The sequence below is a fragment of the Streptomyces sp. NPDC001868 genome, assembly GCF_040297125.1.
Taxonomy (GTDB): Bacteria; Actinomycetota; Actinomycetes; order Streptomycetales; family Streptomycetaceae; genus Streptomyces.
Genome location: NZ_JBEOYO010000056.1, coordinates 1 through 55,612 on the forward strand (window position 1 = coordinate 1; position 55,612 = coordinate 55,612).

Below are 55,612 nucleotides of genomic sequence, written 5' to 3' on the forward strand. Positions count from 1 at the left end.
CGCAGCCTGGCCAACCTCGCCGTCGTCGCCCTCGACCGGCTCGAAGCACTCGTACGCAACCGGCTCAAGCGCCTTCAGTACCGGTCCGGCATCCTCGACGGCTTCATAGCGGGCACCGGCCTGGCCCTCGACGAACCAGCGTCACCCTGACGAGCCGAAGTCAGTAACCGTGTACCTGCTGCCGGTGCCGGCGGGAACGCCCGACCTTGTTCGCGCACGGCATGCTCATCAACACGCTCACGGCGATTGGGTTTCGCCCGGATTGTCGGGGAGCGAAGGCATGAAGCCACGCGAGCTGCTCCGGCTACCGGAGCCGGGCAGCTATCCGGGGGAGCGCAACGGAAGGTCCGGCCGTGCTGGCGCGAGGCCGCGGATGCTGCGCCCCCGGACCGCATTTCGCATGAGGCCCGTCGACTGGGCTGAGCGCGGTTGCGCCAGGTGTTCGTAGTGGCTCGGTCCGCCGGTGGGCTCAGGCCGCCGGGATGTGGCTGCATCGCCTGGCCGCCGGCTTGGTGGGGGCGGGCCTCGGTGCGGTCGCCGCAGCGGGACATGGAGCGCCGGCGTCGGTTGCGGGGCGGGGGAGCGGTCCAGGAAGCGCGGGGCGCTCAGGTCCGCTCACCCGTGGCGTTGGCGCAGTCGAATGGCCCGTCTCAGGACTCCGGTTCAATGCCCTGTGACGCAGTCAGGGCCTTGTGGGTCGATTCCAAAATCTTCTCCGACAGTTCTGTGCCCGCCGTGGCCCGGGCGAGCAGGATCGCGCCGACCAGAGTGGCCACCATGGGGAGGCCGTCGTCGGCGTCGGCAGACAGCCACGCGGCAAATTCCTGGACTCCCCCCGCGTACGTCTTGCGCACCTCCCCGGCTATGGGCTCGCGGGCCATGTCGCCCGCGAAGCCCGCGGTGGGGCAACCGGTGCCGGGCTGGTCACGGTGCTCGGCCGACAGGTAGAAGTCCACGAGGGCGGCGCGCGCGGTGTCGTGATCGCCGTGGTCCGTGTCGAACCCCGCCAGGAGTACGTCCAGGTCCCCGAAAGCGGCTTGAGCCGCCTCGGCCACCAGCGCCTCCTTGGACGGGAACTGCTTGTAGAAGCCCCCAGTGGTCAGCCCGATGGACTTCATCAGATCGGCGACGCTGATGCCGTTCACGCCGCGTTCCCGGAACAGCTTGGAGGCCGCGGCGACCGCGCGCCTGCGGTTCTCGAGCGCTTGTGCCTGCGAAACCCGGCTCATCACTCACCTGCCCACGTTAGATAGTTAAGTGCATCTATCGTACGCGAAGTGCCGGGCGGCAGGCCGCGACGCCCCGATGGGTGGATCATGATCGCGGACGACGTGGTCGACGTGGCGCTGGTCGGGCTCGACGCGGGGAGCCCGTCACCTGGGAGTCGTTCGAGAAGGCTCAGAGGCTCGTCTCGAACCTGTCGCTGAGGGTCCCCGCCGATCGCAACCGCGGCTGACCGTCGCTCCGACCCAGGTGCGGGTGGGTGAAGACCGACGCACTCGGCGTCCTCCCTCCCTGAGGGACAGCCGGGACCCAGCCGGACGGCCGGCCGTGGTCGGTTTCGCGTACGGCCCTCACGACGAGCGCGCGGGCACGGCGGACGAGCTGGGCAGGCCAGCGGATACCCCGGCTGAAACCGCAGGTCAGCCGCCAGACCGCCCGAACACCCCCGGAGTGATCACTCCTGAATCAAGCCGGTGGATCCTGGCTCAGCGGGGCAGCCCTCTGGCAGCTCCATAACGGATACGGTGACGGATTCGCTTCGTTTCCTTCGCCTCTAGGGTCGGGCGTGATCGGCGTAAGTCATACCGGGGAACGACTGCCCCCCAACGAGGACAGACCTCCCCCGCCCCCTACCGCCACTCCACATGGAGAAGCCGTCGCGAGTTGGATCCGTAATGTCACCCAGAGCCGGTTTCCTCCGGTCGCGGTCCAGGAGCTGACCCCCTCCTTCGTCGCCAGAGGCTCGCCTGAGCACCCCGCAACTCGGTTTGGGCTGCCTGGGTTGGGCGTTGCCACGCGGCCGGGGACCCAGCCGTGATGACATCACGGACCGCCCGCACTCACCGACCCTCAATTGCAAATCACGATCGCAATTTAACGAACCGCGAAGCCTGTCGCCACACCGCAGGAATGTCGAGGCAGGTAACGCCGAATTGAGAGGAATCCTCATGGTCCGTCATCTGTGGAGTAAGGCGGCTACAACGACCTTGGCCGTAGCCGCCATCAGTGGCTTGGTGATGGTCCCCGGGGCGGCCTACGCCGACGGCTCCGGGGGAGCGCAGGTGAAGATATGCGCCAACTCGGCCATACCCTCCGTCACCGTAACCGGGGAGAACCAGTACGGGCAACGGGTGACCTGGGGGCCGTACAGCATTCCGGCCGACTCCTGCGGCTACACGAAGGGCTGGTGGTGGGCGTCGGGCAAGCAGGTGGCCTTCTACCTCCCCGGGAACTCCATGCCAAATCAGGCCTGCAATATTCCTCAGGGGGCGACAGGTATCTACAACTGTGGCTACCGGAGCCAATAATCCAGGTCAGGAAGACGAAAGCGCCCTGAGAGTTGCGATAACTCGGGTTTTCGGGATTCCGGTATGCGCGATCAGCAAGACACTTCCGAAATGCAATCCTCCGATGCCGCAGCGAGGGTCTCCGCACGGTTCGGTGATCCGAATCCGGTCGCTACGGTGGGCTGCCGCGACTGTTCAGCGGGGTGCGGGCGCTGTTTACCTGTGGCTCGTACCTGCGGTCCTTCAGCCACGGACCCGTGAAGCAACTGCACGCGGCGGACTGCCGGTTCCTGCCGAAACTGGCCGCGCACACCCCGCTGTTGCCCGGCGCCGACCAGGTGGCCTACGTGGACATCGTCGAAAACGATCCGCCGCATCTACGGCTACGCCAAGCAGGGGGCCGGCTACGAGTACAGCAAGGTCAAGAGCCCGAACGCTGATCGGGATCGTCTCCATCGCTCCGGTGATCACTGCCTCGGCGGTTCAGGCCGACCTCGTGGGCCAACGTGCGGGGTTGGGGGACCGGCGATCCCGATGGCTTCACCGCCGGGCTTGAGTGCCCAGAGGGGGCATTGACCCAAGTGCTTTAGATAGTTATCGTAATCTAAAGCGAGGTCGACACTCCGGCCCCTCTCCTCATCCGCCAGCCCAGAAATGAGATCCCCCCATGACCACGCAGACCAAGACCGCTGTCGTCACCGGCGCGTCCGCCGGCCTGGGTGCCGCCTACGCGCAGCGGCTGGCCGACCGGGGCTACGACCTGATCCTGGTGGCCCGCAATGCTGCGCGGCTGGAGACGCTGGCGTCGGACATTCGCAGCCGCACGGGCCGTGCGGTGGACGTCGTCACCGCCGACCTCACCGATGCGGCGCAGATCTCCGTGGTCGAGGAGCGTCTGCGCACCGACGAGAGCATCGAGGTACTGATCAACAACGCCGGCGGGGGGCTGTTCACGCCGCTGGCGACCTCAGACGCCGCGGCCTCCGAGGCGCTGATCAACCTCAACGTGACCTCGCTGACCAGGCTGACCACCGCGGTCCTGCCGGGTCTGACGGCCCGCGGGCACGGCACCGTGGTGAACATCTCCTCTGCGCTGGCTCTCAACATCCTGCCCGTCAGCGCCGTCTACAGCGGCACCAAGAGCTACGTGCTGACGTTCACCCAGGCCCTGCAGCAGGAGCTCGCCGAGAGCCCCGTCGTGGTGCAGGCCGTGCTGCCGGGCGCTGTCCGCACGGAGTTCTGGGACGGCTCCGGCGCCGACCTCGGGGCGTTTCCCGATGAGTGGATCATGAGCGCTGACGATGCCGTCGACGCGGCGCTCGCCGGCCTCGACGCCGGGGAGCCCGTCACCATCCCGTCACTGCCCCAGATCAGCGACTGGGAGTCGTTCGAGAAGGCGCGTCAGACGCTCGTCCCGAACCTGTCGCTGCGGGTCCCCGCCGATCGCTACCGCGGCTGACCGCCGCTCCGGACTCCGGTGCGGGAGTCCCTTTTCTACGGTGCGGCTGGTGCCGCACACGACCGATGCCCCCTGGGGCGTGGGTGAACACCGACGCACTGGGCGTCCTCCGAACTGGTCGGACAGCCGGGGCCCAGTCCTCCATTGGCGGCGGTCGTGAGCGCGGCAAGCTCCTCCGCACCGTCGACTGCCCCTCCGCGCGGTCTGCCCTTCCACGGTGGAAGGCCATCAGGCCCATCCGGCCCGCCACCCCGCAAGTCTCTCCCACCCTTTATTTTGAGGAAACATCCATGTCGAACGCCCTGTGGAACCCGATCGTCGTCGGGGAGATCCCCCTGCCGCACCGGCTGGCCATGGCGCCCCTGACCCGGAACCGGTCCACCCCCGAAGGAGTACCGACCGGGCTGAACGCCGAGTACTACGCCCAGCGCGCCTCGCACGCCCTCATCATCACCGAGGGCACCCAGCCCAACGCCGACGGACAGGGCTATCCCGTGACACCGGGCATCTACACCGACGAACACATCGCAGGCTGGCGCAAGGTCACCGACGCCGTGCACAAGGCCGACGGACGCATCGTCATCCAGCTCATGCACGCCGGACGCGTCGCCCACCCCGACAACACCCCCCACGGGCGACAGCCTGTCGCCCCCTCCCCGGTCCAGCCGGTGGGCACCATGTTCACCGCCTCAGGGCTCCAGGAGATGCCGGTACCGCGCGAACTGTCCACCGAGGAGGTCGCCGCCACGGTCGAGGACTTCCGGCGCGCCGCCGCGGCCGCCATCGCGGCCGGCGCCGACGGCGTCGAGATCCATGGTGCCAACGGCTACCTCCTGCACCAGTTCTTCGCCACCAACACCAACCAGCGCACCGACCGCTACGGCGGCTCCGTCGAGAACCGCATCCGCTTCGCCGTCGAGGTCGCCACCGCCGTGGCCGACGAGATCGGCGCCGGCCGCACCGGCATCCGGATCTCCCCCGGCAACCCCTTCAACGACATCGCCGAGAGCGACACCCACGAGCTGTACCCGGCACTCGTGCGCACCCTCGCCCCGCTCGACCTCGCCTACCTGCACATCGGAAACCACGGCGGCGACGACGAACTCCTGCACACCCTCCGCAAGCTGTGGCCGAACACCTTGGTCCTCAACCGGGCCGGCACCGACATCGCCACCCGCGCGAAGGACGTCGAAGACGGCCTGGCCGACGTCGTCACCGTCGGCACCATGGCGCTCGCCAACCCCGACCTGGTCGAGCGCGTACGCACCGGCGCGCCGCTGAACACCCCCGACCCCGCCACCTTCTACGGCGGCGACGCGGCCGGCTACACCGATTACCCCGCCCTCTCCGAGTGATGAACCCGGTCCACACCGCCTGACGAACCCCGGCGGTACCGGTCCTGGCTAGCCGGTATGCACAGATGACCTAATAGGATTATGGTCATAAGGCAATATGGGCCATCCTCCCGCCTGTTCGATCCGATTCCACGGTCCGTCACCGGGGCGGAGCCGCTCCGGTCCATCCATATGGGAGAAGCGCATGTCTTCCTCGAACGTCAAAACCCAAACGTCCACCGCCGACTTGCACCGGCTTGCGGATGAGTACGTCAGGCGCGTCAACCAGCGTGACCTCGACGCCCTGTTCGACCTGTACGCGCCGGACTTCCGCTCCCACGCCGCCGACGGAACCACCACCGGCGTCGAGGAGACCCGCGCGGTGCTGGCCTCGTTCCTCGACGCGGTCCCCGACTTCGCTGCCACGCCGGTCCGTGTCGTCGCCGAGGACGATTGGTTCGCGATCAGCTTCATCCTCACCGGCACGAACACCGGGTCCTTCAACGGCACTCCCGCCACCGGCCGATCGATCAAGGTGCTGGAGGTCCGCATGTTCAAGGTGGCCGACGGGAAGCTCGCCGAGCACTGGGGCCTCATCGACCTGGCGACGCTCTTCGCCCAGTTGCAGTCCTGAGCGGATTACGTACGTTGATGTCAGTTTCACCCCTTCGCAAGGGGCAGGCGGGCCGGCCGCAGCGTCGCCGGGCGGCCATGGTCGCGGCTGGGTGAAGAAGCCCTGCTCGTCTCGAGCGGGATTCCGCGCTCGGTCAGCCGCTTGAGTTTCAGGCGAGGGTTGTTGATGTCGCTGGGCGCGATCCATGTCCATCGCCTCGGACACCTACCGCGCCGCAGCGGCCGCGCGAGCGGCTGCGGATCGGCAGCTCCACTCGCACGAGCCCGTCGTGCTCCCGCGACTGGCTCGTGCGAGTGGAGGCCGCCGGGCTCAGCTCGCTGGGCGAAAAGGGCCCCGCAGGTGAGTTCAGCAGGTCCTGCCCGACGAGTGGCCGCTGATGCTCGGCAACGACCTCGCGTGGACCGTCATCGGCGTAGGGACGGAAGCTCGCGGCTCGAGTTCGCCGCGCTGCTGGGCCGGGAAGCCGACGGCTTCGTGCCCGCCTCGGGACTTCGTCCAGACGTGACTGCCACCTCGAGAGCCAGGAGAACGACGATGCACAGACCGACCCGCAACGTGTCACGCGTACTGACGGATTCCGCGTCTCGGTACCCTCAGCGCGCCGCGATCGTCTTCGGTGACGAACTCATCACCTACAGAGCTCTCGACGCCGCGGCCAACCGGGTCGCGAACCTGCTCGTCTCGCGCGGCGTGCAGCCGGGTGACAAGGTCGCACTGTCCTGCCCCAACCTGCCCCACTTCAGCAGCGTCTACTTCGGCATTCTCAAGGCCGGGGCGGCGGTCGTGCCGCTGAACGTGCTGTTGAAGGCTCGCGAGGTCGCCTACCACCTCACCGATTCCGACGCGAAGGCGTACTTCGCGTTCGAGGGCACTGCGGAGCTGCCGATCGGACAGGCGGCATGGGAGGGATTCCAGGCGGCCGAAGGCTGTGGCGAGTTCTTCCTGATCGAGGGCGGTGGCGCGCCGTGGGCCGGGGACGGGACGCCGGAGTCGTACATCACGGTCGTCGCCGAACAGCCGGTGACGTTCCGGACGGTCGAGCGCGACGAGGACGACACGGCGGTGGTCCTCTATACCTCTGGCACGACCGGCCGGCCCAAGGGCGCCGAGCTGCGTCATCGCAACGTGTACGACAACGCGCTTGCCGGCATCGACCTGTTCGCCGCGGATCCCGAGCGCCCCGACACATACCTGTGCGCGTTGCCACTGTTCCATGCCTTCGGTCAGACCGTGATCCAGAACGGCGCTCTCGCCTTCGGCGGCACGATCGTGATGCAGCCGAGGTTCGAGGCGCGCTCAGCCCTGCGTCTCATGCTTGAACATGACGTGACGTTCTTCGCCGGCGTCCCGACGATGTACTGGGGTCTTCTCGCCGCACTGGACGACACGGTCGACGTCGCCCGCCTGGCCGCGAATCTTCGCGTCGCGGCGGCTGGTGGCTCAGCGCTGCCCGGCGAGATCCACAAGCAGTTCAAGGACCGCTTCGGCGTCACGATCCTCGAGGGATACGGACTGTCCGAGACTTCTCCGATCGCCTCCTTCTCCCGCTTTGGGGACGAGCCGCGCGTCGGCTCGATCGGCGTGCCGATCCCGGGCGTGGAGATGAGGCTCATCCGGGACGACTGGGCCGACATCGAGGACGGTACCGACGAGATCGGGGAGATCGCGATCAAGGGCCACAACGTCATGAAGGGCTACTACAAACGGCCCGAGGCGACGGCCGAGGCGATCCACGACGGCTGGTTCCGCTCCGGCGACCTCGCCCGCAAGGACGAGGACGGCTTCTACTACATCGTCGACCGGTCCAAGGACATGATCATCCGTGGTGGCTTCAACGTCTACCCGCGCGAGGTCGAGGAAGTGCTCATGGAGCACCCCGCCGTCTCACTGGTCGCGGTCATCGGCGTACCGCACGAATCCCACGGCCAGGAGGTCAAGGCCGTCGTGGTGAAGAAGGACGGGAGTGGCACGACCGAGGAGGAGCTCGCCGCCTGGGCGAGGGAGCGGCTCGCAGCGTACAAGTACCCGCGCGTCCTCCAGTTCGTCGACGAGCTGCCCCTGACGTCCACCGGCAAGATCCTCAAACGCGGACTCATCTGAGCACCCTGGACGTTGTCGCATCCGGGCCGGCGATCTGACCCCGGCCAACGGTCAAGTGCTCCCGAACCTGATCATGAAGCCCGCGTCGCGCCAGGCACTCGCCGACAAGCGCAACGCCCCGGACCGCCGCCGTCGGGAAGCAATACCGTCGGGGCCGGTCGCGACCCGGCCCCGGATCATGCCCGGTCCCGCGCGGCCTGAGCGATCTGAGAGCGGCGGAGTACGCGGCACTCAGATCGGTGGTATCAGCGCGATCCGTCAGCAGGGACTCCTCTGCAGGCGGTGGGTTGGCGGTACTGCCGAAAGTGTGGTGATCCGCCGCCTTCGGCGATGTGCGGCGGCAGCCGTGTACTGCTCCGGTCGGTGGCAGGTCACTGCATTGGCAGCGCTTGAGCAGGCCCGGCTCCGCCGGTCTGCGGGGGAGAGGAGCCCCGGCCTTGAAGTTGGCGGTATGAATAGGGCCTGCCCGAGCGCACCGGGGGCGGGGAGGTGAAGATCGCCGTGGCTGCCCGGCCCATCGGTGTGGCAGATCCGGGCCCGGGGTGATCTTCACCGGACTCCCGCCGGGCCGGGATCATCGATTTCGATATCCCCGACATGGAGCACAGGTCACCGGCTGAAGCGCTCAGTTGTGCTAGTCGGCATCCAGCAGTGCCAGGGCGTTGCGGATGCCCTGTTCGAGGAGTTGGTCGGCGAGTTGCCGGTCGGTCAGGGCGCGCGAGAGCTGCAGCGTCCCGGCCAACATGGCGAGGAGGCTGAGTGACTTCAGACGCGCCGACGGCGGATCGTGGGGTGCCAGGCGGGCGGCGAAGTCGTCGATGAGGACCAGCGCGCCGTCGGTGTACGCCTGCCTGGTGGGATCTGTGGAGCGTGCGATCTCGTCGAGCAGGGCGGCGTTGGGGCAGCCGTCCTCGATGCTGTCGCGCTGCTCGGGGGAGAAGTACCAGCGCACGATCTGTTCGAGTCCGGCACGGCCGGGTGCCGCGTGCGCGACGATATTCGCGTGTTGTGCGCGCATCTGGTCGGCGACCGCGGTGGCGACGAGTTCGTCCTTGGAGGCGAAGTAGGCGTAGAAGGTGCCGTTGGTCAGGCCGGCGTCCTTCATGAGGGTTGCGACTCCGGAGCCGTCGATGCCGTTGCGCTTGAGCCGGCGGCCGGCCGTCGTGATGATCCGCTGCCTTGTCTCCTGTTTGTGCTCTTTCGTGTACCGCACGATTGTTCCTCCATGGCAGCCGGGGCTTTCGCCCCGGCTGCCGCCCTGGTCGGGTCAGTGTGCCGTGCCTGCGAGGAGCGCGGCGAAGTTGATCCTGGCGGTCTGCAGTTTCGGGTCGTGGGGCTCGGGGACGCCGCCGTTGGTGATGTACAGCCGGTTGCCGCGGACTGCGGTCGCGGAAGGCGAGGCGAGACCGTCCGCGCTGGTCAGGACGGGCTTGTAGGTGCCGTTCGGGTAGATCACCACGACCCTGTCCGGTCCGTTCTGCGAGGAGGAGCCGTTCTGCGCCGCGAACACCACGTCGGCGTGGGGAGTCAGGAAGCTGAGGTCGTCGATGTTGGGCAGGCCGCTTGCGACGACGCGGATGGGACCGGCCGTGCCGGTGGCGGTGACCGGTACCCGCAGCAGGGTGCCCTTGTTGAAGTTGCTGACCCACAGAGCGCCGTTGTGGAACCTGAGCCCGTTGGCGCCGATCGGCAGGGCTTCGGTCGGCACTGGTGCGAGAGCGGCGTCGGTCAGCCACGGGGTTGCCGACCCGCCCGAGACGGGAACGGACCAGATGACGCCCTTCAGGCTGTCCGCGATGTAGAGGGTGCGTCCGGCCGGGTCAATGGCCAGCCCGTTGGGGCCCGAGTCGGCGGGCAGGGCCATGCGCTCAGGGGTACCGTCCGGTAGCAGCTTGTACACGCCGTTGCGGGCCGCGTTGCCCGGTGCCCACACGCTGTAGTAGACGGTGCCGTCACTGCCACGGGTGTTGCCGCTGATCGCCTCGCCCACCTGCCCGGTGGCGAGCACCGTGCGCTCCCCGGAGGGGGAGATGCGCATCAGCTGCGGCCCGTGGGTGCGCTCGCACACCGCGCAACTGCCGAGCAGGGACAGGGTTACCGAGCCGTTGGGGTTGACGGTGATGTTCTCGGGGATCTCGCCGACGGCGTAGTCGAAACTCGCCGCGGTCCGTACGTCGGTGACGACGGATCCGCTGTACGGGTGTCCTGTCCATGCGGATGCGGACGGCGCCGAGACCAGGACGGCCGCCGTCGCGGTGACCGCCAGCGCGATGCCGACGTTCTTCTTCAGAAAACGCCTTGCGCTCGATGCACTGTGCCGGGCCGTTTGCTGGCGTTGCTGCTGCATGACTCTCCTTGGCAAAGGTACGAGTGACTGATCGATGGACTTTCAGGGACATCAGGGAAGCCGGTGATGTCGGGCACAGCGGAGGCACTCGGCCGGAACCGGCGCCCTTGAAGCCAGACGGGATGGCGTCGACACCCTTTGATCCGGATGGGCACGTCAGGTGGGCATCCTGTTGGTCTTGCGGACCTGCTTGTCGAACGTCCCGGTGGGGACGAGGCGGCGCGCCGCGCTGACGCGTGAGGCGAGGGGGCCGGCGGTGTAGCGCAGCTTCGGCTTCTTGCCGGTGGCTGCCGTGACTATCACCTTGGCGACGACGGCGGGGTCATCGCCGTCCTTCATCGCATCCGCGATCATCTCGTCGAAGACGCGTCGTCGCTCCGCGTACAGCGGCAGCGGGGTGTCCGGCTGCGCCGCGTTGGTGTCGAAGCTGGTCTTGGTGTAGCCGGGCTCGACGAGAAGGACCCGGACGCCGTGCTCGCGGACCTCGTGGTCCAGGGACTCGGAGAAGCCCTCGATCGCGTGCTTCGCCGAGACGTAGAGGGCCATGAAGGGCTGAGGGATGAGCCCGAGGACGGACGAGACGTTGATGATGCGTCCCCCTCCCTGGGCGCGCATGTGCGGCAGGACCGCCTTCGTCATACGCATGACACCGAAGACATTGATGTCGAAGACGCTCTGGGCCTGGGCGACGGAGTTCTCCTCGACGGCGCCGGCTGAGCCGATACCGGCGTTGTTGACCAGGACGTCGATCCGCCCGAACCGGTCGATCACCTGCTCGACCACAGCGGTGGCGGATTCATCGCTCGCCACGTCAAGGTCGAGGTACGTCACCCCGGCGGGCGGGGTGAGTCCCGAGGTTCTCCGGCCGGTTCCGATTACTTCGAAACCCGCTGCGACGAGAGCGCGGGCCGTCTCCTTGCCGATCCCCGATGAGGCCCCTGTCACGAGCGCCACCGGCCGAGTTGCCGCCATCCCGTACTCCCTGCATTGTCTTACGTTCGTATGTCTTACGTTCGTACGACCATAGGGTGATCGTCGGCCGATGGCAAGTGGTCACGTCCGGCGATCCAAGAAAGGGTCCGGAGAACGCTGGGCGCGGTACGGGAAAGACCGCGAGCGGACGACGAGCAGGCGACCGAGACCGCAACCGCCAGTCCTCGCATCACCCGCCGCATTCGTCGTCGACGGCCTCGGTGCACCTGTTTGCGGGGAGGGCCCCGGTTGCTGAAGGTGGCCACCCCGCTGGCCTCCGGCATGCCGAAACCCTCCAGGACCGCGACATCGAGGCGGTTGTCGAACCCGGTGAGGACCTCGCCGGGGCAGCGATGACCGGCCCGCTGCCGCATCCCGCAGGTTGGCTGCGATCTTGGCGAGATCGCACCGGTCAGCATCCGGGTGGCCAAGGAGGGCGGTGCCTTCTCGGGCGCCGGGGCTTTTCGTCAGGCGGTGTGGGTGGGGTGGTCGGTGCAGCTGGCTGCGCCGCCGCCGTAGAAAAGGTCTGAGGTGTTGAGGGGCGCTGGCTCGTACGCGCTCGTGAGCGCAGGTGAGGGCTGAGAGCCACCTCTGCTGCGGGGACCCGGGGTGCCGGTCGGGTCCTTGAGGTCGCCCCGCGCCGCGATCTGATCACCTGTGACACCCAGCGTGTGAACAGGCGCGTCGAAGTGGGTTGTGTCCCGGAAGTGGTCCGGGTGCGCATGGGTGATGCCGAGCCGGTCCTGCAGTTTGCCGAGCCCCTTTGGCGCAATGACGACCTCGTCGGCGCACCCTGACGGCGCCCCTCATTGTTCAACTCCTCCTGGTTCTTGTGCCGGGCGCTCGTGCGGTGTCGCGGTCCGAGGCGCCGGCCTCGTTCCACGCTGCCAGGCATCGCCAGCAGGTCATTCCCGAACCGTGGGCGAACCGGCACCCACTGCTGGCCCCTGAGCCAGCCTGGGCCCCGGCGCTTGGGCAGCAACGGCTCGATCAGCGACCACAGTTCATCCGACGCGATTCGGGCCGCGACCGACGTTCTCTCAAGGCCACATCAACGAGCGGACAAGCCAACAGTCAGGCCTCGAGGCGGCTTCGACCACTGCATCATCGCCGCCGGGGCGAGCCCCAAGCTGCTGCCCGGCACGCGCCGTACGTCGCGCGTGGTGACGTTCGAGGAGCAGATCCTGGCCGAGGACCTGCCGCGGTCCATCGTGATCGCGGGCGCCGGCGCGATCGGCATCGAGTTCGCGTACGTCCTCAGCAACTACGGTGTGAAGGTCACGATCGTCGAGTTCCTGGACCGCCTGGCCCCGCTGGAGGATGTTGAGGTCTCCGCCGAACTGGCCAAGCAGTACCGGAAGTTGGGCATCGACGTCCTCACCTCGACCCGCGTCGAGTCGATCGACGAGTCCGGGCCGCAGGTCCGGGTCACGGTCACCGGCAAGGACGGCGCCCAGCAGGTACTGGAGACCGACAAGGTCCTGCAGGCGATCGGCTTCGCCCCGAACGTCACCGGCTACGGCCTGGAGAACACCGGCGTACGGGTCACCGAGCGCGGCGCGATTGACGTGGACGGCCGGTGCCGCACCTCGGTCCCGCACATCTACGCCATCGGCGACGTCACCGCGAAGCTGATGCTCGCGCACGCCGCCGAGGCCATGGGAGTGGTCGCCGCCGAGGCGATCGCCGAAGCGGAGACCATGGAGCTGGACTATGTGATGATCCCGCGGTCCACCTTCTGCCAGCCGCAGATCGCCAGCTTCGGCTACACCGAGGCTCAGGCGAGGGAGAAGGGGTTCGATGTCCAGGTCGCCAAGTTCCCGTTCACCGCGAACGCCAAGGCCCACGGTCTGGGCGACGCGACGGGCTTCGTGAAGCTGATCAGTGACGCCAAGTACGGCGAACTCCTCGGAGCCCATCTCATCGGCCCGGACGTCACCGAACTGCTCCCCGAACTGACCCTGGCCCAGCAGTGGGACCTCACGGTCCACGAGGTCGCCCGCAACGTCCACGCCCACCCCACCCTGGGCGAGGCGGTCAAGGAGGCCGTCCAAGGCCTCGCCGGCCACATGATCAACATGTAGCGGGGCGCTCAACGCGGCCGGAACAGGGCCCGTTGGTGCTCGTATCGGCTTCGCGACCGCGAGCGGCCAAGGGGCCCTGATCCCTTGCTAGGGAGATCCGAGGTGGGCTGCCGAGAAAGATGCCTCGCGAGCCCTCGTCCTGGTCGTGGAGCCCGCTCGGTATAGCCGAGACACCGTCGTCAATCGAGCGACACGATGGGGCTGTGACACCTGGCGGTGACGTGGCGCGGCCAGGCGAACGGCTCCGCCCCGAACTGTGCGCACGATGCGGGACGGAAGAGGCGTCGACGGCATGAGGCCGCCCGCGGCAGGGTCCGCGGCTCAGGCCGTGGGCACGGAGGGTTGGGTGACGAGGGAGGCGTCACCGCCCTGGACAGAGTCTCGGGAGCGAGCGGTCGCCTCATGGGGCACTCCGAGGGGGATTTCGCTGACGTCCGACAGACGCGCGAACTGCTTCGGGGCGAGCTGGACGTCCAGCGCGCCCAGATAGTCGTCGAGCTGGGTGAGGCTGCGCGGGCCGATGATCGGCACGAACGAGGTGGACGCTTGGGCGGCACGCTCACGCAGCCAGGCGACCGACACCTGGGCGGGCGTCGCGCCGGTCTCCTCGGCGATGGCCAGGACGGTGTCGACGACGGCGGTCTTCTGGTCGGTGCTCTCGGTGTGCACGAGCCTCTTCAAGTCGCTCAGCCGTCCCTCGGTACTGCGGCGGTACTTGCCGGTCAGTAGTCCGCCGCCGAGCGGAGACCACAGGGCGGCCCCGAGGCCCAGGCTCTCGGCCATCGGCAGCAGCTCGCGGTCGGGGGTCCTCTCGACGAGGCTGTACTCGATCTGGATGCCCGTGACCGGTGCCCAGTTCTTGAGGTCGGCGAGGGTGGCGGCGCGGGAGACACGCCATGCGGGGAAGTTGGACAGGCCTGCGTGGAGGATCTTGCCGGAGCTGACCAGGTCGTCCAGTCCGCGCAGAATCTCCTCCATGGGCGTCAGGTCGTCGGGGAAGTGGACCCAGTACAGGTCGATGTAGTCGGTACCCAGGCGCTTCAGGCTCGCCTCGAGCGAAGTGACCATGTTCTTGCGGCTGTTGCCTGTCCGGGAGATGCCGGGCTGCGGGGTGGCCCCTTTGGTGAACTTGGTCGCCAGGACGAAGTGGTCCCGGTCGGCGCCGACGAATTTCCCTACCAGTTCTTCCGACTCGCCGAACTGGTAGGTGTCCGCGGTATCGACAAACGTTCCCCCGGCGTCGGCGAACCTGTCGAACATCCTGCGCGCCTCGTCCGGTTCGGCGCCGGCACCCCAGCCGGTGCCGAAGTTTCCCGTGCCTAGCGCGTACTCGGAGATGCGAAGTCCGGTCCGCCGTCCGAAGGTCGTGTAACGCATCAGGTCTCCTTGGTACTGATTCGCATCGATGGTTGGGGCGGGTGGTGGCGTATAGAGGGCTGGTCGGCGCGATGGCCGGGTGAGGCCCCGGACAGTGCGGTGGTGGTGCCAGATGCGGCTAAGTAAGACGATCGGTTTACTTGGGTCTCCACCGTACCGGTAGTTCGCTAAATCCGGCGGTGGTGTGGATTGACGACGGGTCGGATTGGTCGTAGGCCGGTGATACGAGCCAACTGCCGTGCTGGGGGCTGAAGATGACCGCTCGCCGTCCGTGTCCGCCTGCGCCGGGGCCGTTGGAGGAGTACGCGGTCCGGTTCGACGACCTCTTCTTCAGCCTGGCCCAGCGGCGGGGGTTTCGTGAGTATCTGACCGGGCTGCTGGCGCCGCGGGAGCGGAACAAGACGATCACCTGCCTGGTAGGGGCGGAGCCAGTTGCCGGTGCGGGGAAGCCGGGGGTACAGCGGCTGCAGTTCTTCCTGTCCGAGTCGCCCTGGGAGGCCGAGCAGATCAACGACCGGAGGCTTGAACTGCTGCGCGAGGAGCCGGCGACCGCTCCGCACGGCGGCGGTCATCGTGATCGACGACTCCGGGGACCGCAAGGACGGCACCGCGCCCGCGCATGTGGGCCGGCAGTGGCTGGGCCGGTTGGGCAAGACGGACAACGGCATCGTCACGGTGACCACCGTGTGGACCGACGGCCGCGTGTACTACCCGCTGCACGCGACTCCCTATACTCCGGCCCATCACTTCGCCCGCGGGTAAGAGCACCGCGGCGGTGAACAACGCCTGGGTGGCCTTCGAGGACGGGGCCGGCCAGTCGATGACGCCACCGCGCGCCAGGACCTGGGTCCGCCAGGGCAGCACCCCGATCGTCCGTGTGCGCGGACGTGGCTCGGGCCATGTGTCGATGGCGGGGATGAGCTGCTACAAGCCCGGGGAGCGGTCCTGTCTGATTTACGCGATCCGTGAGACCGGGGCCGCAAGGACGAACCGAAAGGCTTCGGCTGGAAGGACTACCGCGACCTTGTCATCCGCGCCCGCACCCAGCTCGGCGGCCCGATCGTCCTGGTGTGGGACAACCTGCGCTTGCACCTGGTCGCGCCACTACGGGAGTTCTTCGAGGCCAACACCGCATGGCTCACCGTGTTTCAGTTACCGACCTACGCCCCGGACCTCAACCCTCAGGAGGGCGTCTGGCCGCTGGTCAAGCGCGACATCGGCAACCTCGCGGCGGCTGACCTCGGCCAGATCACCCAGGCAGTGAAACGCCGGCTCAAGCAGATCCAGTACCGCCCTGATATGGTCGATGGCTGTCTCGCCAGCACCGGTCTGAGCATGGATTCGGGCCCTGACGGATGCGGTGATGCAAATGCCCGACCGCTGGCGGCGCCAGGTATGGCAGCATCACCGCCATGTCTTTGCTGACCTGGGACTACGACGGTGATCTGTTCTGCGCCCTCACCACCGAGACGGGTGCGGGCGAGGGCCGGACGACACATTTCGAGCTCAGCGAGGCCCGCATGGTTCCGGGCCGAGCCCCTTCTATGCCTGCTTCACCTGCTCCAGGGCCGACAGCCGTGACGGTGCTTGTCTACGCGCCCGAGGAGGAGAAGCCGGCAGAGGTCTACTTCGACGCAACGCAGACGCTGCCGTTCGCCGTTCTCCAGCACTTCGTCGCGCTCGTCGCCTCACGCCTGGCGAGCACAGGATCGTAGAGCAGCGGTCCTGACAGCACGGCGATACCCTGGACATGCAGCGGACGGTATCCCGGCTCGGCGCCCCCGGCAGACTCGCACCAGCGGTCATGTCCGCGGCGATCTCGTCCAGGCTCGGTGCACCCGCCGTCAGATACGCCTCGTACAGCAGGTTCTTCAACTCCCGCAACTGACGAGGAGGGGTGGGAGCTGCGGCGTATCGTGCGCCGGGGCAGCACCGGTTCGGTGTGCGCCACCGGTGCGCGGCACTTGGCGACCTACCACCGCACCCACGGCCTCCGGTACCTCCCACAGCTTGACTCCTCGATCGGCGACGACCCCTGTGGGGGCGTCACCCGCTACCGCGAGGGCGCCTCAGCCATCTCGCCGGACGACATCGAAGGCTACGTGACGCAGGGCCGTGAGCACGGGAAGGTCGCGGCTCGCGGGCAACCAGGCGAGCACCGCGGTGGACGAAGGCAGGTCGACCACGTCTGCGTAGATCACGCCAGGGCGAGGATAAAGATGGCGGATCGCCGCAGGCGCGAAGGCGATGGCCTGGCCTCGGGCGACGGCGTGCAGCATCGCCTCGACGTCTTCGGCTACCGGTCCGAAGCGCACCGGGATGCCGCCCGGACGGGGATTCACGACCCAGTTGTCCCACCAGATGCGAGGCACTTCTTCGGGGACGTCCACTACAGAATGGTGGGCGAGTCGAGCGAGTTCGATGGGAGACTGGGAGGCGAGCGGGTCAACAATGAACAGCCGAGGCTTCAAGGGAACACTCATGGCTGCTGCCGTGACGACGTTGACCGCCGTCGGTATCGGCTTGGCCGCGACGCCCGCGAGCGCTGCCGCCGCCGACGACAACAACAACGCTTCCGTGAGTGGGGTTCGAGGCGTCGCGGCCACTGGTAACCCGAGTGACTGCCCGAGCGGCAACCTGTGCCTGTACACGGGTAGGGACTACACGGGAACGATGTTCCCGCTCTACTCGTGCGGCGCCTACAACCTGCACAACTGGAACGGATTGGGCTCCGTTGCCAACAATCAGACCGGAGGGGCCGTCGGGACGCTCTACAACCAGAACTGGAGCGCGAACCTTTCCATCCAGGCAGGCCATGGCACTCCGTCATGGGACTTCGCCCCCATCTGGTACGCCCGTCCGTGCTGACCTCAGCCTCCAAGCGAGGAGAGAACGGGTCATAGCGGACACCCGGGAGCGGTGGCCGTCAGGTCGCGGACAAGGGGTGCTCTCCCACGGTGGCTCCGGCCCGTACGCCTCGCGCGTGCGGGCCGGACCTGTCACCGATCCGGCCGCGTACGGCCGGAGATTCCCGAGGACGCGATGACCACCGCACCCCTCCCGCCGACCGGGTCGGACGGCGCTGCGACAACGAGCCCCGCACCGAGCCCTGCAGCAAGCCACGCTCCCAGCCCCGCAGTTCCGAGCCGCCGTCTGGCGGTTGTCGCTGATCAGACCAGTTGTCGCCCCGTCCCGGCCGGTTGCAACTCCTCTTCTCCCAGTACTGATGTGCCTGGAGAAGAGTCCCCGGCCCGGAAGGCCGCGGCGGCGAAGGCCGGAGCGGACATCCGCGGCGAGGACCTGCTCACCCTCGCTCAGCTACGCCTGGCCACACCCCGCCAGCTCAAGGCACTGCCGCTGCCCCACCAGCAGGACACCGACCACGTCCGGCGCGCGCTGCGCAACCTGCGCGACGGATCCCCGCCCCTGGTCGGCCGGACCCGCCGCGCCCAGCAGAGCTACTGGTCCTGCACCCCGGCGGGCCTCGCCGAAGCCGCCGTCTCCGGTGAGCTCGCACCCAGGGCCAGCCAGACCACCGGGAAGCGCATCGCCGCCAGCAAGATTGGTCTTCGGGAACACGGACTCGCGCTGGTCGAAACCGTCGTCGTCTTCCACCAGGCGGAGGTGGCCGACTGTGCCGACTGGCAGGTGGAAGTCGCCCACCCCACTCCGGTCGGGAACCTGGTGCCCGACGCCGTGGCGCTCCTGGACGACGGCTCCCACGTGTTCGTGGAGATCGACCGCACCATGTCCTGCGCCCGCCTGGTCGCCAAGCTGGAGTGCTACGACGCCTACCGCAACGCGCCGCCGTCCGGACGCGGAAACGCCGCCCGGGCCCCACGCAGCCACTGGCAGGTGACCTACGCAGGACCACACCTGGAGCGGCCCTTCACACCGGTGCTGTTCGTCTTCGCCCCCGCTCCGCGCCGCGCGGCCCCGGCAACGAGGGAGGCCGCCTTCCACGACCGCGCCCGCCCGAACTGGCGGATCACCGTGGCGACCACGACCCTGCAACAGTTCACACGGCAGGGACCTGACCGGCCGGTGTGGCGGGTAGTCGGCCACGGCGAGGACCGCCTCCTCCGGACGCGCTGCCCAAGGCGCGCTGAGCCCAGGACCGGGCCAGCGGCGACTATCCACGGCTGCCGAACAGTGCGACGTCGGGGGGAGAGGTCAGGTGCTTTTCCTGGCTGCCCCATCCGGCGGCGCACGACCAGCCTGTCCACGGATGACCGTGCCGCCCCGCAGCGAGCAGGCCGGTGACCGCCGCACCTGCCGCTTGGGCGAGGGGGGTGGTGCGGCCGACGTACTGGAGGCGGCCTTCGGTGTCGTACCTGCCGAGCAGCAGAGTCCGCGGCGCCGTCACAGGTCCGGTGACCGCGCCGACAATTAACTCCTGCGTCTCGCGGACCTGCTGGTGAAGACGCAGTGTTCCACTTCTGCGCTATTCATGCGCGGTTGCTGGTGCGATGGGCTGCTTGCAGGGAGCAGTTGGCCATATTGAGGTGCGTTGGTACCTGCGCCTTGTGCAGACTCCCAGGCATGGCTGCTGATACCGCCGTCTCGCTTCACGGGAGGGCTCTACGACATGTCGCGGCTTCGTCGAGGGGAAAGCCTCTTCCTCCGAACCTACGGGTGACGATGCACTTTCATCCTGATCGAGCCGCGGGGAACCGGCCTATCCTGATCCAGATGGCTGACGACGGTGTCTACAGGTCACAGTTCGTCACAGGAACGAGCAACGGCGGGCTGACCGCTCATCCGGGCGGAGAACGATGGCGCTGGGAGAGCCGTATCTTCGCCGGCGCGTATGACGACGCCGCACCTGACGAGCGTCCTGTCTACGGCGCGTTGAACTACCGCCGCGATCCGATCGGCGGTGCCCCGCGATTCGGCTCCTCATACTTCAGGCTCACGCCTGAGGCTCTCACGCGCGCCACGTTCTGTTACCCGGACAGCTCCGCTGAGCCGTCTTCCTTCGGCGTCGCAGATCGATGCTCACTTCTCGAGCTTGCCGAGGCAGCGGACACAGATCCCCTGGACGGCCACATCGAGGCACACATCCATGGGCCTGTCAGATTTGACCGTGACGTAGAAGCGCTGGTGCTGGACCCCAGCTATCGCGGTACAGCGGTCGAACATGCGGCAGAACGTCTGCCGTGCCCAGTCGAATGGCATCCCGGTTTCCGGCTCGGCGTGGCAGAACTGCGTCACCATCCGCACTATCGCGGCCAGGCCTATGTGGATCTGGGAGCCTCGATCGCTCACGGTGGCTGGCTCACTCCCAGGGTTATCGGAGACGCTGCCCGCACACGTCGATACGCTCTCCAGGACCTCAAGAAGGTCTGGCACTGCCTGGCCCGGTTCGGGAGGCTCAGCGGTTGTTGATATGCCGCGCTGCGTCCGACACGGCGGTGTCAGATTTCGGGTTCTGGCTCAGGTTCTGTGGAGTGGTCACGGCGAGTGAGCGAGTCGCTGCCGAATCGGATGGGCACGGAGCTGGGGTGAGGTGAGCTCCAGAGCCCGGTTGTCCTGTCCGGCAGCCATGTGGTCGAGCCATCGTTCGTACCAGGCGAGAAAGTCCGGGGCTGAGGAGACGTTCGGGCCCCAGAAGCCGTCTGCGTTGCCGGTGAGCATGCGCCCGGTGAGAGGGCCGGTTGTGCATATGAGGACGAGATCGCTGCAGCCGCGTTCGATGACGTGCAGGAACAGGTCACCTCGGCGGGTGGGGCGATAGGCCCGGCTGAATCCTCTTGAGCCCGTGCTGGCGTCTCTGGAGTTCATCGTGAAGAGCGTGCAGTCCTCCAACGGGATTAGTCCGTAGTACGGAGACGCACCTCTGCCGCCCATGTTGGTGAGGAAGTCTCGATAGGGCTGCGGGAGTTCCACGTCATGCTCGGCCTGAAATGCATCTGCCTGACGTTTGGTGAGGCGGGGGCCGAGACGAAATTCGTGCCGTTCCTCCCCAAAGGAGTGGCTTCGGTTGAGCGCGTAGGGGATGCGTGCCAGCTTGCGTCGCAACCGCGGGATGCGGGAGTCCATGCGAGCTCTTCTCTCGTGTCGCCCGCAATCTATCGCACGGCGCCCGGCTTCCTGAAGCAGGCGTGGCGGCAAGCAGCGTTGGGGACGCAGCGATGGTGGACTGCCGTCTATTGGGTTGCAGATGGGTCCCGTGGCACGGCAGTGTGCGCGCAGGTTTGACCCGCAGCCCAGGAGGCACTCTCGTGGTGGTCGTTTCAGCTCGTCGTGTCGCCCTTCTTGGGGGTGGTTTTTCAACAGATGAGGACGGCCTGCTCGACGACTGGCTGCTTAACAATGCGAGGAGCCCCCGACCCAAGGTGTGCTTCGTTCCAACTGCCAGTGGCGACGCGCCTGCATACGTCGATCAGTTCTTAAGCGCGTTCAAGCCACGTAACTGTGAACCGTCTGTCTTGTCGTTGTTCCGGCGAGAGCTGGACGACGAGGCGCTGCGGACGTTTCTGCTCAGCCAGGACGTCGTGTACGTCGGCGGTGGCAATACTGCGAACCTGCTGGCGGTCTGGCGTGCGCATGGGGTCGACCGGCTGCTGCGCGACGCATACAGCAGCGGGACACTGCTGTGCGGAATCAGTGCTGGCGCCAACTGCTGGGCGGAGGGCTCGCACACGGATTCCTTCGGGCCGCTGACGTTCCTACAGGACGGGCTGGGCCTCCTGCCGGGCTCGGTGTGTCCGCACTACGACAGCGAACCAGGGCGCCGCACCTCCTACCAGGAAGCTGTAGTTACTGGCATGCTGTCCGCCGGCTGGGCGGTTGAGGACGGGGTGGGGGCCCTCTTCACGGACGGGCGCCTTGAGGAAGCCGTCACCCGGACTCCGGAGGCCCGCCTGTACTTGGTGCAGGCAGATGAAGATCACGAGGTCATCGAGCGACCGCTGTCATGCCGATTGCTCAATGAACGAGAGTGATGCGTAGGTCATATTCTTTGGGCTGGCTGGCGGGTGGCGAGGTAGTCGGACCAGCTGTCGCCCGCGAGCCGGGCCCAGCGGTGGGCCGTGACTGGGCTGATGCCGACGAGGTCCGAGATCACGATGGGTGGCAGGTCAGCGAGTGCTTCCATCATGGCCGTGTTCTGTGCTGCGCGGGCCGGCAGGTTGTGGCACTTCATCGTGTCTTCGAGTCCCACAGGGTTGCGGGGACGGCCGGGGAACTGGCCGGGGAAGAGGAACCTCTCCGTCTCCTGTGGTTGTTGATGCAATGTGGTGGCTTCGCGGAGCTGATCCTCGATGAGACGAGCCAATTTCGGCGGGAGTACCACGGGGTGGCGGTTGATCGTCAGGTAGGCGTACTTGTCGTCATCGCGGTGGAACGGGTCTGCGGTCAGTTCGACGATCCGCGTGAGGGAGAGGGCGTAGAGACGGATCAGGGCGCCGGTGATGCGCACCTCCAGGGGGAGCGAAGTGTCGTTGAGGCATCGGCGTAGCTCCTTCCGATGGATGTCCTCGACCTGGAACTCACCTGGGAGCTGGCTGGGTGGGTGGTCGATGGTCAGGTCGGCGATCAGACGTCGCGCGGCTGCCCAGCGGATGAAGGGGATGGAGCGGGTGCGTACTCCGGGCCTGTCCATCGACCAGGTGTCGAGGTGGCCTTTGCTCGAGCGTTGCGAGCGTCAGTCGGCGTGCGTCCGGCCAGGCCAGGAATTGGATGGCGGCGCGGATATTGCCGCAGTCGCCCTTGTGGGCGTCGAAGGAGTAGCGGCCCCGTGCGGAGCGCCGTCGGGCATCGCGGATTTACCTGCCACTCGGCGAACGGGCGGATGAGCGTGACGTGGTGGGAAGGGAGGTTGGTAAGGGTCCGTGCAATTAAAGCGTCAGTTTCTGCGATCGTTGCCAGTGGGTGACGCCCGGGCGAGGCTGGGGAAGGCTGCGTGGATGTCGTGGCCTTCGGGGAGAGGGCATCAGCCAGAGTCGGCCGCTTGTCGGCCTTGCCGGTCATCTGTAGCAACATCCCTCTTCCTCGCGGAGCGCGGCCCGGCGCTTCTGCTCAGGGATGTTGCTGGTGCGGGTGGCCTCAGTGCGTCCGGGGGAACAGCAGCTCGACTGCGGCCACCACGGCGGCACGCCGGGCTGTGAGGGCAGGGTCCGCGGCGTGCTCGGTCGCGGCCTGGCTGAGTTCGGGTTGGGCTGCCCAAGTGGTGGCGATCTGGTTGATCAGGGCGAGAACGTCGGCGGGATCCCAGGCGGGATCGAGCTGTCCGGCCCGCTGTGCCTGGCTGAGCTGGCCGATCTTGCGGGCGATGACCGCCTGAGCGGGATCGTCGGCGGTGACCCCGGAACCTGACAGTTCAAGGCGGCCCCAGGTGATCAGGCGGTGGTGGTCGGGGCGGGCGCTGAAGTAGTCGAACAGGCGGCCCGCGTAGCCGGGCAGGTCGGACGGGTCCATCTGTGTGGCCTCGGCGATCACGGCCAGTTCCCGCGCTGCGACGTGGTTGTAGAGCGCTTCCTTGCTGCGGAAGTAGGCGTAGACGCGTTCCTTGCTGGTCCTGCCGAGTTTGGCGATGCGGTCTACGCGGGCGCCGGCGATGCCGTGGCGGGCGAACTCCTCCATGGCGGCGGTGAGGATCCGTTCCCGCGTCGTGTCGCCGCCGTCGGGAGCGGCTGTGGGGGCGGCGGTCTGGCCGGAGTCGAGAGGGTGGGACACAACTCCAGAATAAGGCACCGAACTGTTCGGTTTGACGCTGAAGGCTTTCCGACCCTAGGGTCAAACCAAACAGTTTGGTTTGACCCGTTCGGGGTGGAACCGGCGAGTACTGAGGAAGTGAACCCATGCAGCACCGCAATCTGGGATCCCAGGGCCTGCGCGTCTCGGCGCTCGGTCTGGGCGTGATGGGGATGACCATGGCGTACGGCGCCTCGAACGACGAGGAGGGCGTCGCGACCATCCGTCGTGCCCACGAACTGGGAATCGACTTCTTCGACACCGCCGAGCTGTACGGCCTCGGCACCGGCAGCAACGAAGCGCTGCTGGGCAAGGCGGTCAAGGACTTCCGCACCGAGGTCGTGCTGGCCACCAAGTTCGGCTTCGACGTGGCCGCCGAGCCGCTGGGTGCCGGGGTCGACAGCCGCCCGGAGAACATCCGTAAAGTCGCCGAGAACAGTCTGCGGTACCTGCAGACCGACTACATCGACCTCTTCTACCAGCACATCAGCGACCCCGACGTGCCTGTCGAGGAGGTCGCGGGCGTGGTCGGCGAACTGATCGCCGAGGGCAAGGTGAAGTACTTCGGCCTGAGCAACGTCGGCCCGCAGTACATCCGCCGCGCCCACGCCGTCACGCCGGTCACGGCGCTGCAGTACGAGTACTCGCTCTTCGAGCGTGAGCTGGAGGAGAAGACCCTGCCGGTCCTGAGGGAGCTCGGCATCGGCCTGGTGCCCTACTCCCCGCTCGGCCGCGGCTTCCTGACAGGGGTGGTAAAGCCCGCCGACCAATATCCCGCGGACGACATGCGCAGCTGGGACGAACGCTGGCAGGGCGAGAACTACACCTACAACCTGCGCGCCACCGACCAGCTCAAGAAGTTCGCCGCCACCAAGGGCCTCACCACCGCCCAACTCGCGCTGGCCTGGCTGCTCCACCAGGGCGAGGACGTCGTCCCGATCCCCGGCACACGCAGCGCCGTCCGCCTGGAGGAGAACGCCGGCGCCGCCGACGCCGAACTCACCGACGCCGACCTCGGGCGCATCGCCGAGATCCTGCCGCACGGGTCGGCCGGCAGCCGCTACCCGGCAGCAATGCTGGGTGGCTTCTCCACCGACTGACCTCCGCCACCACCCCACCGAGGAGAACCGGTTCACGCAGGACGGCCTCGCGCCGCTCGGGGTCGTCGGCGAACTCGCGCATCAGGGCGTTGGGGGTGATGGCGGTGTGCCCCCAGGCGAAGCGGGAGCCGAACTCGTGGGCTCCACCGCGGTAGAGGGCACCGTCGTTGGCGCTGCCGCCGGCCGAGACACCTAGGGCGAGGGCCTTGAGCGGTTCGGGGGCGGTGGCGGCGGCCCGCCACTGGGTCTCGGCGAAGTAGGAGCGGCCCCACATGCCGACGCGGCCGTCACTGCCGGGGAGTCCCGCCGCCCAGGCGACCGTGTCGGCGCCGTCGGCGGCCTCGTGCACGGCGGGGTCGAAGAGGCCCTCGGAACCGAAGCGGCCCGGCAGTCCTGCATCACCACGATGTAGCCGGCGGCGGCGACGGTCAGTGGGTTGAAGTAGGCGGAGTTGACAGCCAGGTCCAGGCCGTAGGGCGTGCGCGTCAGCAGGACCGGGAAGGTCTCGCCGTCCCGGTCGGGCCGGTAGACCGTGGCCCGCAGGACGGTACATGCAGCAGGTGATGCCCGATCACGCCGGCTCGAAGCGCTGGGACTCACTGATGCACTACCTGGGACCGGACACCCTGGTGAAGAACAGCGCCGGTAATCCGTGGAACTCGAACAACAGTCGTGACCGAGTGTGCGACAGCACCTGGAGCCTGCACCCAGGTCAGGATGCCGGACAGATCCGAGGGCCTGCCCATGTCGGGGTCGTCGGCCAACTGGCCGGCCAGGGCCTTCAGAGCGTAGGGAACGTCAGCCCCTAACTGGGCGGCGGTGTCGCGTATGTCCGGCTGGATTTCGACCTTCACAGCCTGGTTCCCCTTGTTGGTCGGATAAGAGCGGTACCCATCACACAGTAGGACGCCCACGCTCACCGGCGGGCGATGCCGGGTCCTGTTGAAAGGGACCAGGGTGGTTTCGGGTCACTTGTGTGAGCGGCTGCCGGGCGTTGTGGGACTCCATAGATGGAGTCAGTGGCGACAACCTGAGCCTCGCAGGCCCACACCGGGCCTGGTTCGAGGGACTGGCTGTGAGCGACTTCCCTGGCCCCATCGGAACGAGTCCTGTGGCCCCTGCGGCTTGATCGGCGCGGTGCCGGACCGCTGTTCCAGGTTCTGACCGAGCGTGATGAGGAAAACAACATGGCGATCGCCTCCAACGAGTCCTTCTCCTCGTGGACCAAGACGTTCACCGACCCCAGGCTCTGCGCGGCCATCGTGGACCACCTCACCTTCGGCGGCAACATCATCATGACCGGCAGCGACTCCTACCGGCCAACTGCCGTGCTGGCTGAAATTCGTCAGGTTGTTCTCCTCCAGCGGGCTGAGGTCGGGCAGCCGGCCACCGGGGGACTGCAGGAGGCGGCCACCGGTGGTCAGACCGAGCGGGTTGGCGGTGTCGACGACGATGCGCCCGCTCCAGTCGGTGAGAACTCGGCGGCGACGGCGTCCTTCAGGCGCGGCGTCTGTTCTGGGACGACGGCATCACCATCTGACGCGACCCCTTTCGACGCTTCGGCAGCCCTTGCGCTCTTTCCGTGCCTCATCGACGCTGCCGATCACGCCGCCAGAAAGGGCCGTCGACTGAGGAGTCCAGCCGGTCCGCAGGGGAAGCGGCGCTGTTCGGCCATCGGTCGGCCGACCCTCGCCCGCACCGACGACTTGAGATTGCTCGAGGGACGCGTCCAGCCCGACCGACACCGAACGGGTTTGCGCGAACCGCTCACCAGCCCGTCAGCAGCAGATGGTTGAGGAGCAGGCTCAGGGCCGCCTGAGCCGTCAGCCAGACGCGGGGGCGGTCGAGGAAGGCGCCTGCCGCGAGCAGCCACATCGCGAACGGCAGCCAGATCCGTTCCGTCTCCGCCTTGCTCATCCCGGACAGGTCGGCGATGAGCAGCATGAGCAGGGCCGCGCACAGCAACACCCCCATGCGGCGCTCGGCGGCGGGGGACGCGTGCCACTGGGCGAGGCGGGTGCCCGTGCGGCGAAGGCCCGCCACCGTGGCGGGGCCCACGACGAGGACCGTGCAGGCGAGGTTGGCCCACACCCAGTAGCCGTACGGGCGGAAGCCGCCGGCGCCTTGGTGGTAGCGCTCGACCAGCAACTGGTATGCCTCCCACCAGTTGAAGCCCGCCAGGGTGAACGCCAGGGGCACGACGCCGAGTCCGGCGATCCCGTAGGGGAGGACCGGCAGCCGCCGGGAGCCGAGCAGCAGGACGGTGGCGGCCATCACGGCGAGGAGGGTGAGGCCGTACGAGAGGTAGACGGTCAGGCCGAGGAGGAGCCCGGCGGCGAACGCGGTCGCCCGCGGTCGGTGACCCGTCACCGCCAGGGCGAGGAAGGCCACGGCCCAGGCGGCGACCGCCGCGAAGTATCCGTCCGCCGACGTGCCCGCCCATACCGCTGCCGGGGCCAGGACGAGGAACGGGGCGGCGCGGCGTGCGAGGGCCTCGCTGGTGAGCGTTCGGACGGTGACGAGGACCGCGGCCGCTGTGCTCGCCCCGATGGCGATGACGAAGGCGCCCGCCCATGCTCCGCCGCCCAGTCCGATCCGGTCGAGAAGGACGAAGGTGAGGGTGGCTCCCGGCGGGTGGCCGGCGACGTGCGGGGGCCAGTGGTCGGGGGAGCCGAGCAGGATGTGGCGGGTGAAGTCCCGCAGGGTGTGGGGGATGTCGTCGAAGCGGTCGATGACCTGGAGGTACTCGTACCTGGTCGTCAGCCGGCGGGCGATTCCGCGGTGCCAGCCGTCGACGAGGGCGAGGGAGAAGGTCCAGGCCATGGCGGTGGCCCACGCGGTCCACAGCAGGGGCCGCCAGGGCAGCCGGGCGGCCAGCGTGGGGCCGTACGCCACGACGGCGACGGCGACGGCGATCGCGGCGGGGGTGCCGGGGCCGGTGTGCGGCAGCCAGTTGGCGTACAGGGGTGGCCAGCCGACGTGCAGGACGTCCTTGGCGCGCTTGATGGCGATGCCGACCAGCGCGGCCGTCACGACGAGCAGTGCGGCGGCGGCGACGGCGTACAGGTCGCGGCGGAGATCGCGGTTCACGCTCGGAGACGTTAGGCCGGAGGAGGACCGGTGGATCCTCGACAGGCTCGGACGTCAGCCTTTCGTCATGAGTCGCGCCCCCTCTCACCGGGTGTTCCGGGCCTAGCGTCAGGGCATGGATCGGTCTCCTTCCTCGCCCGCCTTCTGGCGCAGCCCGCTGCGCGGCCCCTGGTTCACCTCCGTCCTCGGTGTGGTGCTGCTCGCCGGGATCACGGCGCTGTTCGTGACGGGGCTGCTGTCGTACGCCGCCTACAACCCGGGCCTCTCGCCGGTGAACGACAAGACCCCGGACAAGGGGGTCCTCGGCTTCTATCTGTTCTCCTGGCCGACGGATCCGCACTGGCTGTACCGGCTCATCCAGGGCGTTCACGTCACGCTCGGAATCGCCCTGGTCCCCGTCCTGCTGGCCAAGCTGTGGTCGGTGGTGCCTAGGCTGTTCCAGCTGCCTCCGGCGCGGTCGCTCGCTCATGCCCTGGAGCGGATCTCGCTGCTCCTGTTGGTCGGCGGCGCGCTGTTCGAGTTCCTGACCGGCGTGCTGAACATCCAGCTCGACTACGTCTTTCCCGGCTCCTTCTACCCGCTGCACTTCTACGGGGCGTGGGTGTTCTTCGCGGCTTTCGTGGTCCACGTGGTGCTGAGGGCGCCGACGGCCGTACGCAACCTGCGTCAGTTGCGGGGGAGCGAAGGGGAAGGCGTTCCGCCGCCGGTGTCCTCGGAGGAGCCCTCGCTGGTGGCCCCGAACCCGGCCGACCCCACCGTGTCGCGGCGCGGTGCCGTGTGGCTGGTCGGGGGCGGCTCGCTGCTGCTGTTCGGGACGACCGTGGGGCAGAACTTCGACGGCCCGCTGCGCCGGACGGCCCTCCTCGCCCCGCACGGCGGTGCCGAGCCGGGCAGCGGGCCGAACGGCTTCCAGATCAACAAGACGGCCGCGTCGCGGGGGATCAGCGCGGCGGAGACGAGCGAGGAGGCGTGGCGACTGGTCGTCACCGGGCCTTCGGGGGCCGTCCGGCTGAGCCGCGCCGAGCTGCTGGAACTGCCCCCGCACAGCGCGGCGCTGCCCATCGCCTGCGTCGAGGGCTGGTCCACCTCCGACCAGTGGTGGCGGGGTGTACGGCTGCGGGACCTCGCCGCCCTCGTCGGGTATGAGGCCGAGGCGGCGCCCGATGTCCTGGTGGAGTCCCTCCAGCGGCGCGGCGCCTTCCGCCGGGCCGCCCTGCGCGCCAACCAGGTCCGCGATGCGCGCTCCCTGCTCGCCCTGGACGTCAACGGCGAGCCGTTGTCCCCCGACCACGGTTACCCGGCGCGGATCATCGTGCCCGCCGCGCCCGGTGTGCTCAACACCAAGTGGGTGGCCCGGATGACGTTCGGAGACCTGTGATGGGGAAGTTCCGGCTGCCGCCCGGCAGCCCGTTCCAACTGCTGCTTCTGGCATGCTCGTTCGCGCTCGCCGGTTACGCGGGGGTGCGGCTGCTCGCGGACGACTGGTTCGAGGTCGTGCTGTGGTTCGTGGGCGCGGCGGTGGTGCACGATCTCGTGCTGTTGCCGCTGTACGCGGCGGCGGACCGTGCGCTTGTCCGGGCGGCGGCATCGGCCGGTCACCAGGTGGGGGCCTCGCCCATGCCCTCAAGGCAGTGGGGGAGCGCCGTGTATGTGCGCGTGCCCGCTGCCCTGTCCGGGCTGCTGCTGTTGGTGTGGTTCCCACTGATCAGCGGGCGGGTGGCGGACCGTTACGAGTCCGCCACCGCGCTGTCGGCGAGTGGTTTCCTCGGCCGCTGGCTGCTGATCACGGCCCTGCTGTTCGGCGGTTCGGCGCTGCTGCTGGTGGTGCGGCTGCGCAGGGCGACGAAGGAGCGCCCGCCCGACGTCCACTGATCGGCGGCGCGCCAGCCGAGCGGGCGGGCGTACCGCAGCAGTGCCGGGGTGCCGAGCCGGGCCCAGGGGAACGCGGCCTCGGCACCGCCGTCGGCCTCGGCACCGCTCACGAGTCGGACCTCGGCACGCTCGTCCACATCCACCGGGACCGTCTCGGCGATCAACAGGCCGCCGGGACCCAGCAGTTCGGCCAGCCGGCGCAGGAGAGCGGACGGGTCGCCGCCGATGCCGAGGTTGCCGTCGAGGAGCAGCGCGGTGTCCCAGCGGCCCTCGCCGGGCAGTGGGTCGAACACCGAGAGCGTGAGGGCCTGGCCGCCGAGCCGCCGGGTGTGGGCGACGGCGGCCCGGCTGACGTCGATGCCGAGCACGGGCCGTCCGCGGGCGGCGAGTTCCGCGACCAGCCGTCCCGGTCCGCACCCCACGTCGAGGACGGCTCCCTCGCACCGCTCCAGGACCTGAAGGTCCACCGCGTCGGCACGGGCGCACCACCGCTCCACCTCCAGGGGCAGCAGCCAGCCGTCACGACGGCGCAGGAAGAGCGGTCCCCGGCCGGTGCGCAGGGCGTCGGCGTACGGGTCCGTGGACCAAGGCCACCCGACGGCCTCCTGCCGTGTGGCCCGCCGTCCGACGGTTTCCCGCCCCACTGCCTCTCGGCCCACTGTGTTCCGCCCCCCTGCCTCTCGCCCCACCGTCTTCCGCCCCATCGTCTTCCGCCCCACTGCCTCTCGCCGTGCGTCGCTCATCGGGTGCCGACCGCCCGCAGCCGGGCCAGTTTCGCCGCGAACCGGCTGTGCGGCGCGATCGCGGCGACGGCTTCGGCGTCGGCGGCCGTGTCGACGTCCCTGAGGAGCGGCAGTTCGCGGACCCGTAGACCGGCGGCGACCAGCCGGGCGCGCTGCACGGCGCCGGTGACGGGCGTCGACATGGGGACCCCGCGCAGGAGTGCCGGGGCCGGCTCGGCCAGCCCCAGCGCCCAGAAGCCGCCGTCCTCGGCCGGACCGAAGTACGCGTCGCAGCCGGCGAAGTCCACGGTCAGCAGATCCGGGGTGACCTGGGGGGTGTCCATGCCGATGAGCAGGGCCGGGCCGTCGCAGCCGGCGAAGGCCGCGGCGAGCCGTTCGTCCAGTCCGCCCGCGCACTGCGGTACGACGTCGAAGCCGGGCGGCAGCCAGGGGCCGGGCTCCCCGGCGAGCACCAGGACACGGCGGCGCGCGGGCGTCGCGGCCACCGCGCGCAGGGTGTCCACGAGAGCGGCCTCGGCGAGCGCCGCCGCCTCCTCCGGGCCGAACGGCGGCGTGAGCCGGGTCTTCACCCGCCCCGGCCTCGGCTCCTTGGCGATGACGAGGAGAGTGGTCATCGGCGTCCTCCTCCCGTCGTCGTGCGTGCGGCCGGTTCGTGCAGGACGCGGCTCATGTCCCGTACCGCCTGCCAGGTGCCCCGCCAGGTCCCGGTCACCTTGGAGGCGCCGGTGCGCGGCAGATACGGCACGTCGTGCTCGGTGACGCGCCAGCCCGCGTCGGCGGCGCGCACCACCATCTGCAACGGATAGCCGCTGCGCCGGTCGGTGAGGCCGAGGGCGAGGAGCGACTCACGACGGGCGGCACGCAGCGGGCCCAGGTCATGCAGGCGGAGCCCGGTGCGGCGCCGCAGCATCCGGGCGACCGCCAGATTGCCCGCACGGGCGTGCGCAGGCCACGCGCCCGGGCCCTGCGGGCGGCGCCTGCCGAGCACCAGGTCGGCCCGGCCCTCTCGTACCTCATGTACGAAGGGGGCGAGGAGCGACGGGTCGAGGGAGGCGTCGCAGTCGCAGAAGCAGACGATGTCGGCCGTGGCGGCGGTCAGGCCCGCGTGGCAGGCCGCGCCGAAGCCCCGGCGCGGCTCATGGACCACGGTCGCGCCCAGCTCGCGGGCGAGGTCGGCGGAACCGTCGGTCGAGCCGTTGTCCACGACGAGGGCACGCCAGCCGGGTGGGATCCGGGCCAGCACCCAGGGCAGGGCTTCGGCCTCGTCCAGGCAGGGGAGCACGACGTCGACATCCAGATGTGTGGGAGAGGTCGTCACGGCTTTCACCCTACGAGGGCGAACTTCGCATAACGGACTTCGTGTCCTTACGAAACGAGGACGTCAGGGGTTCCGCACGCGGTCCGGACGGCCGGGCCGCCGGGTGGGGTGCGAGGCTGGCGGCATGCAACAGCAAGCGAGTGGGCCGGCAGCGGCGCGTGTCCTGGTGGTGGACGACGATCCCACGGTCGCCGAGGTCGTCGCCGGATACCTCGACCGGGCCGGATACGCCGTGGACCGCGCCGGGGACGGACCGGCCGCGCTGGCCCGCGCCGCCGAGCGCCGGCCCGACCTGGTCGTGCTGGACCTGATGCTGCCCGGCATGGACGGCCTGGAAGTGTGCCGTCTGCTGCGGTCGCGTGGCCCGGTGCCGGTCATCATGCTCACCGCGCGCGGCGACGAGGACGACCGCGTCCTGGGGCTGGAAGTGGGCGCCGACGACTACGTGACCAAGCCGTTCAGCCCCCGCGAACTGGTCCTGCGCGTCGAGTCCGTGCTGCGCCGCGCACGCCCCGCCCTCGACACCCGCCTCCTGAGCTCGGCCGGTCTCGCCCTGGACCCGGCCGCCCGTCGCGCCACCCGGAACGGATCCGAACTCGCCCTGACCCTGCGCGAGTTCGACCTCCTTGCCTTCTTTCTGCGCAACGCGGGCCGCGCCCACAGCCGCGAGGACCTGATGCGCGAGGTCTGGGGCTGGGACTTCGGCGACCTGTCCACGGTCACCGTCCACGTCCGCCGGCTGCGCGGCAAGATCGAGGACGATCCGGCGCGACCCCGGCTGATCCAGACGGTGTGGGGCGTCGGCTACCGCTTCGACCCCGATCGCACGCGGGCCGACGACGAACGGCCCGCCCCCTCCGATCATCGAGGCAGGAAGGACTGACGTATGCGAGACACCCTGCTCATCGCCCTGTACGCGTTCCTCGGCGCCGGCGCGGCCGGGCTGCTGGGCGCGCTCGTGCTGTGGCCGCTGCGCCGCCGCTCGCTCACCGCGTCGCTCACCGTGATCGTGGCCGTCGCGGTGACCGCGATGCTCGCCGGGACCCTCGCCGTGGCGTGGGCGATGTTCCTCTCCCCGCACGATCTGAGCGTCGTCACCACGGTCGTCGCGATGGCCGCCGTCGTCTCGCTGGCCACCGCGCTGCTGCTCGGCCGCTGGGTCGTCGCCCGCAGTCGCGCTCTCCAGCTCGCCGCACGTTCCTTCGGGGACGGCGGCGACTTCGCCGCCCCCGATGGTCCGGCCACCGCTGAACTCGCCGCACTCAGTGCCGAGTTGTCCGCCACGAGCGTGAAGCTCGTCGCATCCCGGGAACGCGAACGCGCGCTGGAGTCCTCGCGCCGCGAACTCGTCGCCTGGATCTCGCACGACCTGCGCACGCCGCTCGCCGGACTGCGTGCGATGGCCGAGGCACTGGAGGACGGAGTGGCCGCCGACCCCGGCCGCTACCTGCGACAGATCCGCACCGAGGTGGAGCGCCTCAACGGCATGGTCGGCGACCTGTTCGAGCTCTCCCGCATCCACGCGGGCGCCCTCGCCCTCACCCGTTCCCGGATCTCGCTGTACGACCTGGTCGGCGACGCCATGGCGGGCGCCGACCCGCTCGCCCGTGAACACAGGGTCAGGCTGGTCGGCGACCGCGTCGAGCCGGTGCCGGTCGAGGTGGACGGCAAGGAGATGAGCCGGGTCCTCGGCAACCTCCTGGTCAACGCCATCCGCCGCACCCCGGCGGACGGCACGGTCGCGATCACGGCCGAGCGGTCCCCGGAGGGCGTGGTGCTCTCCGTGACCGACGGCTGCGGCGGCATCCCCGAGGAGGACCTGCCGCGCGTCTTCGACACAGGCTGGCGCGGTACCCACGCCCGCACACCACCGGCCGGCGCGGGCCTGGGTCTCGCCATCGTCCGGGGGATCGTGGAGGCCCACCGAGGGCAGGCCACCGTACGCAACATCCCCGGAGGCTGCCGCTTCGAGGTGGTGCTGCCCGCCGCCGCTTCCTGAAGACGGGCAGCACCACCGGTCCAAGGGGTCCTACGAGCCCCGCATCCCGGCCCGCGCGAACTCCCGCATCCCCTCCGCGAAGCCGACCTCCGGCTTCCACCCCAGCTCGGCCCGCAGCCGAGACGAGTCGGCGGTGATGTGCCGGACGTCCCCCAGCCGGTACTCCCCGGTGACGACCGGATCGGGCCCGCCGTACGCGGCGGCCAGCGACCGTGCCATCTCCCCGACCGAGTGCGGCTCACCACTGCCGGTGTTGTACGCGGTCAGCACACCCTCCGCCGAACCCGCCTCCAGCGCCGCCACGTTGGCCGCCGCCACATCCCGTACATGGACGAAGTCCCGCCGCTGCCGCCCGTCCTCGAACACCCGAGGCGCCTCCCCGCCCGCGAGCGCCGACCGGAAGAAGGAGGCCACCCCGGCGTAGGGGGTGTCCTGCGGCATCCGGGGCCCGTACACGTTGTGGTAGCGCAGCGACACCGCCGTCCCGCCCGTCGCCCGCGCCCACGCCGCCGCCAGATGCTCCTGGGCGAGCTTCGTCGTCGCGTACACATTGCGCGGGTCGACCGGAGCGTCCTCGTCCACCAGTCCCGGTGACAGCTCCGCGCCGCATGTCGGGCACGGCGGCTCGAAGCGCCCGGCCGCGAGATCGGCCACGGCCCTCGGCCCAGGCCGCACCACCCCATGCCTCCCGCACTCGTACCGCCCCTCCCCGTACACGACCATCGAGCCCGCCAGCACGAGCCGCCGCACACCCGTCTCCGCCATCGCGGCGAGCAGCACGGCCGTCCCCAGGTCGTTGCGGGAGACGTACTCCGGCGCGTCGGCGAACCCCGTGCCTAGACCGACCATCGCCGCCTGATGACACACGGCGTCCACACCCTCCAGCGCACGGACGACGGCCTCGCGGTGCCGCACGTCCGCGTCCGCGTCCGCGGCCACGTCGAACACGACAGGCTCATGCCCGTGCTCCGCCAACGCGTCGACGACATGGGACCCGATGAAACCGGCACCGCCGGTGACCAGTACTCGCATACGGCTCACGCTAGGTCCGCGCACCGGCGGGACCCCAGGGCCACGCCCGGCCCGTCACGCTTCTGTAAGACGACGGCCCGGAAACCGGGCCGCTGTGGCGTTTCTTCGCCCAGGCGCGTACGCCGGTGGCGAGACGTAAGGATTTCGTCATCGGCCGACCCGGTCGGAGCGATCGACTCTTCCGTTGAATGTGAGGTGACGACACGGACTCACGGAGCGAGAAGAGGGACGGCATGGTGCGCGTGCGGAGAGGACCGCTGACCACCGGGTTGCTGGTGGCGGTGGTCGTGGGAGTGGGGGCCGGATTGTACTGGTTCCAGCCGTGGAAGCTCTGGCAGGACGAGACGGTGACGGAATCCCTGCCCAGCACCGTCGTGGAAGCCTCCCGGGCCCCGGAAGGCGGCCCGGGAACATCGTCCTCCCCGTCGAAGCCGACCGGATCAGTGACCCTGGCCGGCGGTGAGCTGATCAGCCACGAGCACACGACATCGGGCACGGTGAAACTCGTACGGCTCGCCGACGGCACCCATGTGATCCGGCTGGAGCAGCTCGACACAAGCAACGGCCCGGACCTGCGCGTATGGCTGACCGACGCCCCGGTAATGGAGGGCCGGGCCGGCTGGCATGTCTTCGACGACGGCGAGCACGTCAGCCTTGGCAAGCTCAAGGGCAACAAGGGAAGCCAGAACTACCCCCTGCCCCAGGACGTCGACCCCTCCCGGTACACCAGCGTCACCATCTGGTGCGACCGCTTCGACGTCTCCTTCGGCGCCGCCGAACTCGCCGATGCCTGACCGTTCTCCCCGTTCACGGGGATGGCGGACACAGGCGTGTCAACAGGACAAACCCGGCTCCCCACGAGCGGCTGCCCTACACCTTGAGCAAGGGAGAACCGTCATGGCAGCGTCGCCTCAGCCACACCCAGGGCCTGATCGACAGGAGCCGGGCCGTCATGGACGGGCGCGGGGTGACCACGGCGATGATCCGTGCCGTCGACCACGACATAGCCACCGGCGTCTCCCCGGACATGGCCGAGCACGGCTTCGCCACCGACGCCTGGCCGCCGCTGTACGAGAGGTGATGGCCGCCGACATCCTGGTGCTCGCCGGGCCCATCTGGCTGGGCGACAGCAGCTCGGTGACGAAGAAGGTGATCGAGCGGCTGTAAAAGGCCCTGACAAGGCGTTGTTCCTGGATCCTCGAAGTTGCGGAACGGGCCGGGCACCGCGATCCGCCCGCCGGCGACTACGGTGTGCCCATCGCCGCCGTCGCCCGGCATCGTGGCGACCTCCTCGGGCACTCCCGTCTACGTCGGCCCCTACAGCCGAGCCGCCGCCGTCATGTATCTCGAGGCCGGCAACGTTCCCGTCAATCCCACCCGCGAACAGCTCACCGCACTCGCCCACGAGTTGAACAACCCTGGCTGCACCGCCGACTGGATCGCCTCATTACTGCGCACCTGGAAACCCTGACCCCGGACCGGGCACAGCCGTGCTCCGATTCGCGATTCGCCAGTCCGCATCCGGCTGACGCACCCTGAGATCACCATCATCTGGGCCGACTCCGCCTACGCCGGCAGGTTTCCCGTCGCACTCACCAGTTCGCCCCGGATGGTGAGGGTGACGACCTTGCTGCCGACTCCGACGGCAAGCGGGGAAAGGGCCGCACCCAGAGCACGGAAGCGTGGCTCCAGCCGCACCCGCGCGGGATGCCCGGTCACGATGACCGGCACGACCGGTTGGATGCGGTCAGTGCCTGTCCTGTTCCTCGATCTCCTCCTGCTCCGTCGGCTGACGCCGAGGGTTCGCGGCGGCGTTCCACCTCCGCGACGTGGCCGTCCGCCGCACCGGTCGTCCCCGCCACGGCTGCTGTCGCGCGTGCCGGCGTGGGCCGTTTACTTGGTGGCAGCCCGCGCGCGTGCGGCCTCGCGGACCGCGGCCACGTTCTTCTTGCCCCTCCGCGAGCCGTTCAGCTTGGCCATGATGTGCTCACGGACAGTGACCGGTTCGTAGGCGAGACCGTGGTCCGCGTCGAGAAGGGCGGGCAGTGTCTCGATGACCGCGTCCGGGTTCCCGTCGTGGAAGAAGGCGGCCGAGCGGCGCCGCAGGATCGTCCCGTCGACGACGGGGGGCTTGACGCGGTGCAGCGTCGACATCCACCGGTCGTTGGTCAGCCGGGCCGTGAGATCACCGAGGTTGACGAGCAGAGCGCCGTCCGCGGGCGCCACGTCGTGCCAGGTGCCGTGTCGGTCGAGTACCTGGAGCCCGGGGACCTGGTCGGCCCACAGCACGGTGACGATCCCGTAGTCGGTGTGCTCGCCCATTCCCTTCAGCTCGCTGTCCAGGTCCACGGAGCCTTCGGGCAGGGCGTAGTTGTTCATGCGGAGCACGTCGATGGAATGTCCGGTGAGTGCGTCGAAGAAGTCCGGTGTCAGACCGAGGGCGTCCGCGAAGATCCGCGTAAGCGTGCGTGCCACCCGCGAGGCGTGGCCGAAGTAGGTCTCCACCCGCGGCATGAACCCCTCGATGTCCGGCCACACGTTGATCCCGAAGTCGTCTTCGGAAAGACCGAGTTCGGGCGGGAAGGAACGCGCCTCGACACCGATGTTGAAGGCCTCGAAGAAGTCGTTCATCCGCGAGGCCGACTCCAGGCCCAGGCTCAGGCTGAGCGACTCACTCTTCGGCGGGCTGTACCCGCGGTTGGCGCCGCCATCGACGCGGTACGCCTTCTTCGCCTCCAGCGGCAGCGCGAAGAACGCGTCCATCACCGCCATCAGGCCGTCGAGCGCGCTCTGTGGAACGCCGTGTCCGAGGACCTGGATGAACCCCACCTCGGCACACGCGGCATCGATCAGCCGTGCCACGTGCCCCCGCTCCTCATCCGTACCGTCGCCGACGTAGGGGGAGATGTCGACGGCCGGCACGGTGAAAATGGGCATGGGGGAGGGAACGTGAGAGGTCACCGTTCTATGTCCTTTCAGGCTGTGGTCATTTGGCGAAAGTCATTGGCCGACCCGTGTTCCCCTCCCGGGTTCGGGGGTGGAGCACGTCGCGCGGCATCCGTTTCCTCCGGGAGCCGCCGCTGAGTGTGACGGCCGAATCGGCTCAGGAGAGAAGCCCGGCGTCTCCTCGTATCCCCTTCACCATGGCCATCCCTGTCCGGAGCGCGGCGACGGGATCAGCCGCCTCGTCCAGCTCGATGAGCACGATGTCGGCGCCGGGGGTGAGTGACATCGCGGCGGCCCATCCTCTCCAGTCCACGATGCCCGTACCCAGCTCGGTCATGTAGGGCTGCTGTTGGGCGAAGACTGTTTCGTCGATGGTGAGTTCGACGTCGATCGGCTTGACCGCGTCCTTCCAGTGCGCCAGTGCGATGCGTGGGGAGTGGCGACGCGCGACGGCGACGGGGTCGCCTCCCCCGAGTGCGATGTGGCAGGAGTCGGGGCACAGCCACACATAGCGCGGATCGGTCAGAGCCATGAACAGGTCGATGTCCCTCTCGTACCAGAGGGTGCTGTTGGACTCGGTGTGGAAGGCGAGCTTCACACCGTGCTGTGCGACGGCCTCACCGACGATGTGGGCGATGTCGGCCATCCGGGTCATGTAAGCGGCGTCGACGAAGAAGGGTGGGCGCGTCCCGAACGTCGCACGCATGGGCAGCCCGGCGACGAGGAGTTCGGCGCCCACGTCGGCGAGGAAGGCCGCACGTCGCTCGGCGTCGGCGACTATCGCGGGCAGGCTGTCGCTGTCCCGCCAGTCGGGGCATTCGCTCTCGGCGATGAAGGCGCTCACGACGGACAGGCCCCGGGCCTGCAACTCATGGCGGAACGACGGCACGTCACCGAACGCGCGCAGGACCGATTCGATGTCGCCCGGCGCGAAGGTCAGCTCGATGCCGGTGACACCGGCCTCGGCCAACGCGTCCATGGCCCGGTCCCAGAAGCGCTCGGGGTTCTTGACGGCCCAGTCGCGAAAGGCGTCGGCGGATTCGAGGCTCCAGAAACCGGGGTGGTAGAAGGTCACGATGTCGGTGGCGAAACGTGGGGCCACGGGGGGTGTCTCCAGTCGGATCGGCGGTGTCATTCGGCGCCTGCGCGCGCGTTGTAGACGACGAGGCCGTCGGCGTCGACGGCATCCCGGTAGCCACGGAACACCGCGAGCGCCTCGTCCCGGAGCACGTCCCGCACGACTTCGATGCCGCGTGCCTGGAACTGCTCGGCCCAGTCCGCGCCGAGCGGGCCCTCGTCGAACGTGGTGATCTCCTCCAGTTCGGGGCCTTCGCCGGCGACGACGAGGCCGCGCACCCCGGACCACATCGCCGCGCCGTAGCACTGGATGCACGGACGCCAGTTCACCACCAGTTCATGTGCCGGCATTCCGTCACCGCCGAGGTCCCAGCCACCGGTCGCCGTCTGGGCCAGTCCGAGGGCGACGACTTCGGCGTGGGCGCTGGAGACGCCGGAGGCGAGTACGACGTTCACGCCGACCGAGACGATCCGGCCGGTGTCCCGCTCGGCGACGAGTGCCGCGAACGGGCCGCCGTTGCCCTCACGCCAGTTGCGGTCGGCGAGGCGGTGCACGAGCCGCATCCGGTCGTCGCGGTCGGGAATGACGGCGGGGACGGCGGCCAGTTCGTCGTCGATCCACGTCGGGAGCGCCACCCGGTATTCCTTTGTGATGTCGATCATGATCGGATTTCCTCTCGATGTGCGGCGAGCGCGGCGGTCCGTGCGGTGACGGCCCTGGCGGCCCGCACCGCCGTCACCGCGCCGGTCAGGGTGACGTTGGCGGCCATCGCGGTGGGGATCACGCCGTTGCCGGCGAGGTACAGGTTGTCGTAGCCCCACACCCGGCCGTCCGGGCCGCACACGCTGGTGCCGTCGTCGACCGGGCCGGAGCGGACGGTGCCGGTCAGGTGCAACGACGAGCCGGGCGGGAGCAGCGCGCGTTCCGTCGCGGGATCGAAGGGGCCGAATTCCTCGGCGATCGACCGGATCTCGTCGAGTGCCCGGTCGAGCAGCGCGCGGTCGGCATCGGAGTAGCCGAACTCGACACCGATCCGGGGCATCCCGGCGAGGTCGGTCTCGGTCGGCGAGAACACCAGCCGGTTCTCGGGGCGTGACTCGACGGGTACGTACAGCGAGAGGCCCACGGAGTGGGCGAGGGGGCGGCCGTCTTCGTCGACGTACGTTCGATTCATGATCTGGCCGTGGAACGGCTGCGCCGCTCCGTTCTGGGGCAGCCAGAGCGAATCGGTGCTGAACTCGCCCGCGCGCGGCAGGGGCAGGGCGTCGAGGTCGATGCCGAACCGGTCGGGGTCGAGCAGCACCCGGGCGGTGATGAACGCGTGCTCGTTGAGGTAGCGCCCCAGTGCCTCGGGCCGGATGCCCGAGGCGAACAGCAGTTGCGGGGTGCGCAGCGCGTCGGCGCACACCACCACGGCGTCCGCGAGGAGCCGCGACTCGGCACCGTCGGCGACGCGACGCAGCCGGGCGCCGGCGGCCCGGCCGTCCGAGACGATGAGGGCTGTCGCGAGGGTACCGGTCAGCAGGGTGAAGGCCGGGTCCGCGCCGGTCGCCATCGCGGGGAAGATCGTCCCCGGTGCCGTGCGCGGTATGGGGCCTGATGCGGGTGCGGTGACGGCCATGGGCATCGGCTGCGGCCGTCGGTCGTCCGGTCCGATGCCGTCGAAGCGTCGGCGCAGTGCGTCGAGCACGATCCGGCCGACGTCTGTCGGGCCGATCGCGGACGGGGTGACCGCGAGCAGCCGACGCGCGGTGTCCAGATCCGTCGCCCAGCGGGCCGGGTCGCCGAAGTCGAACACCTCGTCCCCGGCGGGCCAGGGCGTCGCGGCGGTCCAGTGCACGCCCATGCCGCCGGCGTTCCACGCGAGTGCTGTCGCGGGCATTGCCTCGGCGTTCTCGCCGAAGGCGAGCGCGTGGAACATGCCGGGTGTCAGGTCGTTGAGGCTGTCCGCGACATCGCGTACCACCTCGGCGCCGGTGTACATGCCTTGGATGCCGGTGCCGACCCGTTCGTTGTAGCGCGACCAGAGAGCCGGATCGTCGACGTCGTGCAGGTGCAGGCCGGGGACCTCGCCGATCGCGTTGCCACCGTCGACCATGGTGATGTCCAGCGCCGGATCGGCGTCGCGCAGCAGTCTGGCCACGACTGATCCCATGATGCCGCTGCCCACGATGAGGACGTTGGTGCGAGTGGTGCCGGTCAAGGGGAGACTCCTGTCCTGTACTGCTGCCTGTTGCTGCCGTCCTGCTTCCGCAGGTGATGAGCGGTCACACGCTCGGGGCGAGCGGGCCGAACAGCTCGGTGTCCATCGAATCGAGGGCCAGCTTGACGGCGCCGATGAGGTCTGCGTCGCGGCCCAGACACGTGGCACGCAGCTCGACCGCAGGCGTGCGGGCGTCGTGCATCGCCTTGCGCACCCGGGGCAGTAGCACATCGGCCGCGTCCTCCAGACCGCCGCCGAGCACGATGAGCGACGGCGCGACCGTCCACGACAAGGTCGTGAGGATCGACGCGATGTTCTCCACGAATTCGTCCACCTCGGCGAGCGCTGTCGCGTCGCCGGCACGAGCCGCGTCGAAGCGGTCGAGCGCGATCCTGCGTCGATCCGGTTCAGGTGAGGTGAGCCCTGCCACCGGACGGTTCTCCACCGAGCCGGTCGGCATCGACGCAGCCTCGACGATCTCGCCGGCGGCACCGTCGAGACCTCGGTGCACGGCGCCTCGGATGAGGATGCCGAGGCCGGTCCGGTTCCCGAGTACCGCCCATACGACGTTGTCGTGGTCGCCGGCCACACCCCGCCAACGCTCCGCGAGGGCACCGAGGTTGGTGTCGTTGTCAGCGAACCAGGGCACCCGTACCCGCCGCGCGAGTTCTTCGGGAAGGTTCACGCCTTCCCACCGCGTCGTGTGCACCAGGCGCCGTACGACCCCGTCGTCGTCGATCGCGCCGCCGCCCGCGACAGCACCGGCCCGAAGACGGTTCGCCGACCCGCCCGCGTCGTCGAGCGCCTCCAGTACCAGGGCCGCCGCGTCGTCGAGCGTGGACTGCGGATTCTGATAGGCGCGCAGCGGCCGGTGCGCTCGGCCGACGACACGGCCGCGTACATCGGCGATGACGGCGGACGCGTCCAGGGTGGTGATGCGCACGGCCGCCAGCAGCGCGTGTTCGGCCCGCAGTTCGTACCGGCGGGCCGGGCGCCCGGCACAGCCCCTGGTCGGCACGCGGTCCAGCTCGGTCACCCAGCCCGCCTCTACGAGGGAGTCCAGGACGACCTCGATGGTGCGGCGGGAGAGGCCGACCTGCTCGGCGAGTTCGGTCAGCGTGACCGGCCCGGCCGACACCGCCAGTGCGCGCAGGATGACCGAGGTGTTGATGCGTCGGACGGCGCTCTGGTTCATCCCGGACATCAGCACTCCTCCGCCGCCCCGGACACCGCCGGTACCACCGGATCGAACACGCCCGTGGTGTCGACGGTGAGTGCCGCGCCGGGACGGCCGTATTCGCGAGCTGTGTCGCCGTATGTCCCGGTCGCCCTGGCCCAGGCCGGCTCCTGACCGCGTACGAACCCGATCAGATCAGCGTGCGTCACTGTGGCCAGTTCTCCGGGCGGGTTCGGCCCGAGCGCCTCGGCGACGCCGGGTGCGTCGAGCACGTCGAAGAAGAACGGGATGTCGATGCAGTGCGTGGCGCCGCCGAGCACCGGGGAGGGCCACTCGAAGGAATACAGCCAGGTGCCGCCGACGGCGTAGCGGCGGGCAGCCGCGACGCTGGGGCAGGTGGCGCGGAAGAGGGTGTCCGTCACCCGGGTGCCTGCCGCGCGGGTGCCTGCTGTGCGGGTGGAGGCGTCGCCGTCGAACTCGTCGCCCGTCGCGCCGAGCAGCAGCGGTACCGCGTGCCCGTGCAGGGTGAGTCCGTCGACGATAGGCACGGGCAGGATGTCGTCGCCGACGAACAGGCCGAGCGCGGGCAGGTCATCGCCCTGCTCGTCCCGCAGGTCGATGACGCACCGCTGGATGTGCTCCACGGCGCGGCCGGCGAATCCGGCTCGCGTCACCGGTACGACGAGCCGCTGCCCGAGCCGTCCGAGGAAGTCGCGCGCCGCGTCCCCGTCTGCCGCGAAGGTGACACCGGACAGGCTGACCGCGCGGTGGAAACGGCCGCTGCCCGCGGGCGACGAGAGCAGCGCGAGGACCGCGGCGCCCCCGGCCGACTGACCGGCGACCGTGACCTGGTCCGGATTGCCGCCGAAAGCGGCGATGTTGTCCCGCACCCAGTCGAGCGCGAGCAGCAGGTCGCGCAACCCGAGGTTCGTGGGGACGTCGTCCAGTACGGCGAATCCGTCGACGCCCAGCCGATAGCCGACGGTGACGCAGACCACGCCGTCGCGGGCGAAGGCGCGGCCGTCGTACCACGGACTGGCCTGGCTCCCCGCCAGGAAGGCGCCGCCGTGGATCCACACCAGAACCGGGAAGGGGCCGCGGTCGTCGTCGGCGTCAGGAGCGACGATGCCGAGGTTCAGCACGTCGTCGCCCTGCACCGACGGTTCCGGCACTGTGGTCGTGGCGAACAGGGGCACCTGCTGCGCGGTGGCGCCGTGCCGGGACGCGTCGAACGGCTCCGTGAACCGGCCGCGTCGGTTCGGCGCGCCGAACCGCCGTGCACCGGTGGGAGCTTCGGCGTAAGGGATGCCGAGGAAGCGCCGAACCGAGCCGGTGCGACGGCCGATGATCGTGCCCGCTGGAGCGCGTACGGTGACTGTCTCCTGGGGGCACCCCCTGTGGGGGACTTCGGCCGGGAGCCCCCTCATCTCGCTTGGTTCGCCGGGCGTGTCGAACGAGTCCATGGGGGTCACCGCATTCCCGTTCCGGCGACGCCCTGCACGAAGTAGCGCTGCAGGAACAGGAAGAGCACCAGCACCGGCAGCATCACGACGATCGCACCGGCGAGCAGCAGGCCGTAGTCGGTGACGTGCGCCGCCGCCTGGCTGGTGGCGGCCAGGCCCACCGGCAGTGTGTAGCTCGACATGCTCTGGGCGACGATGAGCGGCCAGAGGAAGTTGTTCCACGAATAGAGGAACGACATGATCGTGATCGTCGCGACAGCCGGTCCGGCCAGCGGGAGGAAGATCCTGAAGAAGATCCGGAACTCGCCCGCGCCGTCGATCCGGGCCGCTTCGAGCAGTTCGTCGGGGATCGACATCGCGTACTGCCGCATGATGAAGACCGACAACGGCAGTGCCATGCTCGGCAGCGCGACACCAGTGAGGGTGTCCGCCAGGCCCAGGTCGACCGTGATCACGAACTGTGTGACGAACACCGTGGTGAGCGGCATCATCATCGCGCCCATCACGGCGGTGAACGCGATCCGTCTACCGGCGAAGTCGAGCTTCGCGAGCGCGTAGCCGGCGGCGGACGCCGCAACGATGTTGCCTGCCACCACCATGATCGCGACCACGAGGCTGTTGACCAGGAACTGGCCGAAGCCCTCCGTGGCGAACAGCCGCTCGAAGTTGTCGAAGGTGAGGTGCTGAGGGACCCAGGCACCGGGGTCGGAGCGAATCTCGTCGAGACTGCGCAGCGAACCACTGATCACCCAGATGAACGGAAGCAGCGTGAGCAGCGCACACAGTACAAGCGCGCCGTACAGCAGGGGAGGGGAGACGGACCTGCGGCGCACCGTGATCCTGTCGGTGGTCATGTCGGCGTTCTCCAACACGGCGAGGGCGGTCATGCGCGGGGCCTCAGCAGCCGGAACTGGACGGCGCTCACCAGCATCACGAGCACGAGCATCACGAAGGACGCGGCCGAGGACATCCCGAACTCGCCGGACCCGAACTGGTGGTAGGTGTACAGCGCCACCGATTCGGTGGAGCCCAGCGGGCCACCGTTGGTGAGCAGGTACGGCTCGTCGAAGACCTGGAGGTAGAAGACGGTCAGCAGCACCGACACCATGAGGGTGGTGGGCCGCAGCAGCGGCAGGGTGATGTTCCTCAGCTGCCGCCATCGGCCGGCCCCGTCGAGGGAGGCGGCCTCGTACACGTCCCGCGGAATCGCCTGCAGGCCGGCGAGGAACAGCACCATCGCGATGCCGAAGTTGCGCCAGACGCCGAGCAGGATGACCACGGGCATGGTCAGATTCGGGTCGTCCAGCCAGTTCGGCCCGGCGAAGCCGACGGCGCCGAGCACCTTGTTGACGGTGCCGTTCGCGTCGAAGGCGTACTGCCAGATCAGGGCGACCGCCACGATGTTCGTGACGACCGGTGCGAAGAAGACCGTGCGGAACACGCCGCGCAGCCGACGGATGCCGGAGTTCAGCACGAGGGCCAGCGCGAATCCGATCCCCATGGTCAGCGGCACACCGACGGCCACGAAGACGGCGGTGTTCAGGATGTCCCGCAGAAAGCTCTGGTCCTGGAACAGGCGGAGATAGTTGTCCAGTCCGGTGAAGTCCACCGCGAACGGATGACGCAGATCCGCGCCCCGCAGGTCGGTGAGGCTGAACCCGAGCGCGGCGACGGCGGGGATCGCCGTGTAGACCAGGAACACGACGGTGAACGGCGCCAGGAACAGCCAGCCCACAGCCGTTCGCCGGGCGCCCCGAGGGCGACGCGTTCTGCGCGGCGCCCTCGGGAGGATGGTGACGGTCATCGGCGGATCACTCCGTACCCGTGCCGAGGCTCTCGGCGTACGCCTGGAGGTTCGCGGCGGCCTTCGCGGCGGTCTCCTCGCCCTTGGCCACGGCCTCCATTTCCTTGCCCAGTCGGGTCGCGACCTGTGGCCAGGTACTGACCTGCGGGAACGCCCGGGTGTTCGTCAGCTGCGTCAGGAAGGCGTCCAGCAGCGGCTGGCCCGCGATGGCGGAGTCCTTCCAGGCGGAGACGACCGCCGGCAGCGAGCTGTACGCCTTGTACTGCGAGACCTGGGCGCTCGGGCTCGCTATGTACTGGATGAGTTTCCACGACGCGTCCGCGTTGTCGCTGTCGGCGAGCACCCCCCAGCTGCCGCCGGCGGAGAAGGAGGCGCTGCCCGACGCCCCGGCCGGCAGTGGCGCGGTGGCGACGTGGGACGCCGTCCAGCCGTCCTTCTTCGCGGCGGCGTCGAGCTGACCGATGACCCATGGGCCCGTGATCATCGTGGCGGTCTTGCCGGAGACGAAGTACGGCTGCGAGTCGAGGAACCCGGGCCCGGCGGTGTCGGCGGCCCCAGAGGTGTAGAACGACGCGTTGTACTTGATCGCGTCGACCATCGCAGGCGTGTCGAGCGTCCACTCGCCGCCCGGGGACAGCAGCGAGCCGCCCGCCTGCCAGGCGTACATCGCGGCGTCCTGGCCGTTGAAGATGTCCCAGCCGATGTCGGCCCCGAGGCCGTGCGCGGCTCCGGCGCCCTGAAGCGCCTTGAAGAACGGCACCATCTCGTCCCATGTCTTCGGCGCCTCGACGCCCGCCTTCTTGGCCAGGTCGGAGCGGTAGACGAGCGCGTAGGTGTACGCGTACCAGGGCACCGTGTAGGCGACGTCCTTGACCACACCGGCGTCCCACAGGCTCTTGAAGAAACTGTCCGGGTCGACCAGGCCGTCCGGAACGGCCTGGAGGATCGACGGATCGAGGAACTGCGCCTGCGCCTCGGGGAAGAACTGAGCGATATCGGGTCCCTTGCCCGCCGCGATCGCCGACTGGAGCTTGGTGTAGTAGTCGGCGTTCGGGATCAGCGTGACTTTCACGTCGAGGTCGGGGTTCGCCGTCTTGAAGGGCTTGATGACCTTGTCGAGCACGTCGGCATCGCCCTGAGCGGCCCAGACACTGACGGTGCCGGTGGCCGGGGAACTGTCGATGGGCTCGGCGCCGGCTTTCGCGGGGGTGTCGTCGCCGCGGCCACAGCCCGCCAGGGCGAAGCCGCCGAGGAGGGCTATGCCGCCGGTCAGCCGTAGGGCACCGCGTCTGGAGAGGTTGGACACTCGGGGCTCCTGTCACATGAAGGCGCTAAGGACAGTGATGTGCTTTCTGCTGAAAGCAGCCTTTTCGGCCTGATGGACCTAATGCGTCCGATGGGTTCTTTGCGGCCGACAGTGACGGTATGAATGGTGTGTTTCGGGGGTGTACCGGAAGTCGCCCCGAATAATTTCGGAACTTGTAGCGAAATCGATCCGTCACGCTCTGTCGCGACCGTCGTACCCTCGCTTGAACGCCCTCGGCGGGCTCGCCGCCAGGGCCGCCCCCGCCGCCCTGGCGCGCGTGCGCCGACGCCTCGTCCACGGCGACGAGGACGGTTTCCGCGCGGCCGCGCGCGGCGCCTCTTTCCCGCTGCTGGCTGGTGCGCGGCGGACGCCCTGTGGCACCTACAACTCCCTGTGCTGCAAGCGTTTTTGCCACGCGCTGTGTTGCTGCATCATCCCGCTCTCTCACTACGGCGGTGAACCGCAGTAGCTGCCCGCCGGTGAACGCTGGGGCCTAGTGTGTGAGGGGCACCGTCTTCCATCTGACCAGCAAGGAGCCCCAGGCTGTGAAGGTGAGAATTCAGCCGGACGTACGCGACACCGCCGCCCGGCTCGGGGGCGATGCCCCCTACGCGCTGAAGGCGCTGGCCGACCGGCTGGCCGACGACCCGGACCTGGGCCGGCCCTCGAATCTGCCCGGCATCCTGACCGTGACGGTCGACGGCACTATGTTCGACGACTGCCCCGACCTGTCCGTTGGCTACATACGCGAACCGGACCGGATCGAGATCCGGTTTCTCAATGCGGCCCGCTCCACCGAGCCGGCCCCGGACGCCCAGGAGCCGGAGCCGGGCCAGGGCCAGCGCGCCGACCCCGCTGCCGCCGCGCTCACGGTACGGGAGGTCGCCGATGCCTGGCATCGCATCACCGGCTGGCTCCAGCACCACGCCCCCGACTCCTACGCCGCGCTGCGTCCCGGCGCCGACTCCGCCGCCATCGCCGCCCTGGAGAGCGACCTCGGCATCCGGATACCTGTCGAACTGCACGTGCTGTGGCTGCTGACCGCGGGCGACGACGGCGCCGACGGCTGGGGGTGCCTGCCGGGCAATATGGCTCTGATGAACCTGGAGGCCGTGGCCGCCCGCCATCGGCTGAAGATGGACTCTCAGGCACGCCAGGACGCCCTCAACGCCGACCGCCCCGAAGAAGAGCGGATCACGGTGTGGGAGACGACCCGGATTCCGGTGATCGCCTTGGGCCCGACCGACAGCACTATGGGTCTGTACCTGGACGCCGCGAGTGGCTACCTGGGCTCCTGGTCCCGCTACAACGAAGCCCCCGACGAGGAACTCGACACCCTGGTCACCTACCTGGAAGAGGCGGCCGACATGCTCGAAACTCCGGCTCTGGCCACCCGGGACAAGCCCGGTCTGATCGGCGGGGCCCTGGTGTGGCGCAGCAGTATCAATCCCTCGCTGGAGGACCGGTGGCAGCCCTGGATCGGCTGACCCACCCCGAGAGGGGCCGGCTTGCTGTGCCGGCCCCTCCAGGTTCTTGCTTGTTTCCGCTCGGGCAGTGTCAGCCGATCTTTTTCCACGTGCAGGTGGTTGCGGTTGACGGGCAGTGCTCGTACCCCGGCAGGGTCACGAAGAATCCGTCCCCGTCCAGCAGCCGCCACTCTGGGGCCGGATAGCTGCTGAACGCCTTTTCGTTCTGCGTGCTCGACATGGCTGCGCGCCCGCACCGTTCCGTACCGCTTGGCCCGTTCGTCCCGGTGCGCGTGTCTGCGAGGAGGGTCGCGGTGAGCTTGACCAGGCGGGCCTCGGCGAGGGCGGTGGTGAGCCGCTCGATCTGCTCGCGCAGGTGGTCGGCGCGGGCTGCGGTGTCATCGTGTTCGGTCTGCGGCAGCCGCAGGAGTTCGTGGACGTTCACGCGGCCGGCTCCACGTCGTCCCGCCAGGTGGGGGCGGGGGTGGTGAGGCGGCGGAGCATGCCGGCGGTGGAGGCCCAGCAGACGCGGGAGGCGGCGTTGTCGGGCCGGTGGTCGTAGTCGCGGGCGAGGCGCCGGTGCAGCATGAGGGTGCCGTTGACCTGCTCGAGCACCCACCGCTTCGGTTGCGGCACGAAGCCTCTGCCTTCGTCGTCGGGGTTGCGTCGGACCATCTCGACGGTGATGTCCTTCACCGCGCCGTGGATGATCACGGCGTCTTTGAAGCCCTGGTCGACCAGGGCCTTTTCCAGGCGCATCCCGCATCGTTCGGCCGCCTGGTCCAGCAGGGCGATGCCGGCCTCGTTGTCGTGCGCGCTCGCGGCGAGGATCACCACGCCGATGATCAGGCCCAGCACGTCGACGGCGAGTCCACGCTTCCTGCCGGGCGTTTTCTTGTGCGTGTCCAGTCCCGTCGTCTCCTTCGGCACCCCGGCCGCCACGCGGACGGACTGGGTGTCGATGATCACCAGGGACGGGGCCTCTAATCGTCTGGACCGCTCCCGCACCTGGCAGCGCAAAATCTCCTGGATCCGCTGGTCAAGGCCGTCGGCGCCACAGGGTGAAGTAGTAGAACACCGCCGACCAGGCTGGGAGGTCATGCGGCACGAGCCGCCACTGACAGCCCGTCCGGTTCTGGTAGAGCGGCGCGTTCACAACCTCCCGCAGGTCGCAGGAGCCCGGGTCCCCGGTCGCCGACCGCACCACCCGCTCCTGCTTCCACGCAGTGACCAGCGGCTCGGTCGGCGCCCACTGCTCGTCGGACAAGTCGGTTGTGTACGGCATCCGTTCCATGCCCGCGACTCCATCATGCACACGACATGAGACGAGGGGGGAACCACTCCATCACCCACGAACGGGCGACACCACATCATCAGGAACGGGACTTAACGCCCTCTGGGAGTCGCAAAATGTCGCTGCGTTTTTGACGTGACTCAGGGGCAGTCGTTGGCGGCGCCGTAGCGCAGTACTCCGTCTTGCGGAACGAGGTAGCCGATGCCCCGTGACTGCGGCATCCGGCCGTTCAAGGTGGCGGCGGCGGTGCAGCCGGAGGTCTCGAAGCCGATGTAGCCCGCATGGAAGTCAGCGGTGCGGAATGCCTCGATTCCCACGGCAGCGAGCCAGTCGTCAAGAACCTGGGACCTGAAGAACTGTTGGCCGCTCTCGTGGTAGGCGATGCCGGTGCGGTCGAGGGCGCCGAGAGGAATATAGAAGTCCAGCCAGTCGACGGTGTCGGCTCCGTCTTCCAGAATCGCCACGCAGCCACAGACCACGAGCCGGCCCGTCGGCAAGCGAACCTTCCCTTGCAGGTGCCCGAACCTCTTCAGAGACTCCACTGTGCACTCGACGGGCTCCTGATCCTGGGGCTCACGGGTCCGGTCACCGAAGCACCCCTGAACGTCCGCTGCGGACCACACCGCGGTCAGGACGCGCTGCAACCGGGCATCGCTCCGCGGCCCCACCTCGATCGCCAGCTCGTAGAAGCCGCCTGCCCAGTTATCGGCCACGCGGAACGCGTATGGAGTACTTATGGCGCGATCATGACGGATCAGCTCGTCGATATGTACATTCGGGCTCCCAGTGGGAGGAACACACCGATCACCTCACTGCAAGGCTTCGGGTGCCGTCAGAACTGGGCAACGGCTGGAGCGGAAGATGGAGCGCGGGCCGCTGGCGCACGGGTGGTCAGATCAGCCGTGGACGCTGGCGCGAGTGAAGACGTTGATCGGTCGGCTGTTCCACGTCTCCTACACCGTGGAGGGCAGCTGGAAGCTGCTGAAGCGGCAGGGCTGGTCCTGGCAGCAAGCAGCCATGCCGACGGGCGATCGAGCGCGACGATGTGGCGGTGGAGCTGAGGAAGAAGGAGGGGGCCGCAGGTAAGAGCACGTCGGCGTGCCAATGAGGTCGGGGGCCAGAAGGCGGCGGCCGGGCGCGGCCGCACCCGGCAGGACGTTCCGCCACAACGCGGGGGCGTCGGTGACGGCGGCCCGGCCTTCGAGGGTGACCCAGCGGAAGCCGTCCGCCTGGCAGAGCGCGACACGGGCCGTCGGGCCGCCCGCCACCACGTTCCGGGCCTTGCGCGCTCCCGCCCGGGTAGTCACCCGGACCAGGCGGCCGCGTCGAAGGTGAAGCGGACAGGGGCGACGTGCGGGGTGCCGTCGGGGCGGAGGGTGGCCATGTGAGGGCGAGTGAGGAACGGCCGTGTGACGGCCGGGAGTTCGACGGTCGCCCGGCTCACTTCTTCTTCACGCCCTCGTTCCAGATCAGCTTGGCGATGTTCGGCTTCACGGCCGTGGTGATGACACCCATGGCTGTACGGACGTACCGCCGCTCCTCCAGCTCGCGCAGCATGCTCGCGGCGAGGTCGGCACGGGCGGTGAAGACGCCGTCAGCACTCGTCTCGGCGGTGTGGTAGTCCGTGACGACGGGGTGCTCGAAGAGACCCGAGGGCCGGACGAGGGTCCAGTCCAGGTCCGTCTGACGGATCACGGCCTCCATGCGGCGCATGTCCTCGTGGAGGGTACGGCCGAGGCGCCGGTTCACCAGCGGGTCGAGCACATGGTTGAAGAAGTGCGCGCCGGTAGGACGCCAGTTCGGGTCGGCGATGCTGGAGCTGACGGCGAGCAGCCGCTTGATGCCGTGGCGCGCCATGGCCCCGGTGATGGCCGTGGCGCTCGCCGAGTACGTGGTGATGGTCTCCTTGCTGAAGCGCGCGCCCAATGCGGAGAGGACGGCGTCCGTCCCCCCGATCGCGGCGTCGACGGCCGCCGGGTCGGTGGCGTCGGCCACGGCCAAAGCGAGGCCGGGCCGCGCGGGGAGGGAGCCGGGGCGGCGGGTCACGGCGACGACCTCGTGGCCGGCGGCGAGGGCCTGTTCGGTGAGGTGGCGGCCGGTCGGCCCGTTGGCGCCGAAGACTGCGATACGCATGGTGTCGGGTCATCCCTTCGTGTGATTCCCGGAACGCCCTTGACTGTGCCGATCATGAAACGCAGGCTCAACGCTGATGAATAACGCCGCCCCTGCCCCCGCCCGCACCCGAGGCCGCCCCCGCGGCAACCCACCGACCCGTGAGTCGATCGTCTCGGCGGCCCGTGCGCTGTTCCTGGAGCGCGGCTACCGACGTACCACCCTGCGCGCGGTGGCCGGGGCTGCCGGGGTCGACCCGGCGCTCATCGCGTACCACTTCGGCTCGAAGAAGGGCCTGTTCGCGGATGTGATGCAGTTCCAGTGCGCCAATGCGCTGGCGGTGGACGACGTCCTCGGCGGCGACCCGGCCAGCCTCCCCGACCGCCTGATCGACGCGGTGACGGACCTGTGGGAGGACGCCGACTTCCTACAGCTCACCGCCCAGGGCGACGAGGCTGCCGAGGTGATCCGCGAATACCTGGAACGCGAGCTGCTGGCCCGGCTTGTTGAATTTCTCGGCGGCCAGGACGCGACCGCCCGCGCCACGGCCGTGGTGACGATCCTCGGCGGCCTCATCTACACCCGCTACCTCAACCCCCTCCCCACCCCCGCCGCCCTCACCCCGTCCGAGACCCGCCACATCCTCACCCCGGCGCTGCGCGCGGCACTGGCCCCGAGGCCGCGCACCGCGGCAACCACCAGAGCGGGCTGTCGGGGCTCGCCGACCTCCGGTGGAGGCGCCGTCCGGCCTTGACCACCTCAGCGCGTCCGGTGCGGTAACCCCTGTAAGACCGTCCTACCTTCTTGCTCGGGTTGAGCGAGCCATTCGAAGGGTTGGTTCGCCCTGGGGTGTCGAGTGTGGCTTTAAGACCGTTGCCCTCGGTGGCTAGTGGCTCGTCACGCAGCCTTGGCCGGGTAATCGACCTGCTGCTCGGCGGCCAGCAGACTGTCTCCAAGTCCTGATCTCGAAGGTGGTCGTGGGACGTCGACCCCTGTAGGAGTGCGCTGGTCGACGGATCAAGAAGGCGCAAGGGGCATCAGATCGTGGCCCTCGCAGTGCGGACGGGGTGTATTACCGCAGCGTGCTTCCAATATCAGCGGGAGGCACCAGTGGGCGCCTGGTTGAAGCTCGCGCGATAGGCCGTGGGCGTGAGTCCAACCCGGCCGACCATGTGCTTGCGGAGGGAGTCTGCGCTGCCCAGACCGCTCTTCCTGGCTACCTGATCCATGGGCAGCTCGGTGGTCTCCAGGAGCTCTCTGGCCCGGTCGATGCGCTGGTGCAGCAGCCATTGGAGCGGGCTCAGTCCAGTCTCTGCGTGGAAGCGCCGGGTGAGGGTGCGCACGCTCGTCTTGGCGTGACCGGCCAAGTCGGTCAGGGTGAGCGGGTGATCAAGGTGTTCGAGCGCCCAGACGCGAGTGGGGGCGAGTGAAGTGCCGCGCTCCGGCGGCAGCGGAGTCTCAATGAACTGGGACTGGCCGCCCGGCCGTACGGGAGGGACGACCGCGAGCCGCGCAGCCGCGTTGGCGGCCGACGCGCCGTAGTCGATCCTGACCAGATGCAGGCACAGGTCGATGGCGGCCGCGGCGCCCGCCGAGGTGAAGATGCCACCGTCCTCGACGAAGAGGGGGTCGGGCTGCACATCGATTGACGGGAAGCGGGTAGCGAGGTCGCCTGCCAGCCCCCAGTGGGTGGTGGCGCGGAGCCCGTCGAGCAGGCCGGCCTGGGCCAATACGAACGCACCCGTACACAGGGAGGCGATTCGTGCGCCGGCGGCCGCGGCTTTCCGCAGGGCGTCGAGGGTTTCGGTGGGAGCCTGCTCGCCGCCGCTGCCGACGGCGATCACCGTGTCGGCGCCCTCCAGCGCGTCCAGGCCGTCCGGCACCACGATGTCGGGGCCGCCTACGGTCGGCATCGGGCCGGGCCGCGCCGTACAGACACGCACGTCGTAGTGCGGAACGCTGTTGAACACCATGAGCGGGATCGAGACGTCGAAGCTCAGTACGGGCGGCACGATGACCGCGGCGACGCGATGCATGGCCAGATCCTCCGGATGGTTGGCATTGTGGCCACTATTCCACGAAGCCGCAGAGCGGCACCGTTGTCCGCATGAAATCTCATGTGATCGTGGGCCGCGGGGCCGCCGCGTCGAAGACCGCTCTGCTGCTGGCCGAGGACGGCGAGCGGGTACGAATGATCAGCCGGACCGGCGGCGGGCCCGACCACCCGCTCATCGACAAGGTCGCCGCGGACGCGACCGACACCGATCGGCTCACCGAGCTGACGGAGGGGGCGGACACGCTGTTCACCACCGCCGCGCCGCCGTACCACCGCTGGCCCGAGCAGTTTCCGATCTTGTCGGCGTCGCTCCTGAGCGCAGTGAGGCGGACCGAGGCCGCGTATGTCATGCTCGGCAACCTCTACGCCTATGGGCCGGTAAGCGGGCCGATCACGCCGGACTTCCCCCTGGCCGCGACCGGCCCCAAGGGGCGGACCAGGGCCCGGGCATGGGAGGAGGCCGCCGCCTCGGGGGTGAAGGTCACCGAGGTGCGGGCCGCCCAGTTCTATGGCGCTGGCGCTGTCTCGGTGTTCAGCCTCATGGTGCAGCGGCAGGTCATGGAAGGCAGGCTGGTCCTGGTGCCGCAAGAACTCGACGTGCCGCACAGTTACTCGGGGATCGGCGACACCGCACGCACGTTGGTCGCCGCGAGCCGCAACGAGCAGGCGTACGGCCGTGCCTGGCACGTACCCACCTCGACCCTGTCGGTGCGGGAACTGGCCGGGCGACTCGCCGATCTCGCGGGTGCACCGAAACCGCGGATGGAAGAGATGGCCGAACGTGACCTGACCCTGCTGGCGTTCACCGAGCCGTTCTGGGCGGAAATGCACGAAGTGCTCACCAAGCCCGGCCACCCGTTTGTCATCGACTACTCCGAGACCGAGAAGATCCTCGGCGTGAGTGCCACCCCGGTGAACGACGTGCTCCTGGAAGTGATCTAGAGCGGCTTGTCACGCGGCCTTGGCCGGGTATCCGGTCCACGAACGGATCGGTGAGTCGGGTGCGAAGCTAATCTTCGGCTTGGCGCGGGCATTGCGCCAGCGGACGTAGGCGGCGATCGCGGCGTTCTGCTCCTCATGGCTGCGGTGATCGGTGCCGTTGAGTGCGAAGTAGCGCAAGGCTGCGAACTCGGCCTCGATCCAGTTCAACCAGGAGCCATAGGTCGGCAGGAAGACGAGCTCGACCTCGTGGTCGGCCGCCCAGGCGGGGACCTTGGCATGCTTGTGTGGGGAGAAGTTGTCCAGCACCACGTACAGCTTCTCCCCGGGCCAGCGGGTGCGCAGGGCCTTGAGGAGATCGAGGAACTTGCGCCACCGCTTGCGCGGGCGGATGCCGTAGTAGAGCTTGCCGGTGGCCAGGTCGAGGGCGGCGAGCATGTGCATCACGCCGTGGTAGCGGTTGTAGGTGGCCCGCAGCCTGCGCGGAAGCTTCACCGGCCCCCACGCCTGGCCCTTGCGGGGCATCAGGTTCAGCGGCCCGAACTCGTCGACGCATATCACCCGCCCGTCGGCCGGAGGATTGTCGTACAGCGCCAGGACGCGGTGCATCTTGGCGATGAACTCCGGGTCGGTGGACGCCTTCCACGTGGTGGTGGTCTTCCAGGAGACCTTGCCTTCTCGCAGGATCCGGCGCAGGGTCTCCCGGCTGATCGCCGCGATCACCTTCTGCTTGATGAGGTGTTCGGCGAGCTTGCTCAGGCTCCAGGTGGAGAAGGCGGTGATCTTCCAGTCGGCGGGGGACGTCCGGGTGATCAGGCAGATGTGCTCACGCACCTCGTTACTGATCGTCCTGGGGCGTCCCCCGCTCCATTTTGGGTCCAGCGCGTCGAACCCCCGTTCGTTGAAGGCGTGGATGACATCGCGGACGTAGTCCTCGCTGACCTGCATCAGCGTGGTGATGTCCTTGACCGTCCGGCCCTGGGCGGACATCAGCACCACGATCGCCCGGCGGAGTTTGACCGGGTCTTTCCCGGTCCGGCTGATCCGCTGCAGCTTCCGGCCTTCCTCCATGCTGACCGGCCGGACGAACACACCGGGTC

49 protein-coding genes and 11 pseudogenes (1 of these 60 cut by a window edge) are annotated in these 55,612 nt (G+C 69.0%); 28 read left to right on the plus strand and 32 right to left on the minus strand.

Translation table 11 applies throughout. The annotated features are described in order from the left end of the window. Window positions 1-150, plus strand: a pseudogene (locus ABT147_RS38830) (IS630 family transposase); the annotation flags it as partial. Between the two features lie 500 nt (window positions 151-650). Here the strand turns inward: ABT147_RS38830 and ABT147_RS38835 are convergent. Continuing rightward, window positions 651-1,229, minus strand: a complete 579-nt coding sequence (locus tag ABT147_RS38835; RefSeq protein ID WP_351415387.1) for a TetR/AcrR family transcriptional regulator — start codon at window positions 1,227-1,229, stop codon at window positions 651-653. Window positions 1,230-2,767: 1,538 nt separating this feature from the next. Between ABT147_RS38835 and ABT147_RS38840 the strand changes: the two genes are divergently transcribed. The 5 genes from ABT147_RS38840 to ABT147_RS38860 all read left to right on the plus strand — a co-directional run bounded on the left by ABT147_RS38840 (window position 2,768) and on the right by ABT147_RS38860 (window position 8,037). Beyond that, entirely contained in the window at window positions 2,768-2,950 is a 183-nt protein-coding gene (locus ABT147_RS38840) for a hypothetical protein (protein ID WP_351415389.1), read from the plus strand. A gap of 227 nt (window positions 2,951-3,177) precedes the next feature. Next, window positions 3,178-3,969 carry an SDR family NAD(P)-dependent oxidoreductase gene (locus ABT147_RS38845; RefSeq protein WP_351415391.1) on the plus strand — a complete coding sequence of 264 codons (792 nt, stop codon included), beginning with the start codon at window positions 3,178-3,180 and terminating at the stop codon, window positions 3,967-3,969. Window positions 3,970-4,259: 290 nt separating this feature from the next. Then, window positions 4,260-5,324 (plus strand): alkene reductase, encoded by a 1,065-nt coding sequence (locus tag ABT147_RS38850; protein ID WP_351415393.1) that lies wholly within the window; start codon window positions 4,260-4,262, stop codon window positions 5,322-5,324. A 184-nt stretch (window positions 5,325-5,508) separates the two neighbouring features. Further along, on the plus strand, window positions 5,509-5,937 hold the full coding sequence (locus ABT147_RS38855) for an ester cyclase (protein WP_351415395.1): 429 nt from the start codon (window positions 5,509-5,511) through the stop codon (window positions 5,935-5,937). 534 nt (window positions 5,938-6,471) lie between these two features. Further along, the gene (locus ABT147_RS38860; protein ID WP_351415397.1) at window positions 6,472-8,037 is read left to right on the plus strand and encodes a long-chain-fatty-acid--CoA ligase; all 1,566 of its coding nucleotides are present in this window, start codon (window positions 6,472-6,474) and stop codon (window positions 8,035-8,037) included. 634 nt (window positions 8,038-8,671) lie between these two features. On the opposite strand, the gene ABT147_RS38865 is transcribed toward ABT147_RS38860, so the two are convergent. The 3 genes from ABT147_RS38865 to ABT147_RS38875 all read right to left on the minus strand — a co-directional run bounded on the left by ABT147_RS38865 (window position 8,672) and on the right by ABT147_RS38875 (window position 11,356). Next, a complete protein-coding gene (locus tag ABT147_RS38865) occupies window positions 8,672-9,253 on the minus strand; it encodes a TetR/AcrR family transcriptional regulator (RefSeq protein ID WP_351415493.1) in 582 nt (193 codons plus the stop codon). 51 nt (window positions 9,254-9,304) lie between these two features. Beyond that, window positions 9,305-10,384, minus strand: a complete 1,080-nt coding sequence (locus tag ABT147_RS38870; protein WP_351415399.1) for an SMP-30/gluconolactonase/LRE family protein — start codon at window positions 10,382-10,384, stop codon at window positions 9,305-9,307. A gap of 156 nt (window positions 10,385-10,540) precedes the next feature. Further along, window positions 10,541-11,356, minus strand: a complete 816-nt coding sequence (locus tag ABT147_RS38875; RefSeq protein WP_351415401.1) for an oxidoreductase — start codon at window positions 11,354-11,356, stop codon at window positions 10,541-10,543. Window positions 11,357-12,444: 1,088 nt separating this feature from the next. Here ABT147_RS38875 and ABT147_RS38880 point away from each other — a divergent pair. Next, window positions 12,445-13,440 (plus strand): annotated as a pseudogene (locus tag ABT147_RS38880) (dihydrolipoyl dehydrogenase family protein); the annotation flags it as partial. A 321-nt stretch (window positions 13,441-13,761) separates the two neighbouring features. On the opposite strand, the gene ABT147_RS38885 reads toward ABT147_RS38880, so the two are convergent. Next, window positions 13,762-14,817, minus strand: a complete 1,056-nt coding sequence (locus ABT147_RS38885; RefSeq protein ID WP_351415403.1) for an aldo/keto reductase — start codon at window positions 14,815-14,817, stop codon at window positions 13,762-13,764. A 254-nt stretch (window positions 14,818-15,071) separates the two neighbouring features. Here ABT147_RS38885 and ABT147_RS47470 point away from each other — a divergent pair. From ABT147_RS47470 to ABT147_RS38905, 4 genes and pseudogenes are all read left to right on the plus strand, one after another. Continuing rightward, window positions 15,072-15,576, plus strand: a pseudogene (locus tag ABT147_RS47470) (IS701 family transposase); the annotation flags it as partial. Beyond that, window positions 15,572-16,158, plus strand: a pseudogene (locus tag ABT147_RS47475) (transposase); the annotation flags it as partial. The pseudogenes ABT147_RS47470 and ABT147_RS47475, both read left to right, overlap by 5 nt. A 71-nt stretch (window positions 16,159-16,229) precedes the next feature. Then, complete coding sequence (locus ABT147_RS38900) at window positions 16,230-16,532, plus strand: hypothetical protein (RefSeq protein WP_351415409.1); 303 nt, start codon at window positions 16,230-16,232, stop codon at window positions 16,530-16,532. A 35-nt stretch (window positions 16,533-16,567) separates the two neighbouring features. After that, the gene (locus ABT147_RS38905) at window positions 16,568-16,705 is read left to right on the plus strand and encodes a hypothetical protein (protein WP_351415411.1); all 138 of its coding nucleotides are present in this window, start codon (window positions 16,568-16,570) and stop codon (window positions 16,703-16,705) included. Window positions 16,706-16,886: 181 nt separating this feature from the next. Here the strand turns inward: ABT147_RS38905 and ABT147_RS38910 are convergent, their stop codons facing one another. Next, complete coding sequence (locus ABT147_RS38910; protein WP_351415413.1) at window positions 16,887-17,300, minus strand: LysR substrate-binding domain-containing protein; 414 nt, start codon at window positions 17,298-17,300, stop codon at window positions 16,887-16,889. Between ABT147_RS38910 and ABT147_RS38915 the strand changes: the two genes are divergently transcribed. The 3 genes from ABT147_RS38915 (at window position 17,299) to ABT147_RS38925 (ending at window position 20,205) form a co-directional block, all read left to right on the plus strand. Continuing rightward, a complete protein-coding gene (locus tag ABT147_RS38915; RefSeq protein WP_351415415.1) occupies window positions 17,299-17,685 on the plus strand; it encodes a peptidase inhibitor family I36 protein in 387 nt (128 codons plus the stop codon). The genes ABT147_RS38910 and ABT147_RS38915 overlap by 2 nt on opposite strands. Window positions 17,686-18,045: 360 nt before the next feature. Beyond that, window positions 18,046-19,080, plus strand: coding sequence for a replication-relaxation family protein (locus ABT147_RS38920; RefSeq protein WP_351415417.1), 1,035 nt, complete (start codon window positions 18,046-18,048; stop codon window positions 19,078-19,080). A 279-nt stretch (window positions 19,081-19,359) separates the two neighbouring features. Continuing rightward, window positions 19,360-20,205, plus strand: a complete 846-nt coding sequence (locus ABT147_RS38925; protein ID WP_351415419.1) for a DUF3626 domain-containing protein — start codon at window positions 19,360-19,362, stop codon at window positions 20,203-20,205. Between the two features lie 66 nt (window positions 20,206-20,271). Here the strand turns inward: ABT147_RS38925 and ABT147_RS38930 are convergent, their stop codons facing one another. Continuing rightward, window positions 20,272-20,859, minus strand: a complete 588-nt coding sequence (locus tag ABT147_RS38930; protein ID WP_351415421.1) for an SMI1/KNR4 family protein — start codon at window positions 20,857-20,859, stop codon at window positions 20,272-20,274. A 182-nt stretch (window positions 20,860-21,041) separates the two neighbouring features. Here ABT147_RS38930 and ABT147_RS38935 point away from each other — a divergent pair, with 182 nt between their 5' ends. Next, a complete protein-coding gene (locus ABT147_RS38935; RefSeq protein ID WP_351415423.1) occupies window positions 21,042-21,764 on the plus strand; it encodes a Type 1 glutamine amidotransferase-like domain-containing protein in 723 nt (240 codons plus the stop codon). A gap of 8 nt (window positions 21,765-21,772) precedes the next feature. Here the strand turns inward: ABT147_RS38935 and ABT147_RS38940 are convergent, their stop codons facing one another. Then, window positions 21,773-22,423 carry a hypothetical protein gene (locus ABT147_RS38940; RefSeq protein WP_351415424.1) on the minus strand — a complete coding sequence of 217 codons (651 nt, stop codon included), beginning with the start codon at window positions 22,421-22,423 and terminating at the stop codon, window positions 21,773-21,775. 443 nt (window positions 22,424-22,866) lie between these two features. Continuing rightward, window positions 22,867-23,496, minus strand: a complete 630-nt coding sequence (locus tag ABT147_RS38945; protein ID WP_351415426.1) for a TetR/AcrR family transcriptional regulator — start codon at window positions 23,494-23,496, stop codon at window positions 22,867-22,869. Window positions 23,497-23,621: 125 nt separating this feature from the next. On the opposite strand from ABT147_RS38945, the gene ABT147_RS38950 reads away from it, so the two are divergent. Beyond that, window positions 23,622-24,614: an aldo/keto reductase gene (locus ABT147_RS38950; RefSeq protein WP_351415428.1), complete on the plus strand. Its 993-nt coding sequence runs from the start codon at window positions 23,622-23,624 to the stop codon at window positions 24,612-24,614. On the opposite strand, the pseudogene ABT147_RS38955 reads toward ABT147_RS38950, so the two are convergent. Further along, window positions 24,514-25,214: pseudogene (locus ABT147_RS38955) on the minus strand (CocE/NonD family hydrolase). The gene ABT147_RS38950 and the pseudogene ABT147_RS38955 sit on opposite strands and share 101 nt — an antisense overlap. Here ABT147_RS38955 and ABT147_RS38960 point away from each other — a divergent pair. Together ABT147_RS38960 and ABT147_RS38965 are read left to right on the plus strand one after the other, a co-directional pair. Then, on the plus strand, window positions 25,166-25,423 hold the full coding sequence (locus ABT147_RS38960) for a hypothetical protein (protein ID WP_351415497.1): 258 nt from the start codon (window positions 25,166-25,168) through the stop codon (window positions 25,421-25,423). The pseudogene ABT147_RS38955 and the gene ABT147_RS38960 sit on opposite strands and share 49 nt — an antisense overlap. 309 nt (window positions 25,424-25,732) lie before the next feature. Then, window positions 25,733-25,963: pseudogene (locus tag ABT147_RS38965) on the plus strand (ATP-binding protein); the annotation flags it as partial. 418 nt (window positions 25,964-26,381) lie between these two features. Here the strand turns inward: ABT147_RS38965 and ABT147_RS38970 are convergent. Next, window positions 26,382-27,704: a hypothetical protein gene (locus ABT147_RS38970; RefSeq protein ID WP_351415430.1), complete on the minus strand. Its 1,323-nt coding sequence runs from the start codon at window positions 27,702-27,704 to the stop codon at window positions 26,382-26,384. 115 nt (window positions 27,705-27,819) lie between these two features. Between ABT147_RS38970 and ABT147_RS38975 the strand changes: the two genes are divergently transcribed. After that, window positions 27,820-29,082, plus strand: coding sequence for a molybdopterin-dependent oxidoreductase (locus tag ABT147_RS38975; protein ID WP_351415432.1), 1,263 nt, complete (start codon window positions 27,820-27,822; stop codon window positions 29,080-29,082). 349 nt (window positions 29,083-29,431) lie between these two features. Here ABT147_RS38975 and ABT147_RS38980 read toward each other — a convergent pair whose 3' ends face one another. The 3 genes from ABT147_RS38980 to ABT147_RS38990 are packed head-to-tail and all read right to left on the minus strand — an operon-like array spanning window position 29,432 to window position 31,646. After that, window positions 29,432-30,280, minus strand: coding sequence for a class I SAM-dependent methyltransferase (locus ABT147_RS38980; RefSeq protein ID WP_502983241.1), 849 nt, complete (start codon window positions 30,278-30,280; stop codon window positions 29,432-29,434). A 35-nt stretch (window positions 30,281-30,315) separates the two neighbouring features. After that, a complete protein-coding gene (locus tag ABT147_RS38985; RefSeq protein ID WP_351415436.1) occupies window positions 30,316-30,933 on the minus strand; it encodes a TIGR04282 family arsenosugar biosynthesis glycosyltransferase in 618 nt (205 codons plus the stop codon). Further along, on the minus strand, window positions 30,930-31,646 hold the full coding sequence (locus ABT147_RS38990; protein WP_351415438.1) for a glycosyltransferase family 2 protein: 717 nt from the start codon (window positions 31,644-31,646) through the stop codon (window positions 30,930-30,932). Before ABT147_RS38990 ends, ABT147_RS38985 begins: the two co-directional genes overlap by 4 nt. 115 nt (window positions 31,647-31,761) lie before the next feature. Here ABT147_RS38990 and ABT147_RS38995 point away from each other — a divergent pair, with 115 nt between their 5' ends. Both ABT147_RS38995 and ABT147_RS39000 read left to right on the plus strand, forming a co-directional pair. Beyond that, window positions 31,762-32,520 (plus strand): response regulator transcription factor, encoded by a 759-nt coding sequence (locus tag ABT147_RS38995; protein WP_351415440.1) that lies wholly within the window; start codon window positions 31,762-31,764, stop codon window positions 32,518-32,520. 3 nt (window positions 32,521-32,523) lie between these two features. After that, a complete protein-coding gene (locus ABT147_RS39000; RefSeq protein WP_351415442.1) occupies window positions 32,524-33,636 on the plus strand; it encodes a sensor histidine kinase in 1,113 nt (370 codons plus the stop codon). A 30-nt stretch (window positions 33,637-33,666) separates the two neighbouring features. Here ABT147_RS39000 and ABT147_RS39005 read toward each other — a convergent pair whose 3' ends face one another. Continuing rightward, complete coding sequence (locus ABT147_RS39005) at window positions 33,667-34,668, minus strand: NAD-dependent epimerase/dehydratase family protein (RefSeq protein ID WP_351415444.1); 1,002 nt, start codon at window positions 34,666-34,668, stop codon at window positions 33,667-33,669. A 233-nt stretch (window positions 34,669-34,901) separates the two neighbouring features. Here ABT147_RS39005 and ABT147_RS39010 point away from each other — a divergent pair, with 233 nt between their 5' ends. The 3 genes and pseudogenes from ABT147_RS39010 (at window position 34,902) to ABT147_RS39020 (ending at window position 36,139) form a co-directional block, all read left to right on the plus strand. Beyond that, a complete protein-coding gene (locus ABT147_RS39010; protein WP_351415446.1) occupies window positions 34,902-35,462 on the plus strand; it encodes a DM13 domain-containing protein in 561 nt (186 codons plus the stop codon). A gap of 113 nt (window positions 35,463-35,575) precedes the next feature. Continuing rightward, window positions 35,576-35,832 (plus strand): annotated as a pseudogene (locus tag ABT147_RS39015) (flavodoxin family protein); the annotation flags it as partial. Between the two features lie 9 nt (window positions 35,833-35,841). Continuing rightward, window positions 35,842-36,139: pseudogene (locus tag ABT147_RS39020) on the plus strand (fic family toxin-antitoxin system, toxin component). 95 nt (window positions 36,140-36,234) lie between these two features. Here ABT147_RS39020 and ABT147_RS39025 read toward each other — a convergent pair. From ABT147_RS39025 to ABT147_RS39070, 10 genes are all read right to left on the minus strand, one after another. Next, the gene (locus tag ABT147_RS39025) at window positions 36,235-36,399 is read right to left on the minus strand and encodes a hypothetical protein (RefSeq protein ID WP_351415448.1); all 165 of its coding nucleotides are present in this window, start codon (window positions 36,397-36,399) and stop codon (window positions 36,235-36,237) included. Between the two features lie 162 nt (window positions 36,400-36,561). Beyond that, complete coding sequence (locus ABT147_RS39030; RefSeq protein WP_351415450.1) at window positions 36,562-37,605, minus strand: isopenicillin N synthase family dioxygenase; 1,044 nt, start codon at window positions 37,603-37,605, stop codon at window positions 36,562-36,564. 166 nt (window positions 37,606-37,771) lie between these two features. Beyond that, window positions 37,772-38,716, minus strand: coding sequence for a sugar phosphate isomerase/epimerase family protein (locus ABT147_RS39035; protein WP_351415452.1), 945 nt, complete (start codon window positions 38,714-38,716; stop codon window positions 37,772-37,774). A gap of 29 nt (window positions 38,717-38,745) precedes the next feature. Then, entirely contained in the window at window positions 38,746-39,354 is a 609-nt protein-coding gene (locus tag ABT147_RS39040) for a nucleoside deaminase (protein WP_351415454.1), read from the minus strand. Beyond that, a complete protein-coding gene (locus ABT147_RS39045) occupies window positions 39,351-40,895 on the minus strand; it encodes a GMC oxidoreductase (protein WP_351415456.1) in 1,545 nt (514 codons plus the stop codon). The genes ABT147_RS39040 and ABT147_RS39045 overlap by 4 nt, the downstream gene beginning before the upstream one ends. A gap of 64 nt (window positions 40,896-40,959) precedes the next feature. Then, window positions 40,960-42,090 carry an ROK family transcriptional regulator gene (locus ABT147_RS39050; RefSeq protein ID WP_351415495.1) on the minus strand — a complete coding sequence of 377 codons (1,131 nt, stop codon included), beginning with the start codon at window positions 42,088-42,090 and terminating at the stop codon, window positions 40,960-40,962. 8 nt (window positions 42,091-42,098) lie between these two features. Continuing rightward, window positions 42,099-43,535 (minus strand): carboxylesterase family protein, encoded by a 1,437-nt coding sequence (locus ABT147_RS39055; RefSeq protein ID WP_351415458.1) that lies wholly within the window; start codon window positions 43,533-43,535, stop codon window positions 42,099-42,101. A 5-nt stretch (window positions 43,536-43,540) separates the two neighbouring features. Beyond that, window positions 43,541-44,389: a carbohydrate ABC transporter permease gene (locus ABT147_RS39060; protein ID WP_502983242.1), complete on the minus strand. Its 849-nt coding sequence runs from the start codon at window positions 44,387-44,389 to the stop codon at window positions 43,541-43,543. 29 nt (window positions 44,390-44,418) lie between these two features. Next, window positions 44,419-45,339 (minus strand): carbohydrate ABC transporter permease, encoded by a 921-nt coding sequence (locus ABT147_RS39065; RefSeq protein WP_351415462.1) that lies wholly within the window; start codon window positions 45,337-45,339, stop codon window positions 44,419-44,421. A 7-nt stretch (window positions 45,340-45,346) separates the two neighbouring features. Next, window positions 45,347-46,645, minus strand: a complete 1,299-nt coding sequence (locus ABT147_RS39070; RefSeq protein ID WP_351415464.1) for an extracellular solute-binding protein — start codon at window positions 46,643-46,645, stop codon at window positions 45,347-45,349. Window positions 46,646-47,190: 545 nt separating this feature from the next. On the opposite strand from ABT147_RS39070, the gene ABT147_RS39075 reads away from it, so the two are divergent. Further along, the gene (locus tag ABT147_RS39075; protein ID WP_351415466.1) at window positions 47,191-48,132 is read left to right on the plus strand and encodes an SMI1/KNR4 family protein; all 942 of its coding nucleotides are present in this window, start codon (window positions 47,191-47,193) and stop codon (window positions 48,130-48,132) included. A 70-nt stretch (window positions 48,133-48,202) separates the two neighbouring features. Here the strand turns inward: ABT147_RS39075 and ABT147_RS39080 are convergent, their stop codons facing one another. The 3 genes and pseudogenes from ABT147_RS39080 to ABT147_RS39090 form a co-directional block, all read right to left on the minus strand. Beyond that, window positions 48,203-48,556, minus strand: a complete 354-nt coding sequence (locus tag ABT147_RS39080) for a hypothetical protein (protein ID WP_351415468.1) — start codon at window positions 48,554-48,556, stop codon at window positions 48,203-48,205. Further along, window positions 48,553-49,405 (minus strand): annotated as a pseudogene (locus tag ABT147_RS39085) (IS5 family transposase). Before ABT147_RS39085 ends, ABT147_RS39080 begins: the two are co-directional and overlap by 4 nt. A 140-nt stretch (window positions 49,406-49,545) precedes the next feature. Further along, window positions 49,546-50,118 carry a hypothetical protein gene (locus ABT147_RS39090; RefSeq protein WP_351415469.1) on the minus strand — a complete coding sequence of 191 codons (573 nt, stop codon included), beginning with the start codon at window positions 50,116-50,118 and terminating at the stop codon, window positions 49,546-49,548. A 133-nt stretch (window positions 50,119-50,251) separates the two neighbouring features. Here ABT147_RS39090 and ABT147_RS39095 point away from each other — a divergent pair. Next, window positions 50,252-50,504: pseudogene (locus ABT147_RS39095) on the plus strand (helix-turn-helix domain-containing protein); the annotation flags it as partial. A gap of 73 nt (window positions 50,505-50,577) precedes the next feature. Here the strand turns inward: ABT147_RS39095 and ABT147_RS39100 are convergent. Further along, window positions 50,578-50,789, minus strand: a pseudogene (locus ABT147_RS39100) (pyridoxamine 5'-phosphate oxidase family protein); the annotation flags it as partial. A gap of 56 nt (window positions 50,790-50,845) precedes the next feature. Next, the gene (locus ABT147_RS39105; RefSeq protein ID WP_351415473.1) at window positions 50,846-51,538 is read right to left on the minus strand and encodes an NAD(P)-dependent oxidoreductase; all 693 of its coding nucleotides are present in this window, start codon (window positions 51,536-51,538) and stop codon (window positions 50,846-50,848) included. A 76-nt stretch (window positions 51,539-51,614) separates the two neighbouring features. Here ABT147_RS39105 and ABT147_RS39110 point away from each other — a divergent pair, with 76 nt between their 5' ends. Then, window positions 51,615-52,271, plus strand: a complete 657-nt coding sequence (locus ABT147_RS39110) for a TetR/AcrR family transcriptional regulator (protein WP_351415475.1) — start codon at window positions 51,615-51,617, stop codon at window positions 52,269-52,271. 340 nt (window positions 52,272-52,611) lie between these two features. On the opposite strand, the gene ABT147_RS39115 is transcribed toward ABT147_RS39110, so the two are convergent. After that, window positions 52,612-53,553: a GlxA family transcriptional regulator gene (locus ABT147_RS39115; RefSeq protein WP_351415477.1), complete on the minus strand. Its 942-nt coding sequence runs from the start codon at window positions 53,551-53,553 to the stop codon at window positions 52,612-52,614. Window positions 53,554-53,636: 83 nt separating this feature from the next. Between ABT147_RS39115 and ABT147_RS39120 the strand changes: the two genes are divergently transcribed. Continuing rightward, window positions 53,637-54,515, plus strand: coding sequence for a Rossmann-fold NAD(P)-binding domain-containing protein (locus ABT147_RS39120; protein WP_351415479.1), 879 nt, complete (start codon window positions 53,637-53,639; stop codon window positions 54,513-54,515). 9 nt (window positions 54,516-54,524) lie between these two features. Here the strand turns inward: ABT147_RS39120 and ABT147_RS39125 are convergent, their stop codons facing one another. Next, window positions 54,525-55,612 carry the 3' portion of an IS630 family transposase gene (locus tag ABT147_RS39125; RefSeq protein WP_351415481.1) on the minus strand. The gene runs 10 nt beyond the window's last position, so 1,088 of the gene's 1,098 nt are visible here — the last part of the coding sequence; the start codon falls outside the window, past its right edge — the gene reads right to left on this strand; its stop codon occupies window positions 54,525-54,527.

Bases quoted from the DNA above. Each gene is read 5' to 3' on its own strand.
- ABT147_RS38835 (WP_351415387.1), bottom strand. From the start codon at position 1,229: ATGAGCCGGGTTTCGCAGGCACAAGCGCTCGAGAACCGCAGGCGCGCG.
- ABT147_RS38845 (WP_351415391.1), top strand. From the start codon at position 3,178: ATGACCACGCAGACCAAGACCGCTGTCGTCACCGGCGCGTCCGCCGGC.
- ABT147_RS38850 (WP_351415393.1), top strand. From the start codon at position 4,260: ATGTCGAACGCCCTGTGGAACCCGATCGTCGTCGGGGAGATCCCCCTG.
- ABT147_RS38855 (WP_351415395.1), top strand. From the start codon at position 5,509: ATGTCTTCCTCGAACGTCAAAACCCAAACGTCCACCGCCGACTTGCAC.
- ABT147_RS38860 (WP_351415397.1), top strand. From the start codon at position 6,472: ATGCACAGACCGACCCGCAACGTGTCACGCGTACTGACGGATTCCGCG.
- ABT147_RS38870 (WP_351415399.1), bottom strand. From the start codon at position 10,384: ATGCAGCAGCAACGCCAGCAAACGGCCCGGCACAGTGCATCGAGCGCA.
- ABT147_RS38875 (WP_351415401.1), bottom strand. From the start codon at position 11,356: ATGGCGGCAACTCGGCCGGTGGCGCTCGTGACAGGGGCCTCATCGGGG.
- ABT147_RS38885 (WP_351415403.1), bottom strand. From the start codon at position 14,817: ATGCGTTACACGACCTTCGGACGGCGGACCGGACTTCGCATCTCCGAG.
- ABT147_RS38900 (WP_351415409.1), top strand. From the start codon at position 16,230: ATGTCTTTGCTGACCTGGGACTACGACGGTGATCTGTTCTGCGCCCTC.
- ABT147_RS38905 (WP_351415411.1), top strand. From the start codon at position 16,568: ATGCAGCGGACGGTATCCCGGCTCGGCGCCCCCGGCAGACTCGCACCA.
- ABT147_RS38915 (WP_351415415.1), top strand. From the start codon at position 17,299: ATGGCTGCTGCCGTGACGACGTTGACCGCCGTCGGTATCGGCTTGGCC.
- ABT147_RS38910 (WP_351415413.1), bottom strand. From the start codon at position 17,300: ATGAGTGTTCCCTTGAAGCCTCGGCTGTTCATTGTTGACCCGCTCGCC.
- ABT147_RS38925 (WP_351415419.1), top strand. From the start codon at position 19,360: ATGGCTGCTGATACCGCCGTCTCGCTTCACGGGAGGGCTCTACGACAT.
- ABT147_RS38930 (WP_351415421.1), bottom strand. From the start codon at position 20,859: ATGGACTCCCGCATCCCGCGGTTGCGACGCAAGCTGGCACGCATCCCC.
- ABT147_RS38940 (WP_351415424.1), bottom strand. From the start codon at position 22,423: ATGGACAGGCCCGGAGTACGCACCCGCTCCATCCCCTTCATCCGCTGG.
- ABT147_RS38950 (WP_351415428.1), top strand. From the start codon at position 23,622: ATGCAGCACCGCAATCTGGGATCCCAGGGCCTGCGCGTCTCGGCGCTC.
- ABT147_RS38960 (WP_351415497.1), top strand. From the start codon at position 25,166: ATGCAGCAGGTGATGCCCGATCACGCCGGCTCGAAGCGCTGGGACTCA.
- ABT147_RS38975 (WP_351415432.1), top strand. From the start codon at position 27,820: ATGGATCGGTCTCCTTCCTCGCCCGCCTTCTGGCGCAGCCCGCTGCGC.
- ABT147_RS38980 (WP_502983241.1), bottom strand. From the start codon at position 30,280: ATGGGGCGGAAGACGGTGGGGCGAGAGGCAGGGGGGCGGAACACAGTG.
- ABT147_RS38985 (WP_351415436.1), bottom strand. From the start codon at position 30,933: ATGACCACTCTCCTCGTCATCGCCAAGGAGCCGAGGCCGGGGCGGGTG.
- ABT147_RS38995 (WP_351415440.1), top strand. From the start codon at position 31,762: ATGCAACAGCAAGCGAGTGGGCCGGCAGCGGCGCGTGTCCTGGTGGTG.
- ABT147_RS39000 (WP_351415442.1), top strand. From the start codon at position 32,524: ATGCGAGACACCCTGCTCATCGCCCTGTACGCGTTCCTCGGCGCCGGC.
- ABT147_RS39005 (WP_351415444.1), bottom strand. From the start codon at position 34,668: ATGCGAGTACTGGTCACCGGCGGTGCCGGTTTCATCGGGTCCCATGTC.
- ABT147_RS39010 (WP_351415446.1), top strand. From the start codon at position 34,902: ATGGTGCGCGTGCGGAGAGGACCGCTGACCACCGGGTTGCTGGTGGCG.
- ABT147_RS39030 (WP_351415450.1), bottom strand. From the start codon at position 37,605: ATGCCCATTTTCACCGTGCCGGCCGTCGACATCTCCCCCTACGTCGGC.
- ABT147_RS39040 (WP_351415454.1), bottom strand. From the start codon at position 39,354: ATGATCGACATCACAAAGGAATACCGGGTGGCGCTCCCGACGTGGATC.
- ABT147_RS39050 (WP_351415495.1), bottom strand. From the start codon at position 42,090: ATGAACCAGAGCGCCGTCCGACGCATCAACACCTCGGTCATCCTGCGC.
- ABT147_RS39055 (WP_351415458.1), bottom strand. From the start codon at position 43,535: ATGGACTCGTTCGACACGCCCGGCGAACCAAGCGAGATGAGGGGGCTC.
- ABT147_RS39060 (WP_502983242.1), bottom strand. From the start codon at position 44,389: ATGACCACCGACAGGATCACGGTGCGCCGCAGGTCCGTCTCCCCTCCC.
- ABT147_RS39065 (WP_351415462.1), bottom strand. From the start codon at position 45,339: ATGACCGTCACCATCCTCCCGAGGGCGCCGCGCAGAACGCGTCGCCCT.
- ABT147_RS39105 (WP_351415473.1), bottom strand. From the start codon at position 51,538: ATGCGTATCGCAGTCTTCGGCGCCAACGGGCCGACCGGCCGCCACCTC.
- ABT147_RS39110 (WP_351415475.1), top strand. From the start codon at position 51,615: ATGAATAACGCCGCCCCTGCCCCCGCCCGCACCCGAGGCCGCCCCCGC.
- ABT147_RS39115 (WP_351415477.1), bottom strand. From the start codon at position 53,553: ATGCATCGCGTCGCCGCGGTCATCGTGCCGCCCGTACTGAGCTTCGAC.